At 62.2% G+C, this 53,280-nt stretch carries 59 protein-coding genes (2 of these 59 running past the window's edge); 19 read left to right on the top strand and 40 right to left on the bottom strand.

Features of this window, described 5'->3' with window-relative positions; genetic code table 11:
• On the bottom strand, positions 1-376 hold the 5' end (the start) of the coding sequence (tpiA, locus tag ACP7BV_RS06375) for a triose-phosphate isomerase (protein ID WP_426102662.1). 380 nt of this gene lie to the left of the window's left edge; the window shows 376 of its 756 coding nt (coding positions 1-376); its start codon is at positions 374-376; the stop codon falls past the left edge of the window.
• A gap of 184 nt (positions 377-560) precedes the next feature.
• A complete protein-coding gene (locus ACP7BV_RS06370) occupies positions 561-1,541 on the bottom strand; it encodes an NAD(P)H-quinone oxidoreductase (RefSeq protein WP_426102660.1) in 981 nt (326 codons plus the stop codon).
• Between the two features lie 170 nt (positions 1,542-1,711).
• Between ACP7BV_RS06370 and ACP7BV_RS06365 the strand changes: the two genes are divergently transcribed.
• Positions 1,712-2,140, top strand: a complete 429-nt coding sequence (locus tag ACP7BV_RS06365) for a hypothetical protein (RefSeq protein WP_426102658.1) — start codon at positions 1,712-1,714, stop codon at positions 2,138-2,140.
• A 25-nt stretch (positions 2,141-2,165) separates the two neighbouring features.
• On the opposite strand, the gene ACP7BV_RS06360 is transcribed toward ACP7BV_RS06365, so the two are convergent.
• The 3 genes from ACP7BV_RS06360 to ACP7BV_RS06350 form a co-directional block, all read right to left on the bottom strand.
• Positions 2,166-2,828: a tetratricopeptide repeat protein gene (locus tag ACP7BV_RS06360; protein WP_426102656.1), complete on the bottom strand. Its 663-nt coding sequence runs from the start codon at positions 2,826-2,828 to the stop codon at positions 2,166-2,168.
• A 3-nt stretch (positions 2,829-2,831) separates the two neighbouring features.
• Positions 2,832-3,617, bottom strand: a complete 786-nt coding sequence (locus ACP7BV_RS06355; protein ID WP_426102654.1) for a GIN domain-containing protein — start codon at positions 3,615-3,617, stop codon at positions 2,832-2,834.
• Between the two features lie 72 nt (positions 3,618-3,689).
• Positions 3,690-3,884: a hypothetical protein gene (locus ACP7BV_RS06350; RefSeq protein ID WP_426102652.1), complete on the bottom strand. Its 195-nt coding sequence runs from the start codon at positions 3,882-3,884 to the stop codon at positions 3,690-3,692.
• Positions 3,885-4,053: 169 nt separating this feature from the next.
• Between ACP7BV_RS06350 and ACP7BV_RS06345 the strand changes: the two genes are divergently transcribed.
• The 3 genes from ACP7BV_RS06345 to ACP7BV_RS06335 all read left to right on the top strand — a co-directional run bounded on the left by ACP7BV_RS06345 (position 4,054) and on the right by ACP7BV_RS06335 (position 8,306).
• Positions 4,054-5,340, top strand: coding sequence for a GMC family oxidoreductase N-terminal domain-containing protein (locus ACP7BV_RS06345; RefSeq protein WP_426102650.1), 1,287 nt, complete (start codon positions 4,054-4,056; stop codon positions 5,338-5,340).
• A gap of 129 nt (positions 5,341-5,469) precedes the next feature.
• Entirely contained in the window at positions 5,470-6,858 is a 1,389-nt protein-coding gene (locus ACP7BV_RS06340; RefSeq protein ID WP_426102648.1) for a M16 family metallopeptidase, read from the top strand.
• An 11-nt stretch (positions 6,859-6,869) separates the two neighbouring features.
• Positions 6,870-8,306 carry a M16 family metallopeptidase gene (locus ACP7BV_RS06335; protein WP_426102646.1) on the top strand — a complete coding sequence of 479 codons (1,437 nt, stop codon included), beginning with the start codon at positions 6,870-6,872 and terminating at the stop codon, positions 8,304-8,306.
• 383 nt (positions 8,307-8,689) lie between these two features.
• Here the strand turns inward: ACP7BV_RS06335 and ACP7BV_RS06330 are convergent, their stop codons facing one another.
• From ACP7BV_RS06330 to rpsO, 4 genes are all read right to left on the bottom strand, one after another.
• Positions 8,690-9,229 carry a DUF1801 domain-containing protein gene (locus ACP7BV_RS06330; protein ID WP_426102644.1) on the bottom strand — a complete coding sequence of 180 codons (540 nt, stop codon included), beginning with the start codon at positions 9,227-9,229 and terminating at the stop codon, positions 8,690-8,692.
• A 139-nt stretch (positions 9,230-9,368) separates the two neighbouring features.
• Positions 9,369-9,587 (bottom strand): translation initiation factor IF-1, encoded by a 219-nt coding sequence (gene infA / locus ACP7BV_RS06325; protein ID WP_426102642.1) that lies wholly within the window; start codon positions 9,585-9,587, stop codon positions 9,369-9,371.
• 182 nt (positions 9,588-9,769) lie between these two features.
• On the bottom strand, positions 9,770-11,893 hold the full coding sequence (gene pnp / locus ACP7BV_RS06320; RefSeq protein ID WP_426102640.1) for a polyribonucleotide nucleotidyltransferase: 2,124 nt from the start codon (positions 11,891-11,893) through the stop codon (positions 9,770-9,772).
• 160 nt (positions 11,894-12,053) lie between these two features.
• Positions 12,054-12,323: a 30S ribosomal protein S15 gene (gene rpsO / locus ACP7BV_RS06315; RefSeq protein ID WP_099789292.1), complete on the bottom strand. Its 270-nt coding sequence runs from the start codon at positions 12,321-12,323 to the stop codon at positions 12,054-12,056.
• Between the two features lie 186 nt (positions 12,324-12,509).
• Here rpsO and ACP7BV_RS06310 point away from each other — a divergent pair, with 186 nt between their 5' ends.
• From ACP7BV_RS06310 to ACP7BV_RS06295, 4 genes are all read left to right on the top strand, one after another.
• A complete protein-coding gene (locus ACP7BV_RS06310) occupies positions 12,510-13,010 on the top strand; it encodes a hypothetical protein (protein WP_426102638.1) in 501 nt (166 codons plus the stop codon).
• Positions 13,011-13,217: 207 nt separating this feature from the next.
• Positions 13,218-13,859 carry a hypothetical protein gene (locus ACP7BV_RS06305; RefSeq protein WP_426102636.1) on the top strand — a complete coding sequence of 214 codons (642 nt, stop codon included), beginning with the start codon at positions 13,218-13,220 and terminating at the stop codon, positions 13,857-13,859.
• A gap of 108 nt (positions 13,860-13,967) precedes the next feature.
• The gene (locus ACP7BV_RS06300) at positions 13,968-14,675 is read left to right on the top strand and encodes a hypothetical protein (protein ID WP_426102634.1); all 708 of its coding nucleotides are present in this window, start codon (positions 13,968-13,970) and stop codon (positions 14,673-14,675) included.
• 123 nt (positions 14,676-14,798) lie between these two features.
• A complete protein-coding gene (locus tag ACP7BV_RS06295) occupies positions 14,799-15,116 on the top strand; it encodes a flagellar basal body protein (RefSeq protein WP_426102632.1) in 318 nt (105 codons plus the stop codon).
• Here the strand turns inward: ACP7BV_RS06295 and ACP7BV_RS06290 are convergent, their stop codons facing one another.
• The 8 genes from ACP7BV_RS06290 to ACP7BV_RS06255 all read right to left on the bottom strand — a co-directional run bounded on the left by ACP7BV_RS06290 (position 15,117) and on the right by ACP7BV_RS06255 (position 26,126).
• Complete coding sequence (locus ACP7BV_RS06290) at positions 15,117-17,801, bottom strand: DUF6493 family protein (protein WP_426102630.1); 2,685 nt, start codon at positions 17,799-17,801, stop codon at positions 15,117-15,119.
• Positions 17,798-19,168, bottom strand: a complete 1,371-nt coding sequence (locus ACP7BV_RS06285) for an SWIM zinc finger family protein (protein WP_426102628.1) — start codon at positions 19,166-19,168, stop codon at positions 17,798-17,800. The genes ACP7BV_RS06290 and ACP7BV_RS06285 overlap by 4 nt, the downstream gene beginning before the upstream one ends.
• A 6-nt stretch (positions 19,169-19,174) precedes the next feature.
• Entirely contained in the window at positions 19,175-20,719 is a 1,545-nt protein-coding gene (locus ACP7BV_RS06280) for a 2-isopropylmalate synthase (RefSeq protein ID WP_426102626.1), read from the bottom strand.
• Positions 20,720-20,777: 58 nt separating this feature from the next.
• Positions 20,778-21,662 (bottom strand): CDP-diacylglycerol--serine O-phosphatidyltransferase, encoded by an 885-nt coding sequence (pssA, locus tag ACP7BV_RS06275; protein ID WP_426102624.1) that lies wholly within the window; start codon positions 21,660-21,662, stop codon positions 20,778-20,780.
• A gap of 143 nt (positions 21,663-21,805) precedes the next feature.
• The gene (locus ACP7BV_RS06270; RefSeq protein ID WP_426102622.1) at positions 21,806-22,570 is read right to left on the bottom strand and encodes an SIMPL domain-containing protein; all 765 of its coding nucleotides are present in this window, start codon (positions 22,568-22,570) and stop codon (positions 21,806-21,808) included.
• A 262-nt stretch (positions 22,571-22,832) separates the two neighbouring features.
• The gene (ilvC, locus tag ACP7BV_RS06265; protein ID WP_426102620.1) at positions 22,833-23,849 is read right to left on the bottom strand and encodes a ketol-acid reductoisomerase; all 1,017 of its coding nucleotides are present in this window, start codon (positions 23,847-23,849) and stop codon (positions 22,833-22,835) included.
• Between the two features lie 58 nt (positions 23,850-23,907).
• Complete coding sequence (gene ilvN / locus ACP7BV_RS06260; protein WP_093389534.1) at positions 23,908-24,399, bottom strand: acetolactate synthase small subunit; 492 nt, start codon at positions 24,397-24,399, stop codon at positions 23,908-23,910.
• Entirely contained in the window at positions 24,399-26,126 is a 1,728-nt protein-coding gene (locus ACP7BV_RS06255; RefSeq protein WP_426102618.1) for an acetolactate synthase 3 catalytic subunit, read from the bottom strand. The genes ilvN and ACP7BV_RS06255 overlap by 1 nt, the downstream gene beginning before the upstream one ends.
• A gap of 475 nt (positions 26,127-26,601) precedes the next feature.
• Between ACP7BV_RS06255 and ACP7BV_RS06250 the strand changes: the two genes are divergently transcribed.
• From ACP7BV_RS06250 to ACP7BV_RS06235, 4 genes are read left to right on the top strand one after another with little or no spacing between them, the layout of a single operon-like run.
• Positions 26,602-27,171: an RNA polymerase sigma factor gene (locus ACP7BV_RS06250; protein WP_426102616.1), complete on the top strand. Its 570-nt coding sequence runs from the start codon at positions 26,602-26,604 to the stop codon at positions 27,169-27,171.
• Positions 27,168-27,560 (top strand): DUF3619 family protein, encoded by a 393-nt coding sequence (locus ACP7BV_RS06245; RefSeq protein ID WP_426102614.1) that lies wholly within the window; start codon positions 27,168-27,170, stop codon positions 27,558-27,560. The genes ACP7BV_RS06250 and ACP7BV_RS06245 overlap by 4 nt, the downstream gene beginning before the upstream one ends.
• Before the next feature lie 2 nt (positions 27,561-27,562).
• Positions 27,563-28,183: a DUF3106 domain-containing protein gene (locus ACP7BV_RS06240; protein WP_426102612.1), complete on the top strand. Its 621-nt coding sequence runs from the start codon at positions 27,563-27,565 to the stop codon at positions 28,181-28,183.
• A complete protein-coding gene (locus ACP7BV_RS06235) occupies positions 28,173-28,718 on the top strand; it encodes an RDD family protein (RefSeq protein ID WP_426102610.1) in 546 nt (181 codons plus the stop codon). Before ACP7BV_RS06240 ends, ACP7BV_RS06235 begins: the two co-directional genes overlap by 11 nt.
• A 29-nt stretch (positions 28,719-28,747) precedes the next feature.
• Here the strand turns inward: ACP7BV_RS06235 and ACP7BV_RS06230 are convergent, their stop codons facing one another.
• Positions 28,748-29,287 (bottom strand): GGDEF domain-containing protein, encoded by a 540-nt coding sequence (locus tag ACP7BV_RS06230; protein WP_426102608.1) that lies wholly within the window; start codon positions 29,285-29,287, stop codon positions 28,748-28,750.
• A gap of 234 nt (positions 29,288-29,521) precedes the next feature.
• Here ACP7BV_RS06230 and ACP7BV_RS06225 point away from each other — a divergent pair, with 234 nt between their 5' ends.
• The gene (locus ACP7BV_RS06225; protein WP_426102606.1) at positions 29,522-30,244 is read left to right on the top strand and encodes a hypothetical protein; all 723 of its coding nucleotides are present in this window, start codon (positions 29,522-29,524) and stop codon (positions 30,242-30,244) included.
• A gap of 47 nt (positions 30,245-30,291) precedes the next feature.
• Here ACP7BV_RS06225 and ACP7BV_RS06220 read toward each other — a convergent pair whose 3' ends face one another.
• The gene (locus ACP7BV_RS06220; RefSeq protein WP_426102604.1) at positions 30,292-30,996 is read right to left on the bottom strand and encodes a hypothetical protein; all 705 of its coding nucleotides are present in this window, start codon (positions 30,994-30,996) and stop codon (positions 30,292-30,294) included.
• Between ACP7BV_RS06220 and ACP7BV_RS06215 the strand changes: the two genes are divergently transcribed.
• Complete coding sequence (locus ACP7BV_RS06215; RefSeq protein WP_426102602.1) at positions 30,995-31,372, top strand: hypothetical protein; 378 nt, start codon at positions 30,995-30,997, stop codon at positions 31,370-31,372. The two genes, ACP7BV_RS06220 and ACP7BV_RS06215, sit on opposite strands and share 2 nt — an antisense overlap.
• Positions 31,373-31,401: 29 nt before the next feature.
• Here the strand turns inward: ACP7BV_RS06215 and ACP7BV_RS06210 are convergent, their stop codons facing one another.
• The 12 genes from ACP7BV_RS06210 to ACP7BV_RS06155 all read right to left on the bottom strand — a co-directional run bounded on the left by ACP7BV_RS06210 (position 31,402) and on the right by ACP7BV_RS06155 (position 40,646).
• Positions 31,402-32,139 carry an rRNA pseudouridine synthase gene (locus ACP7BV_RS06210; protein ID WP_426102600.1) on the bottom strand — a complete coding sequence of 246 codons (738 nt, stop codon included), beginning with the start codon at positions 32,137-32,139 and terminating at the stop codon, positions 31,402-31,404.
• On the bottom strand, positions 32,136-33,170 hold the full coding sequence (gene ltaE, locus ACP7BV_RS06205) for a low-specificity L-threonine aldolase (RefSeq protein WP_426102598.1): 1,035 nt from the start codon (positions 33,168-33,170) through the stop codon (positions 32,136-32,138). The genes ACP7BV_RS06210 and ltaE overlap by 4 nt, the downstream gene beginning before the upstream one ends.
• The gene (locus ACP7BV_RS06200) at positions 33,167-34,057 is read right to left on the bottom strand and encodes a class I SAM-dependent methyltransferase (RefSeq protein ID WP_426102596.1); all 891 of its coding nucleotides are present in this window, start codon (positions 34,055-34,057) and stop codon (positions 33,167-33,169) included. Before ACP7BV_RS06200 ends, ltaE begins: the two co-directional genes overlap by 4 nt.
• Positions 34,044-34,238: a Fe-S cluster assembly protein IscX gene (gene iscX / locus ACP7BV_RS06195; RefSeq protein WP_426102594.1), complete on the bottom strand. Its 195-nt coding sequence runs from the start codon at positions 34,236-34,238 to the stop codon at positions 34,044-34,046. The genes ACP7BV_RS06200 and iscX overlap by 14 nt, the downstream gene beginning before the upstream one ends.
• 29 nt (positions 34,239-34,267) lie before the next feature.
• Positions 34,268-34,609, bottom strand: a complete 342-nt coding sequence (gene fdx, locus ACP7BV_RS06190; RefSeq protein ID WP_426102592.1) for an ISC system 2Fe-2S type ferredoxin — start codon at positions 34,607-34,609, stop codon at positions 34,268-34,270.
• A 22-nt stretch (positions 34,610-34,631) separates the two neighbouring features.
• Complete coding sequence (gene hscA / locus ACP7BV_RS06185) at positions 34,632-36,494, bottom strand: Fe-S protein assembly chaperone HscA (RefSeq protein WP_426102590.1); 1,863 nt, start codon at positions 36,492-36,494, stop codon at positions 34,632-34,634.
• A 139-nt stretch (positions 36,495-36,633) separates the two neighbouring features.
• Positions 36,634-37,149: a Fe-S protein assembly co-chaperone HscB gene (gene hscB, locus ACP7BV_RS06180; RefSeq protein WP_426102588.1), complete on the bottom strand. Its 516-nt coding sequence runs from the start codon at positions 37,147-37,149 to the stop codon at positions 36,634-36,636.
• Between the two features lie 5 nt (positions 37,150-37,154).
• Positions 37,155-37,478: an iron-sulfur cluster assembly protein IscA gene (gene iscA, locus ACP7BV_RS06175; RefSeq protein WP_426102586.1), complete on the bottom strand. Its 324-nt coding sequence runs from the start codon at positions 37,476-37,478 to the stop codon at positions 37,155-37,157.
• A 16-nt stretch (positions 37,479-37,494) separates the two neighbouring features.
• Complete coding sequence (iscU, locus tag ACP7BV_RS06170) at positions 37,495-37,887, bottom strand: Fe-S cluster assembly scaffold IscU (protein WP_426102584.1); 393 nt, start codon at positions 37,885-37,887, stop codon at positions 37,495-37,497.
• A 36-nt stretch (positions 37,888-37,923) separates the two neighbouring features.
• Positions 37,924-39,180 (bottom strand): IscS subfamily cysteine desulfurase, encoded by a 1,257-nt coding sequence (locus ACP7BV_RS06165; RefSeq protein WP_426102582.1) that lies wholly within the window; start codon positions 39,178-39,180, stop codon positions 37,924-37,926.
• Between the two features lie 19 nt (positions 39,181-39,199).
• On the bottom strand, positions 39,200-39,673 hold the full coding sequence (gene iscR / locus ACP7BV_RS06160; protein ID WP_426102580.1) for a Fe-S cluster assembly transcriptional regulator IscR: 474 nt from the start codon (positions 39,671-39,673) through the stop codon (positions 39,200-39,202).
• A gap of 202 nt (positions 39,674-39,875) precedes the next feature.
• On the bottom strand, positions 39,876-40,646 hold the full coding sequence (locus tag ACP7BV_RS06155; protein WP_426102578.1) for a uracil-DNA glycosylase: 771 nt from the start codon (positions 40,644-40,646) through the stop codon (positions 39,876-39,878).
• A gap of 183 nt (positions 40,647-40,829) precedes the next feature.
• On the opposite strand from ACP7BV_RS06155, the gene ACP7BV_RS06150 reads away from it, so the two are divergent.
• Complete coding sequence (locus tag ACP7BV_RS06150) at positions 40,830-41,276, top strand: CBS domain-containing protein (protein ID WP_426102576.1); 447 nt, start codon at positions 40,830-40,832, stop codon at positions 41,274-41,276.
• A gap of 115 nt (positions 41,277-41,391) precedes the next feature.
• Here the strand turns inward: ACP7BV_RS06150 and ACP7BV_RS06145 are convergent, their stop codons facing one another.
• The 5 genes from ACP7BV_RS06145 to ACP7BV_RS06125 form a co-directional block, all read right to left on the bottom strand.
• Positions 41,392-41,979, bottom strand: a complete 588-nt coding sequence (locus ACP7BV_RS06145) for an NAD(P)H-dependent oxidoreductase (RefSeq protein WP_426102574.1) — start codon at positions 41,977-41,979, stop codon at positions 41,392-41,394.
• Positions 41,980-42,002: 23 nt separating this feature from the next.
• Complete coding sequence (locus ACP7BV_RS06140; RefSeq protein ID WP_426102572.1) at positions 42,003-42,389, bottom strand: universal stress protein; 387 nt, start codon at positions 42,387-42,389, stop codon at positions 42,003-42,005.
• Positions 42,390-42,464: 75 nt separating this feature from the next.
• Entirely contained in the window at positions 42,465-43,109 is a 645-nt protein-coding gene (maiA, locus tag ACP7BV_RS06135; RefSeq protein ID WP_426102570.1) for a maleylacetoacetate isomerase, read from the bottom strand.
• Entirely contained in the window at positions 43,106-44,215 is a 1,110-nt protein-coding gene (locus ACP7BV_RS06130; protein WP_426102568.1) for a fumarylacetoacetate hydrolase family protein, read from the bottom strand. Before ACP7BV_RS06130 ends, maiA begins: the two co-directional genes overlap by 4 nt.
• Positions 44,216-44,752: a VOC family protein gene (locus tag ACP7BV_RS06125; protein ID WP_426102566.1), complete on the bottom strand. Its 537-nt coding sequence runs from the start codon at positions 44,750-44,752 to the stop codon at positions 44,216-44,218.
• Positions 44,753-44,868: 116 nt separating this feature from the next.
• On the opposite strand from ACP7BV_RS06125, the gene ACP7BV_RS06120 reads away from it, so the two are divergent.
• Entirely contained in the window at positions 44,869-45,807 is a 939-nt protein-coding gene (locus tag ACP7BV_RS06120; protein WP_426102564.1) for a LysR family transcriptional regulator, read from the top strand.
• Positions 45,808-45,846: 39 nt separating this feature from the next.
• The gene (locus ACP7BV_RS06115; RefSeq protein ID WP_426102562.1) at positions 45,847-46,404 is read left to right on the top strand and encodes a gamma-glutamylcyclotransferase; all 558 of its coding nucleotides are present in this window, start codon (positions 45,847-45,849) and stop codon (positions 46,402-46,404) included.
• Positions 46,405-46,476: 72 nt separating this feature from the next.
• On the opposite strand, the gene ACP7BV_RS06110 is transcribed toward ACP7BV_RS06115, so the two are convergent.
• The 3 genes from ACP7BV_RS06110 to ACP7BV_RS06100 all read right to left on the bottom strand — a co-directional run bounded on the left by ACP7BV_RS06110 (position 46,477) and on the right by ACP7BV_RS06100 (position 49,586).
• On the bottom strand, positions 46,477-47,601 hold the full coding sequence (locus ACP7BV_RS06110) for a PA0069 family radical SAM protein (RefSeq protein WP_426102852.1): 1,125 nt from the start codon (positions 47,599-47,601) through the stop codon (positions 46,477-46,479).
• Positions 47,602-47,692: 91 nt separating this feature from the next.
• The gene (locus ACP7BV_RS06105; RefSeq protein ID WP_426102560.1) at positions 47,693-48,322 is read right to left on the bottom strand and encodes a tRNA-uridine aminocarboxypropyltransferase; all 630 of its coding nucleotides are present in this window, start codon (positions 48,320-48,322) and stop codon (positions 47,693-47,695) included.
• Positions 48,323-48,326: 4 nt separating this feature from the next.
• Positions 48,327-49,586 carry a GNAT family N-acetyltransferase gene (locus ACP7BV_RS06100; protein ID WP_426102558.1) on the bottom strand — a complete coding sequence of 420 codons (1,260 nt, stop codon included), beginning with the start codon at positions 49,584-49,586 and terminating at the stop codon, positions 48,327-48,329.
• 425 nt (positions 49,587-50,011) lie between these two features.
• On the opposite strand from ACP7BV_RS06100, the gene ACP7BV_RS06095 reads away from it, so the two are divergent.
• Positions 50,012-51,106 carry a dienelactone hydrolase family protein gene (locus tag ACP7BV_RS06095; protein ID WP_426102556.1) on the top strand — a complete coding sequence of 365 codons (1,095 nt, stop codon included), beginning with the start codon at positions 50,012-50,014 and terminating at the stop codon, positions 51,104-51,106.
• A 94-nt stretch (positions 51,107-51,200) separates the two neighbouring features.
• Entirely contained in the window at positions 51,201-52,523 is a 1,323-nt protein-coding gene (locus tag ACP7BV_RS06090; protein WP_426102554.1) for an esterase/lipase family protein, read from the top strand.
• A 22-nt stretch (positions 52,524-52,545) separates the two neighbouring features.
• On the opposite strand, the gene ACP7BV_RS06085 is transcribed toward ACP7BV_RS06090, so the two are convergent.
• Positions 52,546-53,280: the 3' portion of a pyridoxal-phosphate dependent enzyme gene (locus tag ACP7BV_RS06085; RefSeq protein WP_426102552.1), read on the bottom strand. Its footprint extends 225 nt past the window's final position; 735 of the gene's 960 nt are visible here — the last part of the coding sequence; its start codon lies beyond the right edge, outside the window; its stop codon occupies positions 52,546-52,548.

The raw sequence follows: 53,280 nt of genomic DNA, 5'->3' as shown, positions 1-53,280 counted from the left end.
TGGGGGTGAGGCCCGCGTCCAGCGCAGCGAGTGCTTTTTTGGCGACCAGCGCACTGCTTTCGGCATGCATGGCACGCCGCTCGGAGTGGCCCACGATCACATACTGGCATGCAAAATCGACCAGCATTGACGCCGCCACTTCGCCGGTAAAGGCGCCGGCAGCGTGACAAGAAACGTCTTGCGCGCCATAGCCGACCTGGCTGCCCGACAGCAATGCCTGGCACTGCGCCAGATACGGGGCGGGGACGCACACGGCGCACGCGGCGCCGCTGCCGGTGGTGCCAGCGAGGCCTTCGGAAATGCCGGATAACAGGCTTGCGTTCGACGCAAGACTGCCATTCATTTTCCAATTTCCAACGACGAGTTTGCGGCGCATAGAAGCCCAGATGTGATTAACCCGCTATTTTAACTCTCCCTTGAGGGATGGTCAAACCAAGTCGGTGGTGGGAAACGCAATCGACGATCCAGACCACGATCAGGGCGTAGGTCGGATAAGGGCCGCCCAGGCCATCCGCTTATCCGACCTACGCTCCACGCTGCGGCACGGGACGATGTATAGCTCAGATGACCTGCAGCATGATCTTGCCCACATGCGCCGAGCTTTCCATTAGCGCGTGCGCCTCGCTCGCCAGCGCCAGCGGGAAGGTCTTGAAAATGACCGGCTTGATGCTGCCCGCCTCGATCAACGACCACACGGTCTCTTGCAGCCGTCGCGCAATGGCCGCCTTGAACGCCACCGGCCGCGGGCGCAGCGTCGAGCCGCTGATACTGAGCCTGCGCCGCAGCACCTGCCCCAGGTCCACGGTCGCCATGGCGCCACCGAGCAAGGCAATCAAGGCAATCCGGCCATCGTCGGCCAGGCAATTGATTTCGCGCCCCACATACTCGCCGGCGACCATATCCAGAATGACGTCAACGCCTTTTCCGGCCGTCAACTCCTTGACCACGGCAACAAAATCCTCAGTCCGGTAGTTGATCGCCCGCTCGGCGCCCAAGGCTTCGCAGGCGCGGCACTTGTCGTCGCTGCCGGCGGTGGCGAACACCCGGTGCCCGAGCGCCGTAGCCATCTGGATCGCCGTCACGCCAATGCCGGAACTGCCACCTTGCACCAGCAAGGTATCGTCCCCGGACAAGCCGGCGCGGTCGAACACATTGCTCCATACCGTGAAAAAATTCTCGGGCAGCGAGGCCGCCTCGAGCGCCGTAAGGCCCGCTGGCACCAGCAAGCACTGTTGCAACGGGGCCGCGCAATACTCCGCATAACCGCCGCCCTGCACCAAGGCGCAGACCACATCGCCTTTTTTGAAGGCGCTGTTGCTCAGGTCGCCATCGATGATTTCACCGGCAACTTCCAGTCCCGGCAAGTCCGAGGCGCCAGGAGGAACGGGATAATGCCCCAGGCGCTGCAGCACATCGGGCCGGTTCACGCCGGCAGCATGCACCCTGATCAGCACTTCCCCGGCTTTGAGTTCGGGAATCGGGCGCTCGCACAACTGCAGCACTTCAGGAGCGCCGTACCGGCTTATTTCGATTGCGCGCATGGCAAAAGCCCTCAAAAAATCAAAGGTCGATTGTACGCCAACGCTCAAATTGGCGCCCGGGCAGCACCGCCGGCAGCGCAAAAACACCTCGCAAATCGGCGCCCGATTCCTATACTTGAAGTAGCCCGGGTAGCGCATCAAGACCGGCAAAACAGACGAGGGGGACAACAATGAATAAGCTGATGATGGGGATGCTTCTGGCAAGCGCAGCTGCCGGAGCGATGGCGCAGACGGCAAGCGCCGTTGATGAGGTACGCATCTCAAGCCCGCGCGTGCACATCGCACTACCGCAGGAGCGGCACAACCTGTGGGCCGATGAATTCGACCAGGTCAAGGGGCAATATCGCCTGTCGAATGGCAAGAAAATGGAGCTGAGCATGTGGGGCAACCGGATGTACGTCACGATTGACGGCATGCCCAGATCGCCACTGGTCGCCGCCTCGCCGTATGTTTTCGTGGCCCGCAATGAACAGCTGAAAATCACGATCAACGCCGACGATCCGTACGGTCCTCACGGCGCCGAGCTGCTGATGGTGGTGCCGCGACTGGTATCGGGTACGCTCGTCAATGACGTCACGCAACTGGTGGCAACGCGCTGATTACTTCAGGGACGGCAAGCGCGTATCAGGCGCTCTCGCCCGTGCGCGACCTGGTCGGCAGCGGCATGCCGAGGCGCCACGAGCGCGACATGGCGAGCGCTTCCTCGATTTGTTCGGCCGTCATGTCCCTGGCAATGGCGGCGCGCTGCTCGAGCGCGTTGGCGTTGCCGCTTGAGGCGGCCAGGCTCCACAGCATATAGGCCAGAACTTTGTCTCCCGGCAGGCCGGCCGCATGGTAGCGGTACATCAGCGCCAGCGCGTGCTGCGCGCCAGCGTGGCCTTGCTCGGCCGCGCGCCGGAACCACGTGACCGCCTGGCGCGGATTGGCCTCGACCGCATTGCCGGTGTAGTACATGGCACCGACCACGTACTGCGCATCGCTCTTGCCCTGCTCGGCCGCCTTGCGGTGCCAGAGCATGGCTTGCTTGTAGTCGCGCGCAACGCCGCGGCCCATGTAATACATCAAGCCGAGCAAATGCTGCGCGTCGGCATGACCGGCCTTGGCCAGCGGCGTAACCTCACTAAGTGCGCGCGCGTAATGCCTGGCATTGTAGGCGACGGCCCCTTCCGCAAAGCCGGCCACGGCATTGGCAGTCGCGCCCAGTGCCGACAGCGCCAACAGCGCAGCGGCAAGGGCGCGCGCGCACCAAAATCGGGTGAAGGGTCGCATCGGTTGCGTCGGTTGCATCGTCTACTTCCAGCTCACTTTGCCCAGGCCATCCACGCTCACGCTGCGGTTGACCGGCTTGCCGTAGACCGTCACGGAACCCAAGCCCGACAGATTCAGGTTGGCGTTCTGGCGCGCCCAGACCGATGCGCTGCCCAGGCCGCTCAAGTCAAGATTGACGGTGTCGACCTGCAGGTGCTGGGCATCCATGCTGCCCAGCCCGCCCAGGCTGGCCTTGAGCCACTTGCTGCTGCCCTTGAGCGTGACGAAACCGGCGCCGCGCAAATTGAGGTCGATCCCTTCGTAGTTGCCGCCGTCGACCTGCATGCTGCCCACGCCGCCCAGCGTGGCCGTCACGAGGCGGTAGCTGCAATTAACCTTCATGCTACCGGCGCCTTCCAGGTTCAGCTCGAGCTCATCGCCTGAAAAGCCGCTCACGTCGGCCGAGCCAACACTGTCGGTGGACACTTCGCGCAGTTGCGGCAAGGTCAGTTCGGCGCGCAGACCTTGGCCACGCCGCCCAAGCTTGAAGCCCTTGACCTCGTTGGTGATGGTGAGCGTATCGCCCTGCTGTTCACTGGTGGTGCCGGCGAGAAGCTTCTTGTCGCCGCTGATCACCAGCGACGGCGCCGCACCTTGCTTGAGCCGCAGATCGATCTGGCCGTCAAGCTTGACGCGCACCACGCGGGCGTCGAGACTGCGGGTTTCTGTGGCAACCTCGCTTGCAAGCTCGGTGGCAGCCTCGGCCCCAGCCACGCCAAACGACGCGCCCAGCAGCGTTGCAACGCTCCACTTCATCAGCTGACCCATCTGTCTCTCCGTGCGATGATTGTTTTTTTAGCCAGGTCACCACACTACCAGCAACGGCTGCCGCGTTCCAGCTTATTGTGCGGCAACGGCTTTTTCAGCGGCCGTCATGCGCTTGGCGCTGACGGTGACGACCTGCATGGCCGCTTCGGCCGGCGCGCTGACGGCAACGCTGGTGCTCGCTGGCGCCGATGCCGTGGCAAAGCCGGTTGCGCTGATGCAGGCGATGGCGACGAAGAAGATGGCTTCCATGTTTTTTGCGATGTTCATGATGGTGCTCCTGTAAAAGCGGTTGGGGTATGAGTTCACTATAGCGGCCTTGCCCCTGCCCCTCCAGCGGCTTGCGACGAACTGCATTCCTGGCCGCCCAGTCGACGAAAATGCGGGATCAAGCGATACTGTGGGCTGATCGAACCCGCCGAAACAACAGACCATGCCCATGCCCCTGCCTAGCGACACCCGCCACGACGCCATCGTCGTTGGCAGCGGCCCCGGCGGCGCCAGCGTCGCGCGCGAACTGGCACTGCGCGGCAAGCGCGTGCTGATCCTGGAACAGGGCAGCGCGGCGCCGCTGACGGGCACGCTCGGCCAGATGGCGGCAATCGCCGCCGTTCCCGGGCGCGGCGCCTTTGTGCATCGCGACGCCTCGCTGCTGGTGCAGGGCATTGCGGCCGGCGGCAGTTCCGCGATTAACTTTGCCACCGCCGCCGACCCGCCCGCCGCCCTGTTCGCCGCGCACGGCATCGACCTTGGCCCGGCGCTGGCCGCGCTGCGCGCCGAGCTGCCGATCGGCCCCTTGCCCGACAACCTGGTCGGACCGATGGCCACGCGCATCATGGCCGGCGCCAGGTCGCTGGGACTGGAGTGGCACAAGCTCGAGAAAATGATTCGTCCGCAAATGTGCCGCAGCGGCTGCTGGCGTTGCGTCTATGGCTGTCCGTTCGGCGCCAAGTGGACCGCGCGCGACTTCATCGATGAAGCTGTCGCCAACGGCGCGCTGCTGCTCGACCGGGCCACGGTCACGCGCGCGATGGTCGATGGCGGCAAGGTGACCGGCGTGCAATTTACGCGCAACGGCGCCCTGCATACGGCGCTGGGCGACATTGTGGTGCTGGCCGGCGGTGGCCTGGGCAGCCCGCGCCTGCTGCATGCGTCCGGCCTGTGGCCGCGCACCAGCGCCTTTTTCAGCGATCCCGTGGTGGCCGTCATGGGCAGCGTGGAAGGTCTGGACGGCGGCGCCGAAGTGCCGATGGCAACCGGCATGCGCCTGGACCAGGATGGCATTTCGCTGGCCGACCTGACGCTGCCCAAACCGATGTACCAGGGCTTCGCGGCCCAGGTGGGCCGCTTCGACCGCTTGCTCGCGCACCATCGCACCTTGAGCATCATGGTCAAGATTGGCGACGAGATCGGCGGCAGCGTCGGGCCGCGCTGGGCCGACAAGACCTTGCGCGAAACCGACCGCAAAAAGCTTGCAGCCGGCGTGGACCTCGCGCGCGCCGTGCTGGCCGCCTGCGGCGCCAAACACGTGTTCAAGAGCTGGCACTTTGCCGCGCACCCGGGCGGCAGCGTGCGCATCGGCGCCGGTGTGGACGCCAACCTGCGCACGGCGATTGCCAACCTGTATGTCTGCGATGCGTCGGTCATTCCGCAGGCGTGGGGCTTGCCGCCAACGCTTACCCTGCTTTGCCTGGGCAAGCGGCTCGGGGCGCACCTGGCGCCCTGAAGGCTTGAAGGGGTCGCCGGCCTTTCAGCTAAAAATGTTTGCTAAAAAACCAGCATACGTTAAGATGCTTCGCCAACGCGTCGCTGTTTTTCGGGCCCTTAATTCGGGTCAGCCATCTTTGAGGTATTTATGCATATGCGTCAGATTCCGTTTCTCCTCGCATCACTTTCCTTGTCGCTGTCGGCGTTTGCCGCCACCGACAACTGGAAGATCCCGGTCAGCGTCAAAAAGCTCGACAATGGTTTGACCGTCATCGTCTCGCCGGACCACACCTCCCCCACCATCGGCGTGAGCGTGGTGTACCGCGTGGGCATGCGGCTCGAACCGAAGAACCGCACCGGCTTTGCGCACCTGTTCGAACACCTGATGTTCCAGGGCACGCCGAACGCCAAAAAAGGGGTGTTCGACACCACCATCACCGGCGGCGGCGGCAACAACAACGGCTCCACCCATCCGGACTACACCAACTACATCGAAGCGGCTCCCGTCTCGGCGCTCGACTCGATCCTGTGGCTCGAGGCGGACCGCATGAAGACACTCGACTTCAATGCCGTCACGCTGAAGAACCAGCAAGACGTGGTCAAGGAAGAAATCCGCGTCAACGTCAAGAACAAGCCGTACGGCGGCTTCATGTGGATCGACATGCCGCAACTGGCGTTCTCGAAGTGGGAAAACAACCATGACGGCTACGGTAGCTTCAAGGACCTGGAAGGCGCCAGCCTGGACGACGTGCGCAACTTCCACCGCGATTACTATGGCCCCAACAATGCGGTGCTGTCGATCGCCGGCGACGTGACGCCCGAGCAGGGCTTTGCGCTGGCCGCCAAGTACTTCGGCGCCATCGCCAAGCGTGCCACGCCGCCGTCGTCGGACTTCAGCGAGCCGCTCGGCACGGGCGAAAAGCGCATCGAACAGATGGATGCGCTGGCCCAGGTGCCGGCCATTGCAGCGGGCTGGCGCATGCCCGCGCGCGGCAGCCGCGACCTGCCGCCAATGGCCGTGCTGGGCGATTTGCTGGCCAGCGGCGACGCCTCGATCCTGTACCAGGGCTTGGTCAAAGGGCGCGAACTGTCGCTCAACGTGGACCAGGTGGCCAGTCCGTGGGATGTGGACGGCCCGGCGCTGTTTACTATTTTTGCGCTCTACAAGCCGAACACCAGCGCGGACGCGATGCTCGCTGCCATGGATGAAGAAATCGCCAAAATCGTCAAGAACGGCGTCGACGCGGCCACGCTCAAGCGCGTGAAAACGCGCATGCTGGCCGACTGGTACGACATGCTCGAACCGTTCATCAGCCGCGCCGACACCTTGGCCACGATGCAGTCGCTGTGGGGCGACGCTAACATCGCCAACCAGGTTCCGGCCTGGATTGACGCGGTCACGTCGCAAGACATCCAGCGGGTTGCTGCAACCTACCTGACCCGCGCCAACCGCACCGTCATCGACCGCAAGGTGGCCCCGAAAGTGGCGCCTGTCGCCGCCGCCCCCGCCGCCGCACCAACCGCCGCCACGAAATAAGGAGAGCATCCATGAAAAAACTGATGCTGACACTCGCCGTATCCATGCTGTTTACCCCGGTCGCGTATTCGGCTAACAACGCAGTCGACAACGCGGCCGACACTGCAGCCGCTGCCTCTGCTCTGCCGCCCTATGGCAAGGACAAGCCGATCCCGCCGCCGCAAATCCACAAAAAGACGCTGGCCAATGGCATGACCATCTGGGTCGTGCCGCGCCAGGGCCTGCCGCGCGTTGACATGCTGCTTGCCGTGCGCGGCTCCGGCTTTACCGCCGACGACAAGCAGCACCCGGGTTTTGCAACCATGCTCGCCGGCCTGTTCAACGAGGGCACGGCCAAGCGCGATTCGCGCGCCATTGCTGAAGCGGCGCAGGGGATGGGCGGAGCGGTCGCTGCCTTCGCCAGCAACGACGGCATCTCGGTGCAGGCGTCGTCCCTGGCCTCGAACGGCGCGGCGATGATGCAGCTGCTGGCCGAGGTGACGCGCACACCCTCGTTTCCCGCCAATGAAGTGGAGCTGGCCAAAGCCAACGCACTCGAAGGCTTGAAAGCGTCCGAGACCCAGCCGGGCTTTCGGGCCGAGCGCGCGCTGAGCCAGGCAGTCTATGGCGAGCATCCGTACGGTTCGACCATGCCGACGGCCGAAGCCATCACCACCGTCACGCCCCAGTACTTGCGCGCCGAACACGCCAGGCGCATTCGCCCCGACCGCACGCTGCTCGTCATCACCGGGCGCGTGACCGAAGCCGAAGCCATGAAGATGGCGACGGCAGCGTTTGGCGACTGGAAAGCGCAAGGCGCGGGCGTGCCCGAAACACCAGGCGCTTCGCTCAACGCCAAGCCGGTGCGCGTGGTGCTTGCGCGCGCCGGCAGCGTGCAGTCGACGGTGCGCCTTGGCAGCCCGGCGATCTCGGCCACAGGGGCCGACCTGGTGCCACTGCGCCTGGCCAGCACCATCATCGGCGGGGGCTTCAGCAGCCGCCTGAACACCAGCCTGCGCGAAGAAAAGGGCTACACCTACGGCGCGTCGGCAGGCGGGCGCACCTACCGCAATGGCGGCGCGATCATGGGCGGTGCCGACGTGCGCAACGAAGTGACGGGCGCGGCGATCAAGGAGTTTTTCAACGAATACCGCCGGCTTGGTACCGATCTGGTGCCGCCTTCCGAGTTGGTGATGAACAAGCGCTACGTGGCGGGCGGCTATTTGCTCAGCAATCAGTTGCAAAGAGCGGTGGCCGGCACGCTGGCCAGCAACTGGCTGATCGGGCTGCCGCCCGAGTTTTTGGGCCAGTTTGTGCCGATGATCCAGAAGGTCACGCCAGAGCAGGTGCGCGAGATGGGCAAAAAGTATTTTGTGCCTGAGAACCAGTCGGTGATCGTGGTTGGCGACCCGGCGGCCATCACGGCGCAGTTGAAAGAAGTCGGGGAGTTTGTCGTCAGCGACAAGTAATAGTTGACCCGGCAAAAGCCGCCGACGCGAGCGCGTTCGGCGGCTTTTTTACGCCGGGAGGAGCAGACCCGACAAAATCATTGTAGGGCGGAAAAGCGTTAGCGCATTCCGCCAAGGCATGCGTCGCGGTAGCTCATGCATGGCGGATGGGGTTTCGCTTTTCCGCCCTACGGCCCTCTGGTCTTTCGGGTACGGTCTCTACTACGCGCATGTTCACGCGCCATTTCATGATCGAATGACCTCACCGGAGGCGACATGGATGGACTGACGAAAGTGTCCCAGCTTGTGGAAAGGCCGGCGGACCCGAGCAGCGATCACTCACCCAGTTAACACTTCTCGTACTTCCAGTTGCGCGCCTTGCCCTCGGCCAGCCACGCCAGCGCCTAGCCCATGCGGCGCAGCCGCGTTGCTTCGGTCTTGGCCTCGTCGATCCAGATCACGTACTCGCGCTTGAAGCTCGCGCTGCCGGCGTTGAAGACCTTCTGCGCGGCCTTGTTGGCCTTCAGCGCCGTGGCCAAGTCGTCCGGCACCACCAGCGCCTCGGGCGCCGCCTTGGGCCTGGTGGCGGCCTTGACGCCTTCGTCATTGAGCTTCATGGCCCGCTTGAGCACCGCCGTCAGCTCTTTTTTGGAAGGCAGGTCTTTGACCGAGGCAAGGCGCCCAAAGTGGCCCATCGACTCCTTTTCCGCCAACTCCGGAAACAGGATCGCCCCCCTCCAGAATCCCAGCGCGCAATGCGCCGTAAACGCCGACATCTGGCACAGCATGCCCTTGTACTGGAAATGCGGCCGGCTCCACTTCATGGTCTCTTCAACGTCGGGACAGGCGGCGTGGATCACTTCGCGCAGGTGCGTGAGGATCGGCTGCGCAAACGCAGGGGACGCTGCGATATAGGCGTCGATACGGGGATCAAGGGTAGGCATGGCGACAATATAGCAGCAAAAAAATGGCCGGCCATGCGCGACCGTTCACCAGTGGCGGGCGTGAAAAAACCGCCAGGGCTTGCGCGCTTGCGGTCTTTGCTGGCTTGACGCCGGGGTGCTCGCGACAGCGCGCACAGCCCTATTTACTGCGAAATACGATCCGTGCCTTGCTCAAGTCGTAAGGCGTCATTTCGACACTGACTTTATCCCCTGGCAGGATGCGGATGTAATTTTTGCGCATCTTGCCGGAAATGTGGCCGAGTACAACGTGGCCGTTTTCCAGGGATACTTTAAAAGTTGTATTTGGCAGGCTTTCCAGCACCCGCCCTTCCATTGCGATAACGTCGTCTTTTGCCATTCTATTCCCCTGTTCAATTCAGTAAAGCTGCGAGATGCATGATGATCATGGCAGCGGCAAATCGCCTGCTCTTGCCCCGACGCAAACTCGGGGTAAATCGTTGCCATTTGCAACACATCTTAAAAAAAAACCGCCAGCGCTTGCGCACCGGCGGTGTTGTGTCGGCCGGAGCCATTTTCGTATTATACAGCAGCGGGCGCCGCTTCGTTACCTTCAGCAGCTTTCATCGACAGTTTGAGGCGGCCGCGGTCATCAGTTTCGAGAACTTTGACGCGCACTGCCTGGCCTTCTTTCAGGTAATCGGCCACGGCATTGACACGCTCGTTGGCGATCTGCGAGATGTGCAGCAGGCCGTCTTTGCCTGGCATGACCTGGACGATCGCGCCAAAATCGAGCAGCTTGAGCACGATGCCATCGTAGGTCTTGCCGACTTCAACCGATGCGGTCAGCTCTTCAATGCGGCGCTTGGCTTCCTGGCCGGCAGCAGCATCGACCGACGCGATCGTGACCACGCCTTCGTCGCTGATGTCGATCTGGGTGCCCGTCTCTTCGGTCAGCGCGCGAATGACTGCGCCGCCCTTGCCGATGACGTCACGGATTTTCTCAGGGTTGATCTTGATGGTGATGAGGCGCGGTGCGAAGTCCGACAGTTCGGTCTTCACGTGCGGCATCGCCTTTTGCATTTCACCGAGGATGTGGTGGCGTGCTTCCTTGGCTTGCGCCAGTGCCACTTGCATGATTTCCTTGGTGATGCCCATGATCTTGATGTCCATCTGCAGCGCGGTGATACCCGTTGGGGTACCGGCTACCTTGAAGTCCATATCGCCCAAGTGATCTTCGTCGCCCAGGATGTCGGTCAGCACGGCGAACCTGCCGCCTTCCTTGATCAAGCCCATCGCGATGCCGGCCACGTGCGCCTTCATTGGAACGCCAGCATCCATCAGTGCCAGGCAACCGCCGCACACCGACGCCATCGACGAGGAACCGTTCGACTCGGTAATTTCCGACACCAGGCGCACCGAGTACGAGAAGTCTTCAGGGTTGGGCAGCGCTGCGATCAGCGCGCGCTTGGCCAGGCGGCCGTGGCCGATTTCGCGGCGCTTTGGCGTACCGACACGGCCGGTTTCGCCGGTGGCGAACGGAGGCATGTTGTAATGCATCATGAAGTCGTCGGTGTACTCGCCCATCAGCGCGTCGATCTTCTGGCTGTCGCGGGCGGTGCCCAGCGTGGCCACAACCAGCGCCTGGGTTTCGCCGCGCGTAAACAGCGCCGAACCGTGGGTGCGCGGCAGGATGCTGGTGCGAATGGCGATCGGACGCACGGTGCGGGTGTCGCGGCCATCGATGCGCGGCTCGCCGTTCAGGATCTGCGAACGCACGACTTTGGCTTCGATGTCGAACAGGACGTTACCGACGTCGACATTGTCCGGCGCCGTGGTACCGGCGGCGGCGGCGTCTTCCTTCAGTGCGGCATACACGTCGGCAAAGGTCGCCTTCAGCTTGGCGGTACGGGCGACCTTGTCCTTGATCTGGTAGGTTTCGTTGATCTTGGCGTCGGCCAGTTCTTTGACGCGGGCAATGAGCGCCTCGTTCTTGGCCGGTGGCGCCCACTGCACTTCAGGCTTGCCGCCGTCGCGCACCAGGTCGTGGATGGCGTCGATGACCGCTTTCATCTGGTCGTGACCAAAAACTACAGCGCCGAGCATGATTTCTTCGGACAACTGATCCGCTTCCGATTCCACCATCAGCACGGCCGTTTCGGTACCGGCAACAACCAGGTCCATCTGCGATGTCTTGAGCTGGGTGGTGGTCGGGTTCAGGATGTACTGGCCGTTGGCGTAGCCGACGCGCGCTGCGCCCACAGGGCCCGAAAATGGCACGCCCGACACGCACAGCGCGGCCGATGCGCCGATCATCGCGGCGATGTCCGGATCGATTTCAGGGTTGACCGACAGAACGTGGATGATGACCTGGACTTCGTTCAGGTAGCCTTCCGGGAACAGCGGGCGGATCGGACGATCGATCAGGCGGCTGGTAAGTGTTTCTTTTTCGGATGGACGGCCTTCGCGCTTGAAGAAACCGCCCGGGATTTTACCGGCAGCGTACGTTTTCTCGACATAATCGACGGTCAGCGGGAAGAAGTCCTGGCCTGGCTTGGCGTCTTTGCGCGCAACCACGGTCGCCAGAACGACGGTGTCCTCGATCGATACCATCACGGCGCCGGACGCCTGGCGTGCGATTTCGCCCGTTTCCAGGGTCACTTGATGCTGGCCGTACTGGAAGGTTTTCGTAACTTTATTAAACATGGGTAATCCCTTTCTAATTGCCGACAGATTTTCAGGGGCTGTCGTTCACCTCACCACAGGCAACACTCGTTGCCTCTCCAACATAATTCGACTGCAAAATGCAAAATGCCTGCACAGCAAGCTGCGCAGGCATTTCTTGTTAAACGTGTGGCTGCAAAAATTACTTACGCAGACCCAGTTTGGCGATCAGATCGCGGTAACGGGCAGCGTCCTTGCTTTTCAGGTAGGACAGCAGGCTCTTACGACGGTTGACCATCATGATCAGACCACGGCGGGAGTGGTGATCTTTAGCGTGAGCTTTGAAGTGGCCGTTCAGTTCGTTGATGCGCGCGGTCAGCAGTGCGACCTGAACTTCAGGGGAGCCGGTGTCGTTTTGCGCACGGGCGTTGTCAGCGATAATCGCTGCTTTGTTGATGTTTTCTACGGTCATGATTTACCTTTCACATGCGGTGCAAGAGTCGCAACCCAGCGCACCGTGAACTTCGATTGATGAACCGGCCAAAACGGCCAGACCGGCAAGTATAAGCGAAAACCCTCCGTGTCGCCAGTGCGCGCTGCATTTGACTGGTGCAGAATGGTGTTTTAGCGGCTTTTCGCCGTACGCGAGGTGGTCTTTATGCACATGGTAGCCAAATTGACCTTGCTGGCAGCGGCCGGTACGCTGGCCGGCTGCGCCGGCATGCTGCGCACCCCGCCGGCCATTGGCGACAGCCTGGCCGTCGTCACTGCCAAGTTCGGCCAGCCGACGGCGCGCTACCCTGCCCCATCCGGACAAGTACTCGAATACGCGACCGGTCCCTTTGGCCAGGCGACCTGGATGGCGCGCATGGGGCCGGACGGCCGCCTGGCCAGTTTCGAGCAGGTTCTCACTGGCGAAATATTTGCCACGATCAAAATCGGCGTCGCCACCAAGGCGGACGTGCTGCACACGCTGGGCCGTCCGGCGGAACGCTCTTACCTGGCGCTGCCCGACCTGGAAGTGTGGTCTTACCGTTACAAGGAAAGCGGCGTGTGGAATTCGATGATGCACGTGCACTTCGACCGCGGCGGCATCGTACGCATGATGCAAAACGGACCAGACCCGATGTACGAAGAAAAACGACTATTTCGCGATTGATAATCTTCTGCGCAATAACCAACAGTTTCCGAGCACCCGCTCGCTGGTTATATTGACACGCCCGAAATCTTCACGTTAAATCAAGTGGCGTGCGCGGCAACGACACCGCAAAAAACGTAGCGCCCATCTCAACGAACCCGGAAAGTCACCATGTCATTTAAAGTCATTGCTGTTGCGTTAACCCTCGTTGGTGTTCATGCAATCAGCATGGGCCAGGCCCTGGAAAAAAATGGATTGCCCTGTGTCGCCGAGCTGTGCGTCGGCGACGGCATCGCGGAGCTGTCCAAGATCCAATGGACGCCGGCCCAGGGCTCGTACAAGGTCAACAACAAGGTGCAGCTAACGTCCGATAAAAAACTGACTGAAGATGACTTGCGCGTGCTGTCGATGACGTATCCGGCGGCGGGCGACGCCGCGCCTTTCCTGCACGACCGCATTTTCGATGCGTCGGCGCTGCCTGCGCTCGGGCGCGTTACGGCCGCTTGCCAGACCAATGAACTGACCGGCTTTTACAACGCCAACGGCGACACCCCGACGCGGGTGGGCATCAGCCTCACGCCGAACCTGACCGACCCGACTCGGCAAGCGTGGACGGTGACGACGATCACGCGCGAATTCCCGTCGGCCGTGTCGAATGACGAGCGCGCCGCGGTCACCAAGCTGCTCACCCGCCGCTACGGCAAATTCGGCGCGGGCAGCCGGACGGTTCCGGACCGGCCGGGCGAAGGCCGCTTTTTCCCGAGCGGAATGACAAAATTCGGTTTCGGCTTGTCGCTGTTTCGCGGCAATGACGAAGCGGCCCGTCTGATGATGCATTCAGCCTGCGCGGACAAGGCCAAGTCCAGCTAAACCATAGCGCCGAGCACGAAGGAGCGCCACGCGGCCCCCAAGGTGCCGCCCGGCGCTCCTTTTTATTGCCGGGCCTGCCCGCACAACACCCACTTTATACTCCCGGCGATGCGCAAATCGCCCGTCCACGTCGCGTCCGGCCATCGCCTCATCGGGGTAGCGGCGACCATTGCGGTGCATATTGCACTGGCGCTGTGCTGGCTGTTGACAAGCCAGGTCAGGGTCGACGCCGACGGGGCACCGGCCGCGACGATTCAGTGGATCGATGTGCGGCCGGGCGCTGCCGTGGCCGTCATGCCGCCCGTTGCCAGGGTCGCACCCGTGGTGCACAAAAAGACTGTAGCGCCGCAGCTGACGCTTGTGACGCCAGTCCTGGCGAAGCCGGCGCCGGCTTCACAGGAGGCGGCGCCTGGCCCGGCCACGGTGCAGGCGCCGTCCGGAAAAAGCGCGTACGAGATGATGCAGCAGGCGCGCCGCGATATCGGCAAGATCGACCGGGAAATCAAGAAGGAGTTTCCGGAGCAGCACATCAAGAAGCCGGTCGACACGGCGCAATCACGGCTCGAAAAAGGCATTGCGCTGGCAAACGAACTGGCGCCGCCCAGGTGGTATGAGCAGGCCAAGGTCAAGGAGCTGATCGACCCGGGTCAATATGGCCGCAAGCGCTACCGCGTCGTTACGGCGTACGGCACCTATTGCATGACGTATGAATCGGCGCATTCGCCCGACGGCAGGGATCAGGCCACCCGCAACAGCGCGCCGAAGATGACGATCTGCCCGGAGCACGAGGAGCCGGCCAAGGCGCAGCAGTGGTAGGAGCGCCGCCACGCAGTGCCGGAAACGACACAATCACGCTTTTCCTTCAGCCTTGCCGCGAATCGCGCGCCGTGCACAGGGGATCGGTGTACACTATTTGTATTGCCTTATGGAAATAACATCATGAGTATCTCCGCACTGGGCGCCGGCTTATCCGGCATGATTGCCAACCAGCAGGCGCTGGATGTGGAAGCGCGCAACGTCGCCAACATGAATACGGCCAACTTCCAGCCCCAGCAGGCAGCATTCAAGGAATCGGGTCCGAACGGCGGCGTGACGCTGTCAGCCGAAGGACGCGGCATGGCGGCCGCCGAAGGCGGCACCGATATTGCCGCGTCGCTGACCAGTTCAATGATGTACGAAGTGGGCTTCAAGCTGTCGGCCAAGGTCGTGCAGGCAGCCGATGATCGCATCGGCATGCTGATCAACATTCGCGCCTGATCACGGAAAGCGCGCCAGCAGTTCCTTCTGCGCCGCCTTGCCCTTGCCCGTCAGTTTCAACAGCGCAATCCGGGAACGCGCGCCCGCCGGCAGTTCAAGGGCACTGCTCACGGATAACTCAAGCAGCAGTTCCAGCAAAGCACCCGTGTCCTTCGGGGGCGTAACGTCGCCCATGTCCAGCACCACGCACAGCATGCCAATGACACGCTGCGGCATCGAGGGATGCGCGCGCGCGGCGCTGGCAAGGCTCTTGGCATAACGCGCGCTTTTCCCGATCAAGGACAGCAAGGTCCAGCGCATCTCCTGCGCGATCTGCGTCGCATCGGCGCGCTCCTCGAGCAGCACGGCCACGAAGGCGTCGACTGCCACTGCAAGCTGCCCCGCCTCTTTTGCCCCAAGCGCCAGCGCGATCATCTTGACGGCGCTTGGCGTAACGGGAACCGTGGGATCCATCAGCGGCGTGAGGTAAGCCTTGTCGTGCCAGCGCGCCTCCAACCAGTCGATGTTGCGGCCGATCCGGTACGCGCCGTCGGCGAAAAAAGCTTCCAGGCTGGAAGGCAGCACCGAAGCGGCATACAGCAGGTTGCTCTCGCCCCAGCTGAAATAGCGGCAGTCGCCAATGCCATGGCGGCGAATCGCGATCAGGCTGGGGTCCGGGTTGCTCGCTGCCGGCTGCACGTCAAGGACGATGTACGGGACCGGCGGGGGCCCGGCCCACGCAGCGACCGACCAGGCATAGCGGGCGGCGATGGCGCCGTCCGGCCCCAAGTCGCCAAAGGCGAGCAGCACGCGCGCATCATCCTGGTCCGGCTGGCGAATCCGGGCGGCGGCCTGAAACAGCGCCGGCTCGTCGCCCATGTCCACATCATCTCCCAATGCATAGCGGCACGCCTGCACGAACGGCGTTTGCGCAAGCGCCTGCAAACGCGGGAGCGCCTGCGCTCCTTGCCCCGCGGGCAAGCGCAGCAGTGCGCGCACCTGTTCGTCGAGGATTGACACGGCGCCCGCCCGCGCGTGGGCTTCGATACGCTCGCACAGCACCAGCGGATCGATGAAGCCGCGCTGGTGCGTCGCGCTCGACAAGGGAGCCAGTCCGCCGTGCCGGGTGACGAACACGGTCAGGTCCGCCATGCGGCGCTTCAGGTCGCCGTTCGAGGAGCGCGTGTCGAGCGCGGCAAAAGAGAGCGTTGCGTCAAACACGGCCCCCAGCATGCGCGCCAGTGCGCCGGCCACGTCACGGTCTGCAGCGAGCATCTTCAACCCACGCTTTAACACGGGCAGGAATCGCTCTTGCGCGCTCTTGAGCGCAGGCGCCAGGCGCGCCAGAGCTTCCAGCGCGCGCTCGAAGTCGTCGATGGCCGCTTCGTTTTCGAAAACATAGGCGATGGTTTGCACCAGTTCGTCTATATCGTTGAGCGGGACAAGCTTGCGCGATGGATCCAGCGGCGCCAGCACGCCGATGGGCAGGTGCGTATCGACGCTGGGCAGCTGGTAGCTTGCTGGAGCTGCCACACCGACCAGCATGGCCAGCGCAGGGCGGTGCAGTGCCGACACATGCGGCAGCATGGCTGCCAGGTCGGAGCGCGTCGCCTCGTCGCACCCCCATGCCGCGATGCGAGCGATCACCTTTTTGTGCACCTCGCCCGCCTCGTGCGCGAGCGCGCGCTGGGCCAGCGCAGCGGCGCGGTGTGCGGTCGCAGGATCATTCTTGACCACCGCGTCGAGCAGCTTGAGTGCCGCATCGACCTGTCCTTTGACGGCCGACGACATGACGGGAACCAGGGCGTCGAGCACATCGTCGCACCCGACGCGCCCTGCCTTGACCAGCGCGCCCACTGCATTGAGCGCCAGGGCGACGGTGGGGGGAATGCGGCTGTGGCACAGGGCCAGATAGCGCGCGGACAAGCCGGTCATTTGATCGAGCGTCGGCGCCAACTGTTCGTGAAAGCGCGAGAACCAGCCGCTGCGAAATTGTGGCCAGTCTTTCTCGAGCGTACCGATGCAGCGATCAAGCAGCTGGGTCCGGTCGAGCCTGCCCTCCTTTGCCAGCTGCAGCAATGCGAACGTCCAGCTATTGCCAAACGAATATTTCTCCACACCAGACATATTCAAGTCGCTGGTGCCTTCTACGTCGAAGAGGCGCAGCAAGTGGCCGTCCAGCAGTGCGGGGTCGGCGTCGATCGCCGCGAAGATCGACGGTGCGCCCTTCTTGAGCTGTGGAAGTGCCATCAAGCCAAGGATGTAGGCGTCGTTGCCAGGCCGGTCGGACAAGCCGTCGCACACCAAACGCTGGGCGACGGTAAAGTACACAGGGCGGCTGCTCACCAGCTCCGTGGCGAGGCCGCGCAAGGCCGTCGCTTCGAGCAGGTCAAGGTGCGGATATAGCGTATCCTGGTATTGCCAGTGTTCGCTCCGTTCAAGGCTGCCGCCGCAAAAAAACAGTGCGGCGCCGGCAGCCGACAAATGTTCCTGGCTTACTTGCGTGCCCCACCAGGATGCTGCCTTGCCGTCCCGCTCCCAACGGCCAGCCTGCAGACGGCTTTCCAGATGCTTGAGCGTTGCGGCGTGCGCCTCGCGGTCCTGAGCCGTCATCTGCCGCAATGCCGCAATGACGGCGTCGAAGTCGCCGCTGCGGATGGACGCTTCGAGCACGCAGTGGGCCTGGAAAACGCTCTCGTTCTTCATGTGGTTCCCTTGGGGCGGCCTGAGGGTAGTTCGGAGCGCAGCGCTTCTGCCGCCAGTACATGCTTGCAAGGCCCGCGCGCGCCCTGGTATTTTCCAAACCATGGACAGGTGCAAGCCAGTTCGCCCTCCACTTCGCGCACCCGGTGCAGCACACCGCCGCTGCGCACCGACGCTTTAAACGGGGCGGCGCGCTCCACGCTGACGGCGCCTTCGGCAAGCAGGACGCGGGCGAGCGCCATGCGGGGATGCATGTCCTCGATCAGCGAGAGGTCGAACGGCAGCACCCGATGAAAGTACTGGCCTTGCGTGACGTCGAATCCGGCAAGGCCAGAGACGCCCAGCACGCGCAGCGCGTCTTCCACCTGCGTTTTCTCGAGCGACAACGTGCGCGCCAGCTCTTGCGCGTCCAGGCTGGCCTGCCACTGCAGCTGCGCGCGGACGCTGGCAACGGCGCCATCATTACCCGCGCTCATCAGCGCGCGCAGCGCCTGGCCTTCGCCGGAAAAGCCGCGCCAGGTTTCGGCCGAGAGCACCAGCGACAGGCGCATGTGGCCAAAGTCCAGCACCCAGGCGCTGGCCTGCTGGGCATCGTCGGCATACACGGTCAAGCTTTTCGCTTTCGGCAGCAGCAGTTCAAGCACGCGCAGGCGCGACGTATCGGCCACGCGTACGCCATTTGCATCGGGCCGCGCCGTGGTGCGCAGGCCGCCCGGCCCGGCCAGGACCCAGAGCGGTGTTTTGCTGGTGGACGCCTTGGGTAATGTGCGAAAAAAGCGCAGCGCTTCAATACCGCCCGCGTCGATCCGCTTGCGCATCGACGCCTGGTAGGACTGCACCTCGAGCATTCCACGTATCCAGCGCAGCGGCAAGGCGACTTTCTTCTCCACCATATCGCTCTCGCCCGAACGCAGGCGCAGCGCGTCGCGGCCCACCGACAGGGCCAGCCCGTCGGCATCGCGCACCCGGGCCAGCGCCGCGCGCATCGGGGCGTTGAAGTCGACGTTGGTGGTGCCTTTGGCGACGACGTCGCCGTCATACGCGCCGGGCAGCATGTCAACCCGAATATACGCGCTGCAGCAGCCGGAAAAGCCTTCGAAGCGCAGCACGCCCCCGCCGGCGGTAACCACCGGATCGGCCAGGGCAAGCAGACGCGCCAGCGTATTGGCGGGCACAAAAAAGCGCGACCCGACGATCAGGTGCACTGCGCTTAGCAGTTCCGCCGAGAGGCGCGGCGACGTCAACTGGCCTTCAAAAAAATGCGGATGCAGGCCAGCGGCGCTGGACGTGGCCAGCTGCAGTTGCGGCCGGCCGTCGTCGCTTAGCTGCGAAGGCGCGCTATAGCTGTACGCATGATTGAGCGCGGCCAAGAGGTCCTAATGCTGCGGATTGACGCGCTCGACCTTCGAGTGCAACTTGTTCAGCCCCGACAGGTACGCCTTGGCCGAGGCCACGATGATGTCCGGGTCCGAGCCCACGCCGTTGACGATGCGCCCGGAACGCGACAAGCGCATCGTCACTTCGCCCTGCGACTGAGTGCCGTTGCTGATGGCGTTGATCGAAAACAGCACCAGCTCGGCGCCGCTGGCCGCTTCCTTTTCAATGGCGTTGACGGTGGCGTCGACTGGGCCATCACCCTCGCCTTCGCAGGTAAATTCCTTGTCGTCGATGGCGAACACCACTTTGGCGCTGGGCGTCTCGCCGGTTTCGGAGCGCTGCGACAGCGACACGAAGCGGTAATACTCGCCCTCGTGCGCGTGGTCTTCCTCGGACACCAGGGCCGAGATGTCCTCGTCGAAAATCTCGCTCTTGCGGTCGGCCAGCTCCTTGAAGCGGGCAAAGGCGGCGTTCACTTCCCCTTCGGACGCCAGCGCAATGCCCAGTTCCTCCAGGCGCGCCTTGAAGGCATTGCGGCCGGACAGCTTGCCGAGCACGATCTTGTTGGCGGCCCAGCCCACATCTTCGGCGCGCATGATCTCGTAAGTTTCGCGCGCCTTGAGGATGCCGTCCTGGTGAATGCCCGAGGCATGCGCAAAGGCGTTGGCGCCTACCACCGCCTTGTTCGGCTGCACGGCAAAACCGGTGATCTGCGAGACCATTTTCGAGGCCGCCACGATCTGCGTGGTGTCGATGCCCAGCTGCAGGCCGAAGTAGTCGCTGCGGGTGCGCAGCGCCATGACAACTTCCTCGAGCGCGGTGTTGCCGGCGCGCTCGCCCAGGCCATTGATGGTGCACTCGATCTGGCGCGCACCGCCGATCATCACGCCGGCCAGCGAGTTGGCCACGGCCAGTCCCAGGTCGTTGTGGCAGTGGACCGACCAGACCGCCTTGTCCGAATTGGGAATGCGTTCGCGCAGGCGCTTGATGGTGGCGCCGAACACTTCGGGTACCGCGTAGCCGACCGTGTCGGGAAAGTTGATGGTGGTGGCGCCTTCGGCGATCACGCCTTCGAGCACGCGGCACAGGAAGTCTTGGTCGGAGCGGCTGCCGTCTTCGGGTGAAAATTCGATGTCGTCGGTGTACTGGCGCGCGCAGCGGATGGCCGCAAGCGCCTGCTCATAAACCTGTTCAGGCTCCATGCGCAGCTTCATTTTCATGTGCAGGGGCGAAGTGGCGATGAAGGTGTGGATGCGCTTGCGCGCGGCCATCTGCAGCGCCTCGGCAGCGCGCGCGATGTCGCGCTCGTTGGCACGCGAGAGCGAGCAGACGGTGGAATCTTTGATGACGGCGGCGATCGCGCGGATCGCCTCGAAGTCGCCCGGCGAAGCGGCCGCGAAGCCCGCCTCGATGACGTCCACGCGCATGCGCTCGAGCTGGCGCGCGATGCGCACTTTTTCATCCCTGGTCATGGAGGCGCCGGGCGACTGCTCGCCGTCGCGCAGGGTGGTGTCGAAAATGATCAGGCGGTTCGGGTCAGTCATGGCTTCTCCAGTTGTCAAGAAGTGAAATGCAGGCACCGCCACGCCGACCCGGCGTCGGTCAGCGGCGCTCGCTCGGGTCGAGTAGATCGTCGTCGGTTTGCACGATGCTCACCGGCTTGCCTTTTGCAAGGCGCCACAGGAACACGCCGTAACCGGACAAACCATATAAAACAAAAATGGCGGTCAACACCTTGGGCGGGTCGATCGACACCAGCGCCAGGCCCAGGACGATCAGAAACACGACGATGAACGGCACCGATTTGCGCAGGTTGACCTCCTTGAAGCTGTAGAACGGCACATTGGTCACCATCGACAGGCCCGCGAACAGCGTGATGCCAAAGGCGAACCAGCGCAGCAGGATCGGGCTGTAGCCCAGGTCGGTGACGATCAGGATGAAGCCGGCCACCATGGCCGCGGCGGCCGGGCTGGGCAAACCCTGAAAGAAGCGCTTGTCGACGACTTCAATATTGGTGTTGAAGCGCGCCAGGCGCAGCGCGGCGCACGAGCAGTAGACAAAGGCGGCGATCCAGCCCCATTTGCCCGGCAGCGTGCGCAGCGACCATTCGTAGATCACCAGCGCCGGTGCAGCGCCAAAGCTGACCATGTCGGACAGGCTGTCGTACTGGGCGCCAAATTCGGATTGGGTATTGGTCAGGCGCGCGACGCGGCCATCGAGCCCATCAAGCACCATGGCCACGAAGATGGCCCAGGCGGCCAGCTCGAAGCGCAAATTCATGGCCTGAACGATGGCGTAAAAGCCGCAGAACAGCGCCGCCGTGGTGAACGCGTTGGGCAGCAGGTAAATGCCGCGCGCGCGCACGGGATTGCCGTCGGCGTCGATCTTGCGCCGGCCAATGCTTTTAAAGCGGGTGAAACGCGAGATGTTCCCGGTTTTCGCTTTCGGCTGGTTGCCGCTCTTTCTGCGGCGGGGGAAGGAGGCCATAAGTGTCCGTTTCAAGTGTTGGGGGCATCGCGCGGTCGCGCCCGGACAGGGCGAGCGGGCGAGCCCACTTATTATAGTGGGCGGACCGGCTACTTAGCGAATCGGTATGCTTGCTTGAACGTGCCCCTCCCCCGTGATGGTTGCTATTTGAACTTTACCTTGCCCACCAGGCGCATTTGCAGCGTGGTGTCGCCCGGCTCGAAGCTTGGCTCGGCCACTTGCTGCTCATTCATCGCCTGCGAGCGCATCAGTCTTGGTGCCGCTGCGCTGCCCGCCTGGGCGTCGCCGGTGTAGTTGCCAGAGCCTTCAAAGTCGATCGTCTCGACCACGGCGTCGCTGACCTTGCGGCCCATGGCGGCAGCGATCGAGGCAATGCGTTCATTCAAGTTCTGGTACGTGACCTTGATGCGCTGGTCATCGAGCTTTTTGGTGGTGGCCGGGGACAGGCCAAAGCCGATGCCGTTCAGGGCCAGTGTTTTCTGGACGGAGGACGTCATTTTCGGCAGGCCGGCGATGTTGCTCGTTTTTACTTCCAGATATTGGCCAACGCGCCAGCTGGTGGGCAGGCGCGGTTTTTTGACAGCCACGCCGTCGACGGGAACCGGACGGTCTTCGGGGTAGACGGGGTAAGTGTAGTAACCCATGGTCTTGAGGACGGCTTGCGGGTCTTCCTTGCGGACGAGCTCGGTGCCCTGCTTCATTTTTTGGTTGACGCGCGAGGCGGCGGCGGCCTTGTCCTTGTCTTGCTCTTCGACCATGAAGCTCGCTGTCGCTTCGTCGTTGGCGTGGGTAACTTCGCCGGTGGCGGGGACAATGACGAGGGTGCCGGTGGTGGGCACGGTTTGGGCTTGAACGTGTGCTGCGAGAGCCAGGCTGGCGGCCAGCAGGGCGATTTTTTTGGGTGACATTGGGTGTTCTCCGAGTTGAATATCAGGAAAGATACCCGGAAATGGATGTCGCTGGTGGATTTGATATTACTTGTTGCAACTGTAGCGCGCGTTACAGAACTGCTACATTTACCTACATCGTCCTCGCGCACGCGGGGACCCATGGAACATCGGCTCATAGCAAACGTTCTATGGATCCCCGCGTTCGCGAGGACGATGTAACTCTACTGTACCGTCGCCGCTTTTGCGACATCGGCGTGCGCGAGCACGATGTAGGGGTTACTTAGTTTTTCGACTGGTCAACCAGCTTGTTCTTCGCGATCCACGGCATCATCGCGCGCAGTTTCGCGCCGACTTCTTCGATTGGATGCTCGGCGGTCAAACGGCGGCGCGAGATCAAGGTCGGTGCGCCGGCCTTGTTTTCCAGGATGAAGCTCTTGGCGTATTCGCCGGTCTGGATATCTTTCAGGCACTGGCGCATGGCTTCCTTGGTGGCCGACGTCACCACTTTAGGACCGGTCACGTATTCGCCGTATTCCGCGTTGTTCGAGATCGAGTAGTTCATGTTGGCAATGCCGCCTTCATAGATCAGGTCGACGATCAGCTTGAGTTCGTGCAGGCACTCGAAATACGCCATTTCCGGCGCGTAGCCAGCTTCGGTCAGTGTTTCGAAACCGGCTTTGATCAGCTCGACCGCGCCACCGCACAGGACGGCTTGCTCGCCGAACAGATCGGTTTCGGTTTCTTCGCGGAAGTTGGTTTCAATGATGCCGGCACGGCCGCCACCGTTGGCCATGGCGTACGACATGGCGATATCGCGCGCCGAGCCGGACTTGTCCTGGTAGACAGCGATCAGGTGCGGCACGCCGCCGCCTGCCGCGTAGGTGCCGCGCACGGTGTGGCCCGGTGCTTTTGGCGCGACCATGATGACGTCGAGGTCGGCGCGTGGCACGACTTGGCCGTAATGCACGTTAAAGCCGTGCGCAAAGGCCAATACGGCGCCCTGCTTGGCGTGCGGCGCCACGTTTTCGTTGTAGACCTGGGCGATGTTCTCGTCCGGCAGCAAGATCATGATGATGTCGGCAGCCTTGATCGCCTCATCGACTTCCGCCACTTTCAGACCGGCTTGCTCAACCTTGTTCCACGATGCGCCACCCTTGCGCAGGCCGACGGTGACGTTGACGCCCGAATCGTTCAGGTTTTGCGCGTGGGCATGGCCCTGGGAGCCGTAGCCGATGATGGCAACGTTCTTGCCTTTAACGAGGGAGAGGTCGCAGTCTTTGTCGTAAAAAACGTTCATGATATTTCCTATATTTTTAGTGTAATGGTTGTGCTGCGGCGTGGTGCCGACAGCACGATCAAACTTTGAGAATGCGTTCGCCGCGGCCAATGCCGGATCCGCCGGTACGTACCGTTTCGAGAATGGAGGCGCGGTCGATGGAATCGATGAACGCGTCGAGCTTGCCCTTGTTGCCGGTCAGCTCGATCGTGTACGTCTTTTCCGTGACATCGATGATGCGTCCGCGGAAGATATCCGCAGTGCGCTTCATCTCTTCGCGTTCCTTGCCCACCGCGCGCACTTTGATCAGCATGAGCTCGCGCTCGATGTGTGCACCTTCGGTCAGGTCAACCACTTTTACCACCTCGATCAGGCGGTTCAGGTGTTTGGTGATCTGCTCGATGATGTCGTCCGAACCGCTGGTGACGATCGTCATTCGCGACAAGGTGGCGTCTTCGGTCGGAGCAACAGTCAAGGTTTCAATGTTGTAGCCGCGCGCCGAGAACAGGCCCACCACGCGCGAGAGCGCACCGGCTTCGTTTTCAAGCAAGACAGAAATAATATGGCGCATTACAGGTCCTCCGATCCGAGCAGCATTTCGGACAGACCTTTGCCCGCCTTGACCATCGGCCAGACGTTTTCAGATTGGTCGGTAATGAAGTTCATGAACACCAGCCGGTCCTTCATGGCGAACGCTTCCTGCAGCGCGCCGTCGACGTCGCTTGGCTTTTCGATCTTCATGCCGACGTGCCCATAAGACTCGGCCAGCATCGAAAAGTCGGGCAGCGAATCCATGTAAGACTCGGAATAGCGCGAACCGTAATCGATCTGTTGCCACTGGCGAACCATGCCGAGGAAACGGTTATTGAGCAAAATGATTTTCGGCGTCAAGTGATACTGCTTGCAGGTGGCAAGTTCCTGGATGCACATCTGGATCGAACCTTCGCCCGTGATGCAGGCAACGGTCGCGCCGGGGTTGGCCATCTGCACGCCCATAGCGTACGGCAAGCCCACGCCCATGGTGCCCAGACCGCCCGAATTGATCCAGCGGCGCGGCTTGTCGAAGCGGTAGTACTGGGCCGCCCACATCTGGTGCTGGCCCACGTCGGAGGTGATGAAGGCGTCGCCCTTGGTGATGTCCCACACTTTTTCGACCACGGACTGCGGCTTGATGACCAGGCTCGAGTCAGCGTAGGCCAGGCACTTGCGCCCGCGCCATTCATTGATCTGCTTCCACCAGTCCTTGATGCCGGCTGGATTGGGTTTGGCTTCGGCCGCTTCCAGCTGCGACAGCATTTCGATCAGCACGTCCTTGACGTTGCCGACGATGGGAATGTCGACCTTGACGCGCTTGGAAATCGACGAGGGATCGATGTCGACGTGAATGATCTTGCGCGGATTGGAGGCAAAGTGCTTCGGGTTGCCGATCACGCGGTCATCAAAGCGCGCGCCAATGGCGATCAGGACGTCGCAATGCTGCATCGCCATGTTCGCTTCATAGGTGCCGTGCATGCCTGGCATGCCGACGAAGTTGTCGCTCGAGGCGCGGTAAGCGCCCAGGCCCATCAGCGTATTGGTGACCGGAAAGCCGAGCTTGTCGACCAGCCGGTTCAGTTCGGGCGAGGCATTGGCCAGGATCACGCCGCCGCCGGTGTAAATCATCGGGCGTTCGGCTTGCAGCAGCAATTGCACGGCCTTGCGGATCTGGCCCGCGTGGCCCTTGTCGACCGGCTTGTACGAACGCATCTCGACTTCCTTCGGATAGTCGTAGACGCACTTGTGCATGCTGATGTCTTTGGGAATATCGACCAGGACGGGACCCGGACGGCCGGTCCTGGCAATAAAGAATGCTTTCTTGATCGTCGAGGCGAGGTCTTTCACGTCCTTGACGAGAAAGTTATGCTTGACGCAAGGGCGGGTGATGCCGACGGTGTCGCATTCCTGGAACGCATCCTGGCCAATCGCGTGGCTCGGCACTTGCCCGGAGATCACGACCATCGGAATCGAATCCATGTACGCGGTCGACAAGCCAGTGACGGCATTGGTCACGCCGGGACCTGACGTCACGAGGGCCACGCCCACGGTGTTCGAGCTGCGCGAATAGGCGTCGGCTGCGTGCACGGCGGCCTGCTCGTGGCGTACTAAAACGTGCTGGAATTTGTCTTGATTGAAGATGGCGTCGTAGATGTAGAGTACGGCTCCGCCCGGATATCCAAAGACGTGCTTGACGCCCTCTTCGGCCAGACAACGTACTAAAATCTCAGCGCCCGTGATGGGAACTGCTGCTTCGTTGTTCATGATACATTCCTTTCAAAACCCATTGGGAGGTGATCGGATGCTCTTTCCTAACGAGAGTCGGGTATCGATACAGTGCTCAGGCTTCCCTTCTTTCTGCGGTTACGTCGATCTTTCATCTCGCCGTAGGGAGATTACAAACCGGCGCTAAACGCAACTCGTTTGGCATGAGTTTCTGTAGCGATTACTACGAACCTCTCGCGCTTATGGCGCGGGTTAGAGCAAACTGCCTACATATGAAAGCGCGTCATGTCGAGGATGGCCTTGTGTGCCGGTCTCAACTAGACCATACAGCTTCGAGGTTGCAAAGCATTCTATACCTTACCGCGCTGCACCATTTTGGTCAAGGACAAAAAGACCGAATTCTCCCGTTTACAGCGTGTCTTAAAGGAAACAAGACTAAATTCAATGCAAAACTTGCCATTTTTTGCTAGCATGCGTCAGTTTTCCGAGAAGCCACCCCTCCACCGCGCACCGCATGGCCACAGACAAAGAACTTTCGGACTTCCTTGAGAACGTAGAACGGCGTGCTTTCAAGCAAGCCGTGTACGCCGTTCGCAAGGATGAATCCGCGCTCGACATCGTGCAGGACGCGATGATCAAGCTTGCCGAGAAATACGGCGACAAGCCGGCGGCCGAATTGCCGATGCTGTTCCAGCGCATTTTGCAAAACACCATACTCGATTATTTCCGGCGCGAGAAAGTGCGCAATACCTGGGTCAGTTTGTTCGGGGCAATGGGGAAAAGGGATGGCGACGACGAGGACTTTGATATACTCGAATCATTCGAGGCCCAGGAGGGGTCGGCGGCTGCGGAATCGAGCGCCGATCTGGTCGAACGCATGCAAACGCTGACGATTATCGATGCGGAAGTACAAAAGCTCCCCGCGCGTCAACGGGAAGCCTTCCTCATGCGTTACTGGCAAGACATGGATGTGGCTGAAACGGCCGAAGCGATGGGGTGTTCCGAGGGGAGCGTCAAGACGCACTGTTCGAGAGCGACTCACGCACTGGCTGAATCGCTGAAAGCCAAGGGAATAAAACTATGAACTCCGACGACCTCAATTTCGCCTACAAGGTGCGCCACGCGCTCAACGAGCATGCTGAGCAACTGCCCTCTTCCACGGTCGATCGGCTCGCTGCGGCGCGCAAGGCGGCCATGGCACGCAAAAAGCCCGATGCGCCCGTGCGCCTGGCGCAGCGCCAGATGGCCGGCAATATCGGTTCACTGTTTTCCTTTTCCACGCTCGGACGCATGGCCGTCATCGTGCCGCTGCTCGCGCTCGTGGTCGGCCTGGCCGGCATTTATGAATACGAAGAGCAGCAGCGCATTTCCGAGATGGCCGAGCTGGACGCGGCCTTGCTGGCCGACGACCTGCCGCTGACGGCCTACCTTGACACCGGCTTTAATGCCTACCTGGAAAAGCGCACGCAATAAGGATGACTCCAATCACGTTCCCACTTCGCGCTATCGCCGTTGCCGTTGCCGCCCTGTCGATTGCCAGTAGTGCCGCGGCGCGCCAGGCTGCGCCGGCAGTTGCCCCGCCAGTTGCCCAGTCACCGGCCGTCAAGGCGCCGGTGGCGGTGACGACTGACAAGCCGCTGTGGAAAACGCTGTCGGGCCCGCAACAGATCGCGCTCGATCCACTCAAGGCCGAGTGGGACAATATGGAAGGCCTGCGCAAGCAGAAATGGCTGGAAATTGCAAACCGCTATTCATCGATGAAGCCCGATGAGCAGATGCGCGTGCAAGAACGCATGCGCGCCTGGACCAAGCTGACCCCCGACGAACGGCGCGTCGCCCGCGAGAACTATACGCTGAGCAAAAAACTCGACAAGGGTCAAAAATCGGCCAAGTGGGAGCAGTATCAGCAATTGCCGGAAGAAGAAAAGCGCAAGCTCGCTGCCGACGCCGCCCTCAACAAGCACGTGACCAACCTGCCGCCCAAGTCGCAAGTGAAGCCTGGCGCACCGGTCAAGCCGCTGCCGGCCGCGTCGAACCCGCCTGTTACCAATCCACCACCGGGCAATCCGGCCGTTCCTGTTCCCAATGCAAAATAGCACGTCGCTCGTCGCAACACCTTCCATCAAACGTCGCCTGATCTGCCTGGTTTATGAAGCTTTCCTGGTCGTAGCCGTACTGGCGCTGGCCATGACAGTCTTTTTGATGGCGGTTAAAGGGTACACCGGACCTTTTGTTGAACATGGTCCGAAATTTGTCATTTTCCTCGGCGCGGGCGCCTACTTTATTCATTCGTGGAGCGGCAGCGGCTTTACGCTGGCCATGAAAACCTGGCGCATCAAGGTTGTTCACATTGGTACTGCGCGCGTGCCGTTTCGCAATGCCGCCGTGCGCTACGTCTTTTCTTGGGGTTGGATGTTGCCGGGCGGCTTGATTTACCAAGCGCTGGGATACCACGACCGCGCGTGGGCGGCCATGAGCTTGTCGATGCTCGCAGGAATATGCATCTGGGCAGCAACCGCTTTCCTGGACAAGGATCGGCAATTTCTGCATGACAAGCTTGCGCGTACTCGCCTGATCTGCCTGCCAAAACCGGTCAAGGCGAGCAAAGCGCCGGCCAACACCACGACGTAAGCAAAAAAAGCGTCCGCGGGCGCTTTTTTTCAGTCATCCATCGCCGCAAACAAGCCTGCAGGCAATTCCTGCTCCAGCGTGACGAGTTTGTTGCGCCCTTCGTTCTTCGCCTGCACCAGCGCTTGCTGGGCGCGCGCGATCATGTTTTCGGCCGACTCGGCTGGAAAATTGGTCGTCAGTCCCGTTGAAAACGTGACCGTGCGACCCGGCGTGACCGTGTTCCAGTCGAACCCGGCAACGAAGGCATTCAAGCGGTTCATGGCCAGCACGCCCTGGTGCAGCCAGGTCGCGGGAAGAATGATGCCAAAGACGTCACTGTCGACGCGGCCGAACCGGTCCAGCGTGCGCAGCAGCAGGCACGACTCGCGCGCAATGGTTTGCAGCACCATGTCGCCCGTGTCCGGGCCGATCTGGGCGTTAACATCTTTCAGATGGTCGATGCCGATCACGGCGAAACAGAAAGGCTGGCCGGTGCGCGAGGAGCGCTGCAGCTCCTCGGTGACCAGCTCGACAATGCTGCGCCGGTTGAGCACGCCCGTTAACGGGTCATGCCTGGCGAGGGAATGCAATCGCTCGATTTCGCTATTCTTGTCCGCTAATTGCCGCAGAAGCGGTTCGCAGGAAGGGCAGCCGTCGCATTGTGTGCTCATTGAGAGTCCTCAAGGTTAATCTATGTATCCAGCTTAACGGCTCAGTTACTCTCGATCAAGCATTATTAGCGCTGGTACATCGAGGCGTTTCCCGGCAACTACGTTACGCAAGCTAAATCGCTCTCCACGTCCCCGTGACATCGCGCCCCATGTATGCCATTATCATCACTTTTGCCAAATAACAAAGGTTATCTAATGAACATATCTGTGACAGCTCGGAAAAAACGCGCCATCGCCACGGTGGTGGCTACTGCCCTCTCAGTCTGGGCGCTGGCGGGCTGCGTGACGACGCAGGCGCAGGCCGACGGTTCCACCCGCGTCAACGTGTCGATGTCGCAGGCGCTCGGCCTCAACAGGGCGGCCATGGCGACGCCGGCGGCCCCGCCGCCACAGGCGGTCGTCCCGCAGCCGCCGCGCATGGCGTCGACGCCGGCACAGTCCAAGCCCTCAGGCATCGCTTTGAGCGACAAAACGCGCGCCGCCCTTGCTCAAATGCTGGCCTGCACGACCTTCAAGAGCGGCGACGATGACGTTGTGACAGAGATGAGCAAAAAAGGCGCGTGGGCAGGCGGCATAGCCCACCTGGACCAGCCGGTGATCGTCTTTGGCTTGCCGGTCTCGAAAGTCGAGCTCAGCGGCGATGGATCGGAAGGCACCTACATCGCCTACTTCAGCGGCGTAGACAAACAGCAGCTCATCAAATCCGCCAACTTGAAGTTAAGCAAGGTCGACAAGAACTTCTATTATCGCGACGCCAAGTCCGGCCAGCTATCGTTCAAGCATACCGAGCCGGAAATCTCGCTCAAATGCTACATCGATACGGAAGGCTCATACGCCGACACCGCAAAATCAGCCAAAAAGAAAAAGAAAAACTAAAGCCCCCAAACCCATTTCCGCCGCCAAAAATCAACCCCGGTGAGATTTTACAGGCGGAAACCGAGCTTGAGGCTGATGGATTTGTTGCCGCCGGTGCGGTCGAACTCGGTTGCCACGTTGGCCAGGCCAAGGTTGAAATTGACGCCGGCGAAAATTTTGCTGGCGCTCGGGGTCTCTTTTGCCAGGCTCCCAACGTTCGGCGTCAGCGTGCCCCAGACCTTGCCCACGCCGGCGTACGGGGTGATGTTCAGGAAGCCTTTGGAGACGAGCAGCTCAAGGTTGCGCGTATTCATGTCGAGCTGGTCCACGCCGAACAGGCGCGTCACCGCGGCGCGCACCGCTACCGCTGGCGTCGCGACCCCGCCCTGCAACAAGGCGTACTTGATTTCCGCGCCGCCCAGCTTGATGTTAGAACCGGGAATGGCACTCAGGCTGGCGCCAACGTCGATGCCAAATGGCAGTCCTTTATGAATGTGCAGTTTGGGGATGTACAAGGTGGTGCTGTCTGCGCCCGCTTTTTTCCAGATGTCGCCATGTTCCATCTTGGTCGACGACACTTCCATGCCAATATCGAACCCTGTGATGCCAAGCGGCTCGGCGGGCGACACGCTCTTGTAGCTGCCGGCAGCCGTGAAGTCCTTGGACAATTGCGCGAACTCGGTCTGCGTCAGACTGCGGACGTTGTCCAGGTCGTCGGCAAATGCCGGGGCGCACAGGACGGCTGCAGCGACGAAAATGCATTGAAATTTCATGGTGAAGCCTTTATCTATAATGGGAAAGCAGGCGCATTGTAATAGCGTCTGCGAATTAATGGCGTTGGATTGGCTTGGGGATGGCGTGACAGAGGAACATTGCCCGCTGTGCGGCAGAGTGCTAGGGACGGCCAATGTGGACCGGCACCACCTCGTGCCCAAGACGTTCAAGGGCACGCAGCAGTTCGCGATCCACAAGGTATGCCACCGCAAGATTCATTCGGTATTTACCGAAAAAGAACTGTATAAATCGTTTCACACATGGGAGGCGCTCAAGCGCCATCCTGAAATAGCGACTTTCATCGCCTGGGTGGCGAAGAAAGAGCCGGGCTTTTATTCGCGCACGTTCAGTACGAATACGAAGCGAAGGAAATAGCGCCGCCTCGGCATCACCTCAGCATCGCCTCAGAATTTTTCGTACTCATGCAAATAGCGCCACTGCCCCGCCGGCAGGCTTGCCATCGGCACGCGGCCGATACGGATGCGCTTCATGCTCACGATCGTCAGGTTCACCATGCGGCACATATGCAGGATCTGCCCCGGCTTGACGCCCTTGAGCGCAAAGCGCAAGCGCGTTTCGTTCTGCCAGCTCACTTTCATTGGCGCGATTTCCTTGCCGTTGAAGGTCAGCCCGTGATTGAGCAGCGCCAGCCCCCCTTCGCGGATATCACCGCTCACTTCAACGATGAATTCCTGCTCGACCCGCATCCCTTCGTCCACCAGTTTGCGCGCAACGCGAAAATCTTGCGTGTACACGACCAGGCCGGCAGCCTTGGTGTCGAGCGGCGAACATAGCGTCAGCTTCGACAGGTGGCGCCGCAAGAAGCGCTGCTTGCCGTGGGTGGCTTCCTGCAGCGTCTCGGCGCTCAGCAGCATAGTGGCCGCCTCACCCTCAACGCCCACGCCCGCGTTGTAGCCGGCGCTCTTATGCAGCAGGATCGTCACCGGGACGATTTCGCCAAGCGTCGCATCCGGGTCGATCATCACTTCCTGCTCGTCGAGCACGCGCGCACCCGGCTCTTCGACCAGCACGCCGTCGACGCTGATCCAGCCGCCGGCAATATATTGTTCGGCTTCCGCGCGCGAGCAGGGAATCATTTCGGCCACGCGCTTGGCGAGGCGGATCGAGGAATCGTCGTTCATGAGGCGTGCTGCCAGTCTTTGAAAAAATCGGTGAAGACGTCGAGGATGCGTTCGACGTCGGCGGCGGACACGTTGATGTGCGTGACCAGGCGGGTATGCTGGCCGACGGTGGCGCGGATGCGTTCGCGCAGCAGCGCCGCGCGCAGCGCATCGACGGCCGCCGGCGGCACTTCAATGTAAAAAATATTCGTCTGCGGCGTCGCTACCTTGAGCTGGGCAATCTGCGCCAGGCCGGCCGACAGCCTGGCCGCATTCGCATGGTCATCGGCCAGGCGCGCGATATTGTGCTCCAGCGCGTACAGGCCGGCAGCGGCCACAATGCCGGCCTGGCGCATGCCCCCGCCCAGCATCTTGCGCCAGCGCTTGCCCTGTTCGATCAAGGCCTTGGGCCCGCACAGCACCGAACCCACCGGCGCGCCAAGGCCTTTGGACAGACACACCGAGACGGTATCGAAACCGGCCGTCGCCTCGCGCAGGCTGATGCCCTGCTTGACGGCGGCGTTGCAGATGCGCGCGCCGTCCAGGTGCGTGGCCAGGCCGCGCTCGCGCGCGAGCGACGTGGCCGCCGCCATGTAAGCGCTGCCCAGCACCCGCCCGCCGATGGTGTTTTCCAGCGCCAGCAAACGGGTGCGCGCAAAGTGCATGTCGTCCGGCTTGATGTAGGCGGCGATGTCGGCAAGCGCGATGCTGCCGTCGGCCTGGTTGGCGATCGGCTGCGGCTGGATGCTGCCCAGTACCGCCGCGCCGCCGCCTTCATATTTATAGGTGTGCGCTTCCTGGCCAACCAGGTATTCGTCGCCGCGCGCGCAATGCACCAGCAGCGCGATCAGGTTGCTCTGGGTGCCCGATGGCGCAAACAGCGCGGCCTCGTAGCCGAACATCTCGGCCGTCACGTCCTGCAGGCGGTTGACGGTCGGGTCGTCGCCGTACACGTCGTCGCCCACCGGGGCGTGTTCCATCGCCGCGCGCATCTCGGCGCCCGGTTGGGTAACGGTGTCGCTGCGCAGGTCGATCCAGGGTGCTTGGTTCATGTGGTCTCGGCTTCGGCAAGTTGTTCGGTGTAGAAGCGCTGGCCCATTTCTTCAAGGCCGAGCGTGACGAGCACTTCCTGCAAGCGCTCGGACGGGCGCTTGCGCGGCAGGTTCTTGTAGCTGGCGATAATCAATTCATTTTTCATCGAATGCTCCCAGCCCACCAGTTCGGTCACGCTGACCTGGTAGCCGTGCGCCTCGAGCTGCAGGCAGCGCAGCACGTTGGTCACCTGGCTGCCAAATTCGCGTGTGTGCAGCGGGTGGCGCCACATTTCGGTCAGCGCGCCGCGGCCCATGTCACGGCCCTTGTTCCTCTTGAGGACAGCGGCCACTTCGGCCTGGCAGCACGGCACCAGCACCATGTATTTGGCGTGCTTTTTCAGCGCGAAGTCGATCGCGTCATCGGTCGCCGTATTGCAGGCGTGAAGCGCGGTGACGATGTCGATGTGGGCGGGCAGCTTGTCGGACCTGGTCGACTCGGCCACGGACAGGTTCAAAAACGACATGCCGGGAAAGTCCAGCTTGTGCGCCAGCTCGGTCGACTTTTGCACCAGCTCTTCGCGCGTTTCGATGCCGTAGATGCGCGAGCCATCGTTCAATCCCTTGAAGAACAGGTCGTACAAAATGAAGCCGAGGTAGGACTTGCCCGCCCCGTGGTCGACCAGCGAAATGGCCGCGTGGTCTTGCAAGATTTCCTTGAGCAGCGGTTCGATGAACTGGTACAGGTGATAGACCTGCTTGAGCTTGCGCCGGCTGTCCTGATTGAGCTTGCCGTCGCGCGTGAGGATGTGCAGCTCTTGCAGCAGCGCGATCGACTGTCCGGGACGAATTTCCGGCGCCAGCGTGTCAGCCGCTGATGGTTTTGCCTTGATGTCAGTGCGTTTCATCGATCCATGCCTGTTGTATGGCTTCCAATACCTTTTCGCCGCCGCGCGTGCGCTCGTCGTCAAAGCCGTCCAGCTCCACCACCCGGTTATGCAGGTCGGTAAAACGGATCGTGCCCGGATCGAGGTCCGGGAACTTGTCGTAGAGCGCTTCGGCGATGGCCGCTATGTCGGTCCATTTCATGATTGACTCCATTTCATGGCCAGCTCCGATCAGTGATTCTTTTCCGCCGCGTGGTTGATCGTGTACTTGGGGATCTCGACCACCAGGTCCGCGGTGCCGACGATCGCCTGGCACGATAGGCGCGAGACGGCCTCCAGGCCCCAGGCGCGGTCAAGCAGGTCTTCCTCGTTCTCTTGCGGCTCGTTCAAGGAGGCGAATCCTTCGCGCACCAGCACGTGGCACGTCGTGCACGCGCAGACGCGGTCGCACGCGTGCTCGATCTCGATGTCGTTTTCGAGCATGACGTCGCAGACCGATTTGCCGGTAGGCGCCTCGATGACGGCGCCGTCAGGACAGTATTCTGGGTGGGGTAAAAAGACGATTTGTGGCACGGGGTTACCTTTACGTGAAAGCTTAAACTTCGTCGAGCGATTTGCCGGCCAGCGCGGTGCGCACGCTCTGGTCCATGCGGCGCGAGGCAAATTCCTCGGTGACCTGGGCCAGCGCTTCGACCGCCGCATGCACGGCAGCGGCGTCGGTGGACGCCATGCTGGCCTTGACGTGCGCCATGGCGTCATCAATGGCAGAGCGTTCGTCGCTTGACAGCAGCGCGCCGTCGCCGTCGAGCGCCGATTGCGTGGCAAGCACGATGCGTTCGGCTTCGACCTGTTCTTCGCGCAGCGCGCGCGCAACCATGTCGCCCTGGGCCGAGCTGAAGGACTCGGACAGCATGCGCGCCACTTCGTCGTCTTCCAGGCCGTACGAGGGCTTGACGACGATCGACGCTTCGACGCCGGAGCGCGTTTCGCGCGCCGAGACGGAGAGCAAGCCATCGGCGTCAACCTGGTAGGTGATGCGGATGCGCGCAGCGCCCGCCACCATCGGCGGAATGCCGCGCAGCTCGAAGCGCGCCAGCGAACGGCAGTCCGACACCAGTTCGCGCTCGCCCTGCAGCACGTGCACGGCCAGCGCCGTCTGGCCATCCTTGAAGGTGGTGAATTCCTGCGCGCGCGCGCACGGAATGGTGGAATTGCGCGGGATGATTTTCTCGACCAGGCCGCCCATGGTTTCGATGCCGAGCGAAAGCGGGATCACGTCAAGCAGCAGCCAGTCGTCGCCCGCAGCCCGGTTACCGGCCAGCAGATTGGCCTGGATCGCCGCGCCGAGCGCGACAACCTTGTCCGGATCGATGTTCGCATGCGGGATGGTCTTGAAAAATTCGGTGACCGCGCGCCGCACATGGGGCATGCGGGTGGCGCCGCCGACCATGACCACGCCGTCCACGTCGTCCACCGAGACCGACGCGTCGCGCATGGCCTTCTTGATGGCGTTCATGGTCTTGCCGACCAGGTGCCGGGTGATCTCGGTAAAGGTCTCGGCCGAGATTTTCACGTGCACCATTTCGCCGGAGTTGAGCATGGCGTCGACGGTGGTGTCGGCGTTGGTCGACAAAATTTCTTTCGCCTGGCGGGCCTTGACCATCAGCGTGGCGGTGTCTTCATCCGACAACGGGGCCAGCTTGGCCTGCTCGCAGATCCAGCAGAACAGGCGGTGGTCGAAGTCGTCGCCGCCCAGCGCCGAATCGCCGCCCGTGGAGAGCACTTCGAACACGCCCTTGGACAATTTCAGGATCGAGATGTCGAAGGTGCCCCCGCCCAGGTCATAGACCGCGTAAATGCCTTCAGAGCCATGATCGAGCCCGTAGGCGATGGCTGCGGCGGTGGGTTCGGAGAGCAGGCGCAGCACGTTCAGGCCGGCCAGCTGGGCCGCGTCCTTGGTGGCCTGGCGCTGGGCGTCGTCAAAATAGGCGGGCACGGTGATGACGGCGCCGACCAGTTCGTCGCCCAGCGAGTCTTCGGCGCGCTGGCGCAGCGTGGCCAGGATTTGCGCGGAGATTTCAACCGGGCTTTTGATGCCGGCCACCGTCTTGATCTGTACCATGCCCGGCGCATCCTGGAAGGCGTACGGCAGGTTTTCGGCGTAGGCGATGTCTTTCAGGCCGCGGCCCATGAAGCGCTTGACCGAGACGATGGTGTTGCGCGGATCCGTGGTCTGGTGCGCCTGCGCCTTGTAGCCGATGTTGGCGTGCCCGTTGGGCAGATAGCGCACGACGGACGGCAGCAAGGGGCGCCCGTCTTCATCGCTCAGCACCTCGGGAATGCCGCTGCGCACCGTAGCCACGAGCGAGTTGGTGGTGCCCAGGTCGATGCCGACGGCCAGCCGGTGCTGGTGCGGCGCGGTGGACATGCCTGGTTCTGAAATTTGAAGAAGTGCCATATGCGTTCGCTTAAATTATTATTCTTGGCGCTCCCACTACATCGTCCTCGCGCAGGCGGGGACCCATAAAGCGTTTGAGCAGAGCAAATGTTCTATGGGTCCCCGCGTTCGCGAGGACGATGTGGTGGTGCTTTGGGCTTTAACTATCCAGTGCATCAAACGCGTAATGCAGCTCTTCACCGAATTTTTCGAGGAACATCAGCGCGCGCACGCCTTGCGCAGCCTGTGCGAAGTCGCCCGCCTCGATCTGTTCGCCGATCTGCACCAGGCGCGCCTTGCGCTCCATCCCTACCTCGGCATTAAGCGACTCGAGCGCGTCAAGATCCTTGGCCGCCCTGGCCTCGCCAAGCGCCTCGCGCCATTCCATCTGCTGCATCAGGAACGCCATTGGCATCGCCGTATTCGATTCCGTCTGCAAATCGATGCCGTTCAACTCGCACATGTAATGCGCGCGCTTCTGCGGATGCTTGAGCGTCTGGTAGGCCTCGTTGGCGCGCGTGGCCCACTGCATGGCGACGCGCTTTTCAGCGTCGGTGGCATTGACGAAACGGTCGGGATGAACCTGTCCCTGCACGTCGCGGTAGGCCGCGTCGAGCGCGCCAAGATCAATGGAAAACTTGGCGGGGATCTGGAACAGGTCGAAGTGGTTTTGCATGCGCGTCAGATACGGAAGCTCTCGCCACAGCCGCATTCATCCTTGACTTGCGGATTATGGAAGCGAAAGCCTTCGTTCAAGCCTTCGCGCGTGAAATCGAGCTCGGTGCCGTCGATGTACGGCAGGCTTTTCGGATCGACAAACACCTTGACGCCGTGCGACTCGAAGACGCTGTCTTCAGCGGCCGCTTCATCGACGTATTCAAGCTTGTAGGCCAATCCGGAGCAGCCCGTCGTGCGCACCCCAAAACGCAAGCCGACACCCTTGCCGCGACGTTCAATGTAGCGGTTAATGTGCTTGGCTGCTTTTTCGGTCAGTGTGATTGCCATAATCTCTCCAGCAAACTCAGGCGGCGACTGCCGGGTGCTTGGTTTTGTAGTCAAGCACGGCAGCCTTGATCGCGTCTTCCGCCAGGATCGAGCAGTGAATTTTCACTGGCGGCAGCGCCAGTTCTTCGGCGATCTGGGTGTTCTTGATCGCCAGCGCCTGGTCCAGCGTCTTGCCCTTGACCCATTCGGTCACCAGCGACGACGACGCGATCGCCGAGCCGCAGCCGTAGGTCTTGAATTTTGCGTCTTCGATCAGGCCATTGGCGCCGACCTTGATTTGCAGCTTCATCACGTCGCCGCAGGCCGGAGCGCCAACCATGCCGGTACCGATCGTCTCGTCGCCCTTGTCGAAAGCGCCGACGTTACGTGGATTTTCATAGTGATCCAACACTTTGTCCGAATATGCCATTTCGTGCTCCTGAATTTTTAAATGCGTTCAATACGGTTAGTGGGCTGCCCATTGGATGGAAGCGATGTCGATTCCTTCCTTGAACATGTCCCACAGCGGCGACAGTTCGCGCAGCTTGTGGACTTTCGATTTGAGCAGGTCGACTGCGAAATCGATGTCGGCTTCGGTCGAAAAACGGCCGATGGTAAAACGGATCGAGCTGTGCGCCAGTTCGTCGCTGCGGCCCAGGGCGCGCAAGACGTACGACGGCTCCAGGCTGGCCGAGGTGCAGGCCGAACCGGACGACACGGCAATGTCCTTGATGGCCATGATCAGCGACTCGCCCTCGACGTAATTGAAGCTGACGTTCAGGTTGTGCGGCACGCGGTGGTCCATGTCGCCGTTGATGTAGACCTCTTCGATCTGCTGCAGGCCGCGGGCCAGGCGGTCGCGCAGCGCGGTGATGCGGGTGATCTCGCTATCCATTTCCAGCTTGGCGATGCGAAACGCCTCGCCCATGCCGACGATCTGGTGGGTTGGCAAAGTACCCGAACGCAGGCCCCGCTCGTGGCCGCCGCCGTGCATTTGCGCCTCAAGCCGCACGCGTGGCTTGCGCCGGACGTACAGCGCGCCGATGCCTTTTGGACCATAGGTCTTGTGCGCGGTGAAGGTCATCAGGTCGACCTTGGAATTGGCCAGATCGATGACGACCTTGCCGGTGGCCTGGGCCGCGTCGCAATGGAAGATGATGCCCTTGGCGCGGCACACCGCGGCCAGTTCTTCGATCGGCTGGATCACGCCGATCTCGTTATTGACCAGCATGACCGAGACCAGGATCGTGTCGGGACGGATCGCCGCCTCGAGCTGGGCGACGGTGATCAGGCCATTGTCTTGCGGCGCGAGGTAAGTGGCGTCAAAGCCCACCCGTTCCAGTTCGCGCACGACGTCGAGCACGGCCTTGTGCTCGGTTTTTACCGTGATGATGTGCTTGCCCCGCGTTTTGTAGAACTGCGCCGCGCCCTTGATGGCGAGGTTGTTCGACTCGGTCGCGCCCGAGGTCCAGATGATCTCGCGCGGGTCGGCGCCGACCAGCGCGGCGACATCGGCGCGCGCTTCTTCGACGGCCGCTTCGGCGGTCCAGCCGTACATGTGGCTGCGCGAGGCGGGGTTGCCGAACTGCTCGCGCAGGAAGGGAATCATCTTGTCGGCCACACGCGGGTCGATCGGCGTGGTGGCCGAATAGTCCATGTAGATCGGGAAGTGCGGAGCAGTCGCGAAGGTCTGCTCGAGGTTTTTGTCCAAAGGCGCGTTCATCAAATTACTCCAATCTGCTTCAATTTGGTACGACGGGGAGGCGGTGTACCACCACGACCTGCTCGGTATGCTTGTGTTTCTGCTGGTCGACCAGGTCTTGCAGCGAGACCGAATCGAGATAGTCGACCATCTTTTCATTCAGCGTGGCCCACAGCTCGTGGGTCATGCAGCGCGCGCCGCTGGCGGGGTCGGCGCCGTGGCAGTTTTCCTTGCCGCCGCACTGGGTGGCGTCGAGCGGCTCGTCGACCGCGATGATGATGTCGGCCACGGTGACCTGGTCGGCCCGGCGCGCAAGGCTGTAGCCTCCGCCGGGGCCGCGAATCGAGGCGACGATTTCGTGGCGGCGCAGTTTGCCGAACAGTTGCTCAAGGTACGACAGCGAAATGGCCTGGCGCTGGCTGATGCCCGACAGCGTGACGGGACCCTTGCCCTGGCGCAGGGCAAGATCGATCATCGCTGTTACGGCAAAACGGCCTTTTGTGGTCAGACGCATCACAATCCCGGTATGTTAAAATATTGCTTCAGTTCATGCATCGGTTCGTGCTTCAGTTCATGCTTCAGTTCATGCTGCAGGCAAGGAGTAATGGCCTGATTAGTTGAATGATTTAGTCAAGTATAGCAAACTTGCGCATTCTTGTCAGCGCACGCCCGGTTTTGCACTTGGCCACACGTCAGCCTGCCTTCCCGTCCCAACGTTATGACAGCCGCAGCAAGCGCATCGGCCGGAACAGATCGAGCATGCCCGGATGCGCGATAAACGTCAGGTTGTAGGGATGCTCCGACAGCACCTGCGCAAAGCGCTCGGTCCCGGGCAATTTCCTCAACTGCTCCGCAATCTTCCCCCACAGCACCAAGGTCGGCGCGACTTCCTGCAAGGCATCGAGCACCACCTGCAAGAACGCGGTCCACGCGCGCGCATCGATTGCCGGCGCCACATGGGCGCGAAACACCAGCGACGCGTTGAGCAGCAAAAACCCTTGCCTGGTCAAATTATCCTGCAGCTGCGCCAGCGTTTGGATCGAGCCGTCGTCGCGGGCGGCCAGCGCCACCGGGGCCAAGGCGGCGCCGCCCGTGTCGCCGGCTACCAAGCGCCCGTCCGCCACCAGCAGCATCTTGATAAAGTTGCGCAGCGACGTGGCCTTGTTGACCGGCTTGGACAAGCCGGCTTCGCACCACAAACTTCCCACCGCCCCATCCATGAAGCAGACACCGGTGGCGCTTTGCGCGCGCGGATAGGGTCCCTCGCCCACCAGCACGTAGCGCACCGCGTGCAGCGGCAGGGCAAAGGCGGCGAACAGGCGCTGCCCGGTGGGCAGATAGGCGTCGCCTGCAAGCGCTGGCAAGTAGTCGGGCGTGGCCAACGCCACCGCTTCCAGCCCGTGGAGCAAGTGCGGCTGCCAGGACGGATGGGCGAGCGCGAGCGCTTTAAGCATGGCTGGGGGAATGGCTGGGGGAATGATGGACATGGCAGGCTGGCCCGGGTAAAGGCGGCATTGTAGCCTGCCGCGAGCGCCGCGCCGACGGTCGACTGCCCAATTTTGATGCAATTTCAACCACGCGTCATCTTTTTGAAATTACGTGCATTATTGCTAAAACCCCAAGCAGGGGATCCCGCAGTTCGCTGCGTATAACAAGCCATGGAGTTCACAATGCAAACGATTCAAGACGTAATGACCCGCGATGTACAACGCATTTCGCCAGAGGACAGCGTCCGCAAAGCCGCACAAATGATGGATAAATTTAATATCGGCTCGATTCCCGTCGTCGACGGCAACAAGCTGGTAGGCATGATCACCGACCGCGATATCACCGTGCGCTCAACGGCAGCCGGACAGGCGCCCGACAGCACCCGCGTGGGCGACGTCATGAGCACCGACGTGCGCACCTGCATGGCAAGCCAGTCGGTCGAGGAAGTATTGACCGAAATGGGTAACGTGCAGATTCGCCGCGTGCCGGTTGTTGACCAGGCAACGCACGACCTGGTGGGCATCGTGTCGCTGGGCGACATGGCTACCAAGCAATCGAAAGGTACGGAGCAAGCGTTGCAAGAGATTTCCTCGCCTTCCGAGCCTGACCGTTCGGGCGCTGCGCATTAATGTCATGTTCTGTTTCAGCGAGCTGATGTAGCTCGCTGAGGCAGTGAGCTGAGCGCCGATCAGTCGCATCCTTGCGCCGCTTCATGCGGCGCAAGTGCATTTCAGGCCGGCGTGTTCATACGGCGGCCCGTCCCAATTCTTCCATTTTTCCTACCCAGCCAGCGATGGTCTGCGCGTCCGGACTGCCCGCCATGCCGATCAGTGTTTCATGCACGGGCGAGATACCGACAAACCGCAGGATATTGCGCTTGAGCGACTTGACGCTGTGCGCGCGAAAATACAAGCGGTACATCAGCGCCGGCATGCCCATGGTGACGATGACGCGCGCCGAGCGGCCAGCCAGCGGCTTTTTCGCCAGCGGCGTCAAGCGGTCGCGCGCGAAAGCAAAACCGGGCCGCGCCACCTGTTCCAGAAAGCCCTTCAGCAACGCCGGCATGTCGCCCAGCCACAGCGGATAGACCAGCACCAGGTGCTGGGCCCAGCGGATGTCGTCCTGGGTCTGGCGCAGGCTGGCCGGTGTTTCGCCCTCGTCCCACTCGCGCTGGTTGCGCAGCAGCGGAAAGTCAAGCTGCGCGACCGTGCTGTAGCGTACCGTATGGCCGCCGTCGGCCGCACCGCTGGCGTAGGCATCGGCCAGCGTGTGGCACAGGTGATCCTGCGCAGCGTCGGGATGTCCCTGAATCAGCAGAATATTTTTACTCATGGGCTTGCTCATGCCGCGCCCCGTCAGCGGAAAACCAGCACCGGGATCTGGCTGCGGGCCAGCACCTCTTGCGTGTCGTGACCGAGCGTGAGTTCGCGTGCGTCCTTGCGGCCGTACGACGCCATGGCGATCAGGTCGCACTGGCGGTCAAAGGCGGCCTGGAAGATCGCTTGCGGCACGTCCGCCGACCTGGCGACGGCAACGTCGCAGGGCACGCTGTGCTGGCGCGCGCTGTGCTGCACGACGAGCAGGCAATCGTCGGCCTCGGGGGGCGGCGCGCTCGCGCTCGGCGCCACCACATGCAGGCCGGTGACCTTGGCGCCGATGGATTTGGCAAACCGCATGCTGGACTGAATGGCGATGTCGGCACCGGCCGACCCGTCGGTAGGAACTAGTATGTGCCTGAACATCGCCACCCTCCTCGTCCGGGCGAACCGCCCGCGTATCCATTTATGACCACGCGATCGCCGACATGGTTCCGGTTCTTATTCGGCGTCGGGATGGCGCGACGGGTGGGCCGCAGCGATGGCGGGCACAGCCTGGCAGGCGGCGTCAATGCGCATGATGGTCGGATAGGCGGCTAGGTCAATGCCGAAACGGGTGGCGTTGAACACCTGCGGCACCAGCACGCAGTCGGCGATGGTGGGGGTGTCGCCGTGGCAGAAGCGCCCGGTGTCGCCAGAGGCCGACAGCAGCACTTCCAGCGCCGCAAAGCCTTCCTGCACCCAGTGCACATACCACGCGTTCTTGGCGTCCTCGGTCAGGCCGCCCTGCTTGACGAGGTAGCGCAGCACGCGCAGGTTGTTGAGGGGGTGGATGTCGCAGGCCACCGTCAAGGCAAGCGACCTGACGCGGGCGCGTCCCAGCGCGTCGCGCGGCATCAGCGGCGCTTGCGGATGCATTTCATCCAGATACTCGAGGATGGCCAGCGACTGGGTGATGACGGCGCCGCCATCGTCCAGCGCCGGCACCAGCGCGCCCGGGTTGATGGCAAGGTAGTCCGCCTTGAGCTGCTCGCCGCCGTCGCGCGTGAGGTGCACGGGGACCGCTTCGTAGGTCAGCGCCTTGAGGTTCAGGCCGATGCGCACGCGATAGGCGGCCGAACTGCGAAAGTAATCGTACAGTTTCATCGCGCTCTTTCCTGGTACATGGCAACCTGCTGGTCGATGGCGCCAAAGACGCTTGCGCCTGTCGCGTCGAGCATTTCGATGCGCACACGGTCGCCAAAGCGCAGGAACGGCGTTTTGGGCGCGCCCTGCTCGATGGTTTCATACATGCGCACTTCAGCCAGGCAACAGTAGCCCACGCCGCCGTTCTCGATGCTCGAACCGTGCAGGTCGCCCTGCTTGTTCGAGACGGTGCCCGAGCCGATGATGGTGCCGGCCGCCAGCTCGCGCGTTTTGGCGGCGTGCGCGACCAGTTGCGCAAAATTGAACGTCATGTCCTCGCCGGCATTCGGTTTGCCGAAGGCTTTGCCGTTGATCTGCACGCTGATCGGCAGGCACAGTTTGGTGTCGCGCCAGGCCTGGCCGAGTTCGTCGGGCGTGACGCACACCGGCGAAAACGCACTGGCCGCCTTGGACTGGAAAAAGCCGAAACCCTTGAGCAGCTCGCCCGGGATCAAGTTGCGCAGCGAAACGTCGTTGACCAGCATGACGAGGCGGATCGCTTGTGCGCACTGCTCAGGCGTAGCGCCCATCGGCACGTCGCCGCTGATGACGGCCACCTCGGCTTCGAGGTCGATGCCCCAGTCTTCGGACAGCGCAAAGATCGGGTCATGGGGGCCGACAAAGGAGTCCGAGCCGCCCTGGTACATCAGCGGATCGGTGTAGAACGAGGCCGGCACATCGACGTTGCGCGCCTTGCGCACCAGCTCTACGTGGTTGATATAGGCCGAGCCGTCGGCCCACTGGTAGGCGCGCGGCAGCGGCGAGTGGCACAGCGATTCGGCGAACGGCTGGGCGTGCGGGGTAACGCTGTCGAGCACGTTTTCGTTGGCGCTTTCGTGGGCGCTGTCGTGGGCGCTGTCGTGGGCGCTGTCGTGGGCGCTGTCGTTGGCGTTCTCATTGAGGGCGCGGTAAACCGCCTGCAGCGGCCCGGCAACCAGCTCCCAGTTGTCGAGCGCGAACTGCAGCGTGGCGGCGATCTGGGGCACTTGCTGGCAGCGCGCCAGATCGCGGCTGACCACGACCAGGGTGCCGTCGCGGGTGTTATTGTTTAGTGTAGCAAGTTTCATTTAATATCCTTGAGGCTGCTCGTGCATCCACGCCGCGTGCCTTGGCGCCTTGCGGGTTTCGGACCACTCGTTGAGCATGTCCCATTTGACGGCGTCGAGCTTTTGCTTCATCTCGTCGGTCGCCGTGTTGACGGCCAGTTCGAGGCGATGCCCGTTCGGATCGAAAAAATAAATCGACTGGAAGATCGTGTGGTTGGTCGGGCCGATAACGTCGATGCCGTCGGCCTGCAGGCGCGCCTTGGTCTCCAGCAGTTCGTCCATCGACTCGACTTCGAGCGCCAGGTGCTGCACCCACTCGGGCGTGTTCTGGTCGCGCCCCATTTCGGGCTGCAGCGGCAGCTCGAAAAACGCCAGCACGTTGCCGTTGCCGGCGTCGAGAAAAACGTGCATGTACGGATCGTAGGCGCCGGTCGAGGGAACCGTGTCTTCGGCAATGGCGAGGACAAAATTCATGTTCAGGTACTTGACGTACCAGTCGACGGTTTTCTTGGCGTCCTTGCAGCGATACGCCACATGGTGAATACGTTGGATCGGCATGCTGGTCTCCTATTCTGGTTGCACCCATTAGAGTCGAAAACGAACTATCATACAAACAATATCTTCAGCCGCATTTATCAGCCTATCCTATAAATTTCCTATCCTATAAGTCACCCATGAATCCTACGCTGCGCCAGATGCGCGCCTTTGTCGCGCTGGCCCGCACCGGCAGTTTTACGCTGGCCGCCGAGTACTTGCATGTCACCCAGGCCGCCCTGTCCGGCCTGATCAAGGAACTCGAGACCACGCTCGCCATCCGCGTGGTCGACCGCAGCACGCGCCGCATTGCGCTGAGCGACGTGGGGCGCGAGCTGTATCCCTTGTTTTCTAAAATCATCGATGACCTCGACGGCGCGCTGCTCGACATCGTCAATCATACCCAGCTCAAGAAAGGCGTGGTGCGCGTGGCCGCGCCGCAGCTGATGGCATGCACGCTGCTGCCGCAGGTCATCGCCGCCTATCGCAGCGCCTACCCGGACATCCAGGTGCGCCTGGTCGACTGCGCGGTGGAACACGTCACGCCGCGCGTGGTCAGCGGTGAAGTGGACCTGGGCATCGGCCCGGAGCGCGACGGCACGGCGCAGGTCAACGCCACCGTGCTGTTCGAGATGCCGTTCGTGATGGTGTACCCGCGCGGCCACCCGCTCGAGCAGCGTGCTCGGCTGACCTGGTCGGACCTGTCGGATTATCCGTTCATTTCCTTGCAGGGGCAGTTCACGGAACGGCTGCTGTCCGACATGCATAGCGCGCTGCGCGAAGTGCCCCTGAACCCGGCCAACGAAGTTACTTTCATGACGACGGCGCTGGCGATGGTCAGCGCAGGCCTAGGCGTGACGGTATGCCTGCCGTATGCGGAGCCTTTGGTGCGGCTGCATCAGCTGAACATGCGCCAGCTGTACGAGCCGGAACTGACGCGCCGCTTTTTTGTGTACCGGCGCGAGAACCGCTCGCTGTCGCCGGCGGCCGAGAGTTTCATCGCTTTTTTGTTCAGCTTTGTTGAAGCCTATGACTGGAACGTTCCGGCGGCGGACGTCGTCGTCGCCGCGCACCTATAATCATCGAAAAACAGTCAAAAAAAGTCTGCAAGGGAATCCATGTCACACAACACCATCGCCATCAACCAGCAAATGGAAAAATTCGACGGCCACGCCAGCGTATGGCTGTTCGGTTACGGCTCGCTCATCTACAAGGCGGACTTCCCGTACATCGAGCGGCGCACGGCAAGCATCGCCAACTTGACGCGGCGCTTCTGGCAGGGCTCGCACGACCACCGCGGCACCGAAGCGGCGCCCGGACGCGTCGTCACGCTGGTGCCCGAAAGCGGCGCCGTGTGCAATGGCATGGCTTACCTCATCACGCCGGAAGTCTTTACCCACCTTGACCATCGCGAAAAAAACGGCTATCTGCGTCTGGCAACCCAGATCACGTTCGATGACGAGACCAGCGTTGAAGGCCTGGTCTATATTGCGACCGCCGACAACGCGGCCTACCTCGGGGCGGCCAGCGAACAGGATATTGCCCGCCAGATCGCAGCCTCCAGTGGCCCGAGCGGCCCGAATCGGGATTACCTGATCGATCTCGCGCACGCGCTGCGTGAAATGGGCAAGCATGACGCGCATGTGTTCGCCATCGAACAATACTTAACTTCCTGACCTATTTTCTGACGCATTTCCTGCCGCATTTCCTGCGGCATTTCCTGAAAAATCAAGTCAACAACTCCTTTCTCAGGAAAACAAATCCAGCTGTCCCGTCGCATTGCCGCATTGCTTGGCCTGCGACGGCGGCACCACCAGCGGCCGCTTAAAGCGTGACGCATCGAGCTCGGCAAAGCGCCCGCTCGTCAGGTTCATGCCCAGCCGCTCGGTCGCCTTGACGAAGCGCTGGCGGATCAGGTCTGCCCACACGCCCTCCCCGTGCATCCGCTTGCTGAAGTCACTGTCGTACTCTTTGCCGCCGCGCATTTCGCGCACGCGGTTCATCACACGCTGCGCGCGCTCGGGAAAGTGCGCCTCCAGCCATTGCTGGAACAATGGCTGGACTTCCCATGGCAAGCGCAGCACCACGTAATGCGCGCTGACGGCGCCGGCGTCGCGCGCCGCCGCCAGCACCCGTTCAAGCTCCGGCTCGGTGACGAAAGGAATAACGGGCGCCACGCTTACGCGCACGGGAATGCCTGCCTCGGTCAGCGTGCGGATGGTGCGCAGGCGGCGCGCAGGCGCGGCGGCGCGCGGCTCGAGCGTGCGCGAAATGGCCGGGTCCAGCGTGGTCAAGGTAATGGCGGCAATCGCCTGACCTTTGGCGGCCATGGGCGCGAGCAGGTCGATGTCGCGCTCGATCAGCGAGGCTTTGGAAATGAGCGCGACCGGGTGCTCGCATTCGTGCAGTACTTCCAGCACGCGGCGCGTGATGCGCAGCTCGCGTTCGCACGGCTGGTAGGCGTCGGTGTTGACGCCGATGGCGATCGGTTCGGGCACATAGGAAGCCTTGGCCAGCTCGCGCCGCAACAAGTCGGGCGCATTGACTTTGGCGAAGAGCCGGCTTTCAAAATCAAGCCCCGGCGACAAGCCCAGATAGCTGTGCGTGGGCCGCGCAAAGCAGTAAATGCAGCCGTGTTCGCAGCCCCGGTAAGGATTGAGCGACACATTGAACGGAATATCGGGCGACGTGTTGCGGCTGAGGATAGTTTTGGCGTACTCGTCCGTAACCTGGGTCTTGAAGGGCGCGCTTTCTTCCTCGTCTCGCACCCAGCCGTCATCGAAGCTTTCGCGGCCGTTGACTTCGTAGCGCCCTTGCAGGTTCGATACCGCTCCCCGGCCCTTTTTAGCCTCGAGCGGGCGCGGCGGCAGCATGACATGCTCTTCTGACTGGTCGTTGGGGTCGGTCACGGCGCCCTCATAACTGTATATACATACAGTATTCTACGTCGCGCAGGATGGATGTTCAAGGGCGATTCGGTAGCGAATCCAGTTTTCCGCCCGTTTGCTGGAAATGCGCCACAAAGCTGTCGAACGCGTCCAGCAGCGGTGAGAATGGCGCGGGATTGCCATGCAGTTGCCCCAACGCGTAGCAGCTCGCTTCCAGCGTCGAGAGCTGGTCCGGCGCGTGCGCCTTGCGAATCAGGTAATGGGAGGCGGGCATTTGCGTGAGCGGCAGCCGCGGCAAGGTTTGCAGCAGTCGATTTTGATGCAGCATTTTACGGCTCTTGCGCCACGTGCCGTCGAGCACTACCAAGCGCAGCGCAGCCGGGTCGGCCAGCAGCGCGGGATTCGACGCGAGCGGCGGCATGCCGGGCGTGTCAGGATACAGCAGCAGCGGCGTTTGCCCGCCATCGAACAGCAGCGCCTGCAGCAGCGCCTCGTCGAAGCTCTCGCCTTGCACCATGGCCGAGCCCGCCACGCTCAGGTGCAGCAGGCGCGCACTGCCCTTGGCGTTGGCAACTTCCATCGGATGCTGCAAGATGAGCAGGCCAGCGCGGCTCTCGACCGGGGCGATCCAGCGGCAAATGCACGCCGACAACGGCCGGGTGCAGCGGGGGCAATGCGGGCGCGACGACGTCAAGGCGTGGGGCACCGGCCTACGCCGGCTTTGCGCTGCGGGCAGCGCGCAGCGCCTTGCGCCACGACTTGACCTTGGCAATCGCACGCTCGGCCAGCGTATTGAACAGCGCATGCGCGCAAAACAGCAGGCGCACGGGCTGCGCACGGTCGAACAGCAGCACCTGGGCCCGTGTTTCAAGCACATGCGACGAACGGAAATCGTGGTTCGGCGTGCCGAAACCAAAATCGATCAGGTGAAAGCAGCGTTCGGCCATCAGTTCCTTGATTGCCAGGTGGACTGCGCTGGTGCCGACAGATAAAGATAAATAATTATTGTTCACGAAAATATTATGTATGTGCCACACATCCGGCGAACGCGTGCCGATCACGGCGGCGAGCACCTCGTCGCCGGCACGCAGAACATAACATAAGAGCAGGTCCCGGCGCGCCAGCGCCTCAAAAGTGGATGGGCGCAGCACGCTTGCCAGGCGCGCAGGCGGCACCAGCGACATGAGCGCGGCCATCATCGACGTCACCTCGTCCGCGCGCCCGATGCGCTGCATGGTGAGCGCACCGGCCTGCTCGGCAAGCTGGCGAATCTGGCGGTTCAGGTTGTAGCGCTTTTTGGCGCTGAATTTTTCCAGATATTGCTCGAAGGTGGCCGGCAAAGGCAGCGTGTGGCACTCGCGCCACTGCCCCATCAAGGCGCAGCCGAGCAACTGTGGGGCGCTGTCGGCGCTCGCTTGCAGCGCGCGCCAATGCGGGCTGGACAAGGGCAACGATTGCATGAAAATTGCCTTGGCCTGGGGGAAAGCGGCCAGCAGCTGCAAGCCGAGCTCTTGGGTGAGCACGCCGCCGGGCGCGGCCGGAACGCTGCCGAGCAAGTTGATCATCTCGACGCTGGCCTTGTACAACACCAGTTTGCCCACGCCAAACACGACATCCTGGCGTCCGATGCGCACCGGAACCACGCCCACCAGCGCGCGATCGTCGCGCCGGCTGATCGTCAACAGTTCGAGCCGCTCGCCGCTGTCACAAGTTTCGCGCTGGAAATGGAAAAACTCGGGCGTCTGATAGATCTTCTGGTGGCTGCCCCCGGCCACCACCAGCGCGCGCCAGAGCAGGCAAAAAGCAGGGTCCGCCGACCGCTCAGTGGCGAGCTCGACAATATAGTTCGGCTGCGCACTCGGCGCCGGCATGCGCGAACCCGATTGACGCGCGGGACCAGCATCGCCATGCACCTTTTCCAACGCCAGGACAGGGGCTTCGCGTGAGTCGCCGGCTGGGATACGCTGCATGGTTGCTCTCTTCACGGTGGGACAAGTGGATGATAACAATTTGTTGCGTTCTTTCCAATGATTTTGAACAAGGTCGCCAGCTCTCGCCACTCGCTGGCGCAAGTCCATGTCACATTTATTGAACTAACAAAGAGTTGCGCGAGCGTACTGGTAGGCAAGGTGATCAGGCTCGCAATACCTGCGCGCCCAGGCGCAACTATTTTTGATTTTGATGCCGGAAATTATCAATCGTGTATTGCTCAGGAAATTACTCATGCATAAAATCAGTACATTCCTTTAGGCAATCCCATTTACCGGGGTCCATCATTTTTATTGCTCTGCACCGCCCCCGATCCATTCTTCACGCCATCGCCAGCGCGGTTGTGGTGTGCTGCTCGCTGATCCCATCGTTGGCAGTGGAGCAAGAATTGCCGCTGGACTTTCGCATGAATGAACAGGTGATCCTGATTCCGGCCGGGCCGGACCTGAGCGCAAGTTTGCAAACGACGGTGTTCCGCCCGAACGGACCGGGGCCGTTTCCCTTGCTAATCATTAATCACGGCAAAGACGCGGGCAACCCGCACCTCCAGCAGCGCGAGCGTTTCATTTTCATGGCCACCGCTTTCGTCAAGCGCGGCTACGCGGTGATGGTGCCGATGCGCCAGGGCTTCGCCAGCTCCACCGGCACCTACGCCGACCACGGCTGCGACATGACCGCCAACGGCCGGGCCCAGGCGGCCGATGTGCTTGACGCGGTGGCCTTTGCGCAAAGCCAGGACTGGATCGACGCCGACCGCATCGTGATCGCTGGCCAGTCTTACGGCGGCTTGGCCGCCATCGCGCTGGGCACGCAGGCGGTACCGGGCGTGCGCGGCCTGATCAATGTTGCCGGCGGCTTGCGCGACGACGCCAACGATTGCAACTGGCGCACCGAACTGGTGCGCGCATTTGCCAGCTATGGCGACGCCAACAAGATTCCCAGCCTGTGGCTGTACGGTGCCAATGATTCACTGTTCTCACCGGCTTTGGTGGCGCGCATGTACGCCGCCTTTGTCGGCAACGGCGGGCACGCCCGTCTGCACGAATTTGGCGCCTTCAAGCGCGATGCGCACGGCATGCTGGCCAGCCGCGACGGGGAAAAAATCTGGTGGACCGAAACAGCGCGTTTCCTGCGTCAGGTGGACATGCCAACCGAGCAAGTGTATGCCGTCGGCCCTCCGCCCGCGCCGCCCAAGACCGATTTCGCCAAAGTGGACGATATTGCCGCCGTGCCCTACCTGAGCGAGCGCGGGCGCGAAGCCTACCGCGAATACCTCGCCAAGCTCACCCCGCGCGCCTTTGCCGTCTCGCCCAGCGGGGCTTGGTGCTGGGCCGAGGAAGGGGAAGACCCTGACACGCGCGCGCTGGCGACCTGCGCGAAAAAAAGCAAGCAGCCTTGCCAGTTGTATTCGGTCGACGATTATGTTGTTTGGCGCGGCAATAGCGGCGCCGAGGCGGCGGGCGGCGCACTGGGCGGCAACGGACCGACGGCGAACCCATAAAACAACAGCATTCGGCTGTTGTTTAGCCCGGTTCAAGGCCGCGCCCAAGAAGCGCCTTAATAATGGTGGCGAACTTCATTTTAGGAAGAACGCCATGCAACGACGCATCAAATCCCTCCTCGCGCTGGCCTTGCTGGGCGTGAGCGCCACGGCCAGTGCCGCGAATAATTATCCGATCGTGCTGGTGCACGGCTTTCTCGGCTTCGGACCGGAACAATTTACCCGCAGCGGGTTCAAATATTGGGGCGGGTTCGACGACATTGCCGCCCACATGCGCTCCCACCAGGGCACGCACATGGTCATGGCCGCTTCGGTCGGCTCGATCAGCTCGAGCTGGGACCGCACGGCCGAACTGTATTACCAGATCAAGGGCGGCTGCGTCGATTACGGCGACACCCACACCGCCCGCTTCCAGCACGTCGAAGAACGCAGGCCGCCCGGCAAGTGCTGGGCCGCCGACCCGTCCAACAATCCCGAAAACTATCCGATCGCGCTCTACCCCGCGTGGGACGCCCAGCACCCCATCCACCTGCTCGGCCACAGCCAGGGCGGCCAGACCATCCGTTCGCTGATCCAGCTGCTCGAGCAAGGTTCGCCCCATGGCGACGAAGGCGGCGGGGAGCTTTACAAAGGCGGGAAAATCGGCTGGGTGGTCAGCGCCACCACGCTCTCTGCCCCGCACGACGGCACCAGCTTGCGCGACGCGATCGGCAGCTTTGCGCCCTTCGCCATGGACTGGGCCGCCCTGATCACCCGCATGGCCGATCCGGCCGACGCCGCCCATCCCATCCCCGACCTGAAACTCGAACAGTTCGGGATCCGGCGCGTGAGCAACGAGTCAAGCGCCAGCTACGTGGCGCGCGCGATGGCCGCGCCGGTCTGGAACCAGGACAATTTCGACTCGGCCCAATGGGAAATGGGGCCCGACGGCGCACGGGAATTCAACAAGTGGGTCAGGACGTCGCCCAATGTGTACTACTTCTCGATCGCCAACAGCGCCACCGAAGCGGGTGCCTGGTGCTGCAACCGCACCGACCGCATGCTCGCGCCGCTGCAGCAGTCGCAGTATCAGTACCCGCGCGAGGATATGGCGCCGCTGACCAAGCCGTACGCGGGCGAATGGATCGTGCCTTCGCTGGGCCGGCGCGGCCTGGGCTCGTACACGCAGTCGGCGCCGGACCGGGTGCCGGTCGACAGCCGGTGGTTTCGCAACGACGGCGTGGTCAACACCATCAGCATGCGCGCGCCCACAGGGCAGCCGGTGATTGACTACAACGGGCAGGCGGTGCGCGGCGTGTGGAATTTTCTTCAGGAGTACAAGACCTACGACCACTTCGACATGCTCGGTTGGCCAAGGTCGGGCGCGAAGGTCTATCCAATTTACGATAGCGTGAGCGCCATCCTGTACGCCCTGTAACGCAAGCGCCGGAAGGCGCTATTTATTGCGCAGCCCATTTCTGGAGCTGCGCAACGGTGGCCGTCACCCCGCCGCACACGATGACGAGCACGTTCTTGAAGCCGGCCAGCTGCGGCGCGTCGGCGTACACCAGCGCCAGCGCGGCGCCGCATGCCGGCTCCACCACCACGCGCTGGTCGTCCATGAAGCGCAGGCATGCCTGCACCGCCGCCTGGTCCGACACCACCACGCTGGTCACCGCGCTAGTGGCCGCACCCTGCTGCGACAGCGCAAACGCCTGCGCCGACACCTGGCGCGCTCCCAGCGAGGTGGCAATGCTGGTAATGGCCGGCAGCGTCACGCGTTCCCCGGCCGCGATGGCCTGCGCCAGCGAATCGGCGCCGGCCGTTTCCACGGCCATGATTGGGACGTGACCCCAGCCATTGCGGCGCAAGCCCTCCACCACGCCGCACAGCAGCCCGCCGCCGCCCACCGACAGCACCACCGCATCGGGCGTGACGCCGGCGCGCGCGACTTCATCGATCATCGTGGCATGGCCTTCCCACAGCAAGGCATCGTCAAACGGATGGATGAAGGCGTCGCTTGGTCCCACCAACTCCAGGGCGTGCGCATTGGCTTCCTGGAACGAGGCGCCATGCACGATGATGTCGCCCTGTTCGCGCCGAATCAATTCGCGCGCGCGTTCGGTCGTCGTCTCCGGCACCACCACCAGTACGGGCACTTGCAGGCGGCGCCCGGCGTAGGCCGCAGCGATGCC

The sequence above is a fragment of the Massilia sp. TSP1-1-2 genome, from assembly GCF_049896185.1.
Classification (GTDB): domain Bacteria; phylum Pseudomonadota; class Gammaproteobacteria; order Burkholderiales; family Burkholderiaceae_D; genus Telluria_A.
The sequence above is the reverse complement of the archived record's forward strand: the minus strand, read 5'-3'. Positions and strand labels throughout refer to the sequence as shown.

What these genes read in the sequence shown, in the direction of transcription:
- ACP7BV_RS06370 (WP_426102660.1), bottom strand. Translation starts at nt 1,541, where the DNA reads ATGCGCGCAATCGAAATAAGCCGGTACGGCGCTCCTGAAGTGCTGCAG.
- ACP7BV_RS06365 (WP_426102658.1), top strand. Translation starts at nt 1,712, where the DNA reads ATGAATAAGCTGATGATGGGGATGCTTCTGGCAAGCGCAGCTGCCGGA.
- ACP7BV_RS06360 (WP_426102656.1), bottom strand. Translation starts at nt 2,828, where the DNA reads ATGCAACCGACGCAACCGATGCGACCCTTCACCCGATTTTGGTGCGCG.
- ACP7BV_RS06355 (WP_426102654.1), bottom strand. Translation starts at nt 3,617, where the DNA reads ATGGGTCAGCTGATGAAGTGGAGCGTTGCAACGCTGCTGGGCGCGTCG.
- ACP7BV_RS06350 (WP_426102652.1), bottom strand. Translation starts at nt 3,884, where the DNA reads ATGAACATCGCAAAAAACATGGAAGCCATCTTCTTCGTCGCCATCGCC.
- ACP7BV_RS06345 (WP_426102650.1), top strand. Translation starts at nt 4,054, where the DNA reads ATGCCCCTGCCTAGCGACACCCGCCACGACGCCATCGTCGTTGGCAGC.
- ACP7BV_RS06340 (WP_426102648.1), top strand. Translation starts at nt 5,470, where the DNA reads ATGCATATGCGTCAGATTCCGTTTCTCCTCGCATCACTTTCCTTGTCG.
- ACP7BV_RS06335 (WP_426102646.1), top strand. Translation starts at nt 6,870, where the DNA reads ATGAAAAAACTGATGCTGACACTCGCCGTATCCATGCTGTTTACCCCG.
- ACP7BV_RS06330 (WP_426102644.1), bottom strand. Translation starts at nt 9,229, where the DNA reads ATGCCTACCCTTGATCCCCGTATCGACGCCTATATCGCAGCGTCCCCT.
- infA (WP_426102642.1), bottom strand. Translation starts at nt 9,587, where the DNA reads ATGGCAAAAGACGACGTTATCGCAATGGAAGGGCGGGTGCTGGAAAGC.
- pnp (WP_426102640.1), bottom strand. Translation starts at nt 11,893, where the DNA reads ATGTTTAATAAAGTTACGAAAACCTTCCAGTACGGCCAGCATCAAGTG.
- rpsO (WP_099789292.1), bottom strand. Translation starts at nt 12,323, where the DNA reads ATGACCGTAGAAAACATCAACAAAGCAGCGATTATCGCTGACAACGCC.
- ACP7BV_RS06310 (WP_426102638.1), top strand. Translation starts at nt 12,510, where the DNA reads ATGCACATGGTAGCCAAATTGACCTTGCTGGCAGCGGCCGGTACGCTG.
- ACP7BV_RS06305 (WP_426102636.1), top strand. Translation starts at nt 13,218, where the DNA reads ATGGGCCAGGCCCTGGAAAAAAATGGATTGCCCTGTGTCGCCGAGCTG.
- ACP7BV_RS06300 (WP_426102634.1), top strand. Translation starts at nt 13,968, where the DNA reads ATGCGCAAATCGCCCGTCCACGTCGCGTCCGGCCATCGCCTCATCGGG.
- ACP7BV_RS06295 (WP_426102632.1), top strand. Translation starts at nt 14,799, where the DNA reads ATGAGTATCTCCGCACTGGGCGCCGGCTTATCCGGCATGATTGCCAAC.
- ACP7BV_RS06290 (WP_426102630.1), bottom strand. Translation starts at nt 17,801, where the DNA reads ATGAAGAACGAGAGCGTTTTCCAGGCCCACTGCGTGCTCGAAGCGTCC.
- ACP7BV_RS06280 (WP_426102626.1), bottom strand. Translation starts at nt 20,719, where the DNA reads ATGACTGACCCGAACCGCCTGATCATTTTCGACACCACCCTGCGCGAC.
- pssA (WP_426102624.1), bottom strand. Translation starts at nt 21,662, where the DNA reads ATGGCCTCCTTCCCCCGCCGCAGAAAGAGCGGCAACCAGCCGAAAGCG.
- ACP7BV_RS06270 (WP_426102622.1), bottom strand. Translation starts at nt 22,570, where the DNA reads ATGTCACCCAAAAAAATCGCCCTGCTGGCCGCCAGCCTGGCTCTCGCA.
- ilvC (WP_426102620.1), bottom strand. Translation starts at nt 23,849, where the DNA reads ATGAACGTTTTTTACGACAAAGACTGCGACCTCTCCCTCGTTAAAGGC.
- ilvN (WP_093389534.1), bottom strand. Translation starts at nt 24,399, where the DNA reads ATGCGCCATATTATTTCTGTCTTGCTTGAAAACGAAGCCGGTGCGCTC.
- ACP7BV_RS06255 (WP_426102618.1), bottom strand. Translation starts at nt 26,126, where the DNA reads ATGAACAACGAAGCAGCAGTTCCCATCACGGGCGCTGAGATTTTAGTA.
- ACP7BV_RS06250 (WP_426102616.1), top strand. Translation starts at nt 26,602, where the DNA reads ATGGCCACAGACAAAGAACTTTCGGACTTCCTTGAGAACGTAGAACGG.
- ACP7BV_RS06245 (WP_426102614.1), top strand. Translation starts at nt 27,168, where the DNA reads ATGAACTCCGACGACCTCAATTTCGCCTACAAGGTGCGCCACGCGCTC.
- ACP7BV_RS06240 (WP_426102612.1), top strand. Translation starts at nt 27,563, where the DNA reads ATGACTCCAATCACGTTCCCACTTCGCGCTATCGCCGTTGCCGTTGCC.
- ACP7BV_RS06235 (WP_426102610.1), top strand. Translation starts at nt 28,173, where the DNA reads ATGCAAAATAGCACGTCGCTCGTCGCAACACCTTCCATCAAACGTCGC.
- ACP7BV_RS06225 (WP_426102606.1), top strand. Translation starts at nt 29,522, where the DNA reads ATGCCATTATCATCACTTTTGCCAAATAACAAAGGTTATCTAATGAAC.
- ACP7BV_RS06215 (WP_426102602.1), top strand. Translation starts at nt 30,995, where the DNA reads ATGGTGAAGCCTTTATCTATAATGGGAAAGCAGGCGCATTGTAATAGC.
- ACP7BV_RS06220 (WP_426102604.1), bottom strand. Translation starts at nt 30,996, where the DNA reads ATGAAATTTCAATGCATTTTCGTCGCTGCAGCCGTCCTGTGCGCCCCG.
- ACP7BV_RS06210 (WP_426102600.1), bottom strand. Translation starts at nt 32,139, where the DNA reads ATGAACGACGATTCCTCGATCCGCCTCGCCAAGCGCGTGGCCGAAATG.
- ltaE (WP_426102598.1), bottom strand. Translation starts at nt 33,170, where the DNA reads ATGAACCAAGCACCCTGGATCGACCTGCGCAGCGACACCGTTACCCAA.
- ACP7BV_RS06200 (WP_426102596.1), bottom strand. Translation starts at nt 34,057, where the DNA reads ATGAAACGCACTGACATCAAGGCAAAACCATCAGCGGCTGACACGCTG.
- iscX (WP_426102594.1), bottom strand. Translation starts at nt 34,238, where the DNA reads ATGAAATGGACCGACATAGCGGCCATCGCCGAAGCGCTCTACGACAAG.
- hscA (WP_426102590.1), bottom strand. Translation starts at nt 36,494, where the DNA reads ATGGCACTTCTTCAAATTTCAGAACCAGGCATGTCCACCGCGCCGCAC.
- hscB (WP_426102588.1), bottom strand. Translation starts at nt 37,149, where the DNA reads ATGCAAAACCACTTCGACCTGTTCCAGATCCCCGCCAAGTTTTCCATT.
- iscA (WP_426102586.1), bottom strand. Translation starts at nt 37,478, where the DNA reads ATGGCAATCACACTGACCGAAAAAGCAGCCAAGCACATTAACCGCTAC.
- iscU (WP_426102584.1), bottom strand. Translation starts at nt 37,887, where the DNA reads ATGGCATATTCGGACAAAGTGTTGGATCACTATGAAAATCCACGTAAC.
- ACP7BV_RS06165 (WP_426102582.1), bottom strand. Translation starts at nt 39,180, where the DNA reads ATGAACGCGCCTTTGGACAAAAACCTCGAGCAGACCTTCGCGACTGCT.
- iscR (WP_426102580.1), bottom strand. Translation starts at nt 39,673, where the DNA reads ATGCGTCTGACCACAAAAGGCCGTTTTGCCGTAACAGCGATGATCGAT.
- ACP7BV_RS06155 (WP_426102578.1), bottom strand. Translation starts at nt 40,646, where the DNA reads ATGTCCATCATTCCCCCAGCCATTCCCCCAGCCATGCTTAAAGCGCTC.
- ACP7BV_RS06150 (WP_426102576.1), top strand. Translation starts at nt 40,830, where the DNA reads ATGCAAACGATTCAAGACGTAATGACCCGCGATGTACAACGCATTTCG.
- ACP7BV_RS06145 (WP_426102574.1), bottom strand. Translation starts at nt 41,979, where the DNA reads ATGAGTAAAAATATTCTGCTGATTCAGGGACATCCCGACGCTGCGCAG.
- ACP7BV_RS06140 (WP_426102572.1), bottom strand. Translation starts at nt 42,389, where the DNA reads ATGTTCAGGCACATACTAGTTCCTACCGACGGGTCGGCCGGTGCCGAC.
- maiA (WP_426102570.1), bottom strand. Translation starts at nt 43,109, where the DNA reads ATGAAACTGTACGATTACTTTCGCAGTTCGGCCGCCTATCGCGTGCGC.
- ACP7BV_RS06130 (WP_426102568.1), bottom strand. Translation starts at nt 44,215, where the DNA reads ATGAAACTTGCTACACTAAACAATAACACCCGCGACGGCACCCTGGTC.
- ACP7BV_RS06125 (WP_426102566.1), bottom strand. Translation starts at nt 44,752, where the DNA reads ATGCCGATCCAACGTATTCACCATGTGGCGTATCGCTGCAAGGACGCC.
- ACP7BV_RS06120 (WP_426102564.1), top strand. Translation starts at nt 44,869, where the DNA reads ATGAATCCTACGCTGCGCCAGATGCGCGCCTTTGTCGCGCTGGCCCGC.
- ACP7BV_RS06115 (WP_426102562.1), top strand. Translation starts at nt 45,847, where the DNA reads ATGTCACACAACACCATCGCCATCAACCAGCAAATGGAAAAATTCGAC.
- ACP7BV_RS06110 (WP_426102852.1), bottom strand. Translation starts at nt 47,601, where the DNA reads ATGCTGCCGCCGCGCCCGCTCGAGGCTAAAAAGGGCCGGGGAGCGGTA.
- ACP7BV_RS06100 (WP_426102558.1), bottom strand. Translation starts at nt 49,586, where the DNA reads ATGCAGCGTATCCCAGCCGGCGACTCACGCGAAGCCCCTGTCCTGGCG.
- ACP7BV_RS06095 (WP_426102556.1), top strand. Translation starts at nt 50,012, where the DNA reads ATGAATGAACAGGTGATCCTGATTCCGGCCGGGCCGGACCTGAGCGCA.
- ACP7BV_RS06090 (WP_426102554.1), top strand. Translation starts at nt 51,201, where the DNA reads ATGCAACGACGCATCAAATCCCTCCTCGCGCTGGCCTTGCTGGGCGTG.